This window comes from Streptomyces sp. NPDC002896, from assembly GCF_040295225.1.
In the GTDB taxonomy this organism is placed as follows: domain Bacteria; phylum Actinomycetota; class Actinomycetes; order Streptomycetales; family Streptomycetaceae; genus Streptomyces.
In genome coordinates, this window is the sequence record NZ_JBEOVA010000005.1 from 227,172 (window position 1) to 283,874 (window position 56,703).

Annotated in this window: 50 protein-coding genes (2 of these 50 running past the window's edge); 28 read left to right on the forward strand and 22 right to left on the reverse strand. The window is 67.6% G+C overall.

Annotated features, from left to right (window positions below; genetic code table 11):
* A protein-coding gene (locus ABT009_RS10515) for an FG-GAP-like repeat-containing protein (RefSeq protein WP_351291724.1) crosses the window boundary here: on the reverse strand, positions 1 to 282 show its beginning. It extends 1,197 nt beyond the left edge of the window; the window shows 282 of its 1,479 coding nt (coding positions 1-282); its start codon is at positions 280 to 282; the stop codon falls past the left edge of the window.
* Positions 283 to 707: 425 nt separating this feature from the next.
* Positions 708 to 1,757, reverse strand: coding sequence for a PQQ-dependent sugar dehydrogenase (locus ABT009_RS10520; protein WP_351291726.1), 1,050 nt, complete (start codon positions 1,755 to 1,757; stop codon positions 708 to 710).
* 281 nt (positions 1,758 to 2,038) lie between these two features.
* On the opposite strand from ABT009_RS10520, the gene pqqA reads away from it, so the two are divergent.
* From pqqA to pqqE, 5 genes are all read left to right on the forward strand, one after another.
* The gene (gene pqqA, locus ABT009_RS10525; protein ID WP_181863184.1) at positions 2,039 to 2,173 is read left to right on the forward strand and encodes a pyrroloquinoline quinone precursor peptide PqqA; all 135 of its coding nucleotides are present in this window, start codon (positions 2,039 to 2,041) and stop codon (positions 2,171 to 2,173) included.
* A 13-nt stretch (positions 2,174 to 2,186) separates the two neighbouring features.
* On the forward strand, positions 2,187 to 3,140 hold the full coding sequence (gene pqqB / locus ABT009_RS10530; RefSeq protein WP_351291728.1) for a pyrroloquinoline quinone biosynthesis protein PqqB: 954 nt from the start codon (positions 2,187 to 2,189) through the stop codon (positions 3,138 to 3,140).
* A gap of 92 nt (positions 3,141 to 3,232) precedes the next feature.
* Positions 3,233 to 3,895, forward strand: coding sequence for a pyrroloquinoline-quinone synthase PqqC (gene pqqC / locus ABT009_RS10535; protein ID WP_502989854.1), 663 nt, complete (start codon positions 3,233 to 3,235; stop codon positions 3,893 to 3,895).
* Positions 3,892 to 4,236: a pyrroloquinoline quinone biosynthesis peptide chaperone PqqD gene (pqqD, locus tag ABT009_RS10540; RefSeq protein ID WP_351291730.1), complete on the forward strand. Its 345-nt coding sequence runs from the start codon at positions 3,892 to 3,894 to the stop codon at positions 4,234 to 4,236. The genes pqqC and pqqD overlap by 4 nt, the downstream gene beginning before the upstream one ends.
* The gene (gene pqqE / locus ABT009_RS10545) at positions 4,233 to 5,330 is read left to right on the forward strand and encodes a pyrroloquinoline quinone biosynthesis protein PqqE (protein ID WP_351291732.1); all 1,098 of its coding nucleotides are present in this window, start codon (positions 4,233 to 4,235) and stop codon (positions 5,328 to 5,330) included. Before pqqD ends, pqqE begins: the two co-directional genes overlap by 4 nt.
* 34 nt (positions 5,331 to 5,364) lie before the next feature.
* Here pqqE and ABT009_RS10550 read toward each other — a convergent pair whose 3' ends face one another.
* Together ABT009_RS10550 and ABT009_RS10555 are read right to left on the reverse strand one after the other, a co-directional pair.
* Positions 5,365 to 6,861: an FG-GAP-like repeat-containing protein gene (locus ABT009_RS10550; RefSeq protein ID WP_351291734.1), complete on the reverse strand. Its 1,497-nt coding sequence runs from the start codon at positions 6,859 to 6,861 to the stop codon at positions 5,365 to 5,367.
* A 16-nt stretch (positions 6,862 to 6,877) separates the two neighbouring features.
* Positions 6,878 to 8,245: an FG-GAP repeat domain-containing protein gene (locus tag ABT009_RS10555; protein ID WP_351291736.1), complete on the reverse strand. Its 1,368-nt coding sequence runs from the start codon at positions 8,243 to 8,245 to the stop codon at positions 6,878 to 6,880.
* A 348-nt stretch (positions 8,246 to 8,593) separates the two neighbouring features.
* On the opposite strand from ABT009_RS10555, the gene ABT009_RS10560 reads away from it, so the two are divergent.
* Positions 8,594 to 9,337 (forward strand): class I SAM-dependent methyltransferase, encoded by a 744-nt coding sequence (locus ABT009_RS10560; RefSeq protein WP_351292181.1) that lies wholly within the window; start codon positions 8,594 to 8,596, stop codon positions 9,335 to 9,337.
* 185 nt (positions 9,338 to 9,522) lie between these two features.
* Positions 9,523 to 10,296, forward strand: a complete 774-nt coding sequence (locus tag ABT009_RS10565; RefSeq protein WP_351291738.1) for a phosphotransferase — start codon at positions 9,523 to 9,525, stop codon at positions 10,294 to 10,296.
* Positions 10,297 to 10,439: 143 nt separating this feature from the next.
* On the opposite strand, the gene ABT009_RS10570 is transcribed toward ABT009_RS10565, so the two are convergent.
* The 3 genes from ABT009_RS10570 to ABT009_RS10580 all read right to left on the reverse strand — a co-directional run bounded on the left by ABT009_RS10570 (position 10,440) and on the right by ABT009_RS10580 (position 15,127).
* Positions 10,440 to 12,707: a (Fe-S)-binding protein gene (locus tag ABT009_RS10570; protein ID WP_351291740.1), complete on the reverse strand. Its 2,268-nt coding sequence runs from the start codon at positions 12,705 to 12,707 to the stop codon at positions 10,440 to 10,442.
* A gap of 432 nt (positions 12,708 to 13,139) precedes the next feature.
* Complete coding sequence (locus tag ABT009_RS10575) at positions 13,140 to 14,033, reverse strand: FkbM family methyltransferase (protein WP_351291742.1); 894 nt, start codon at positions 14,031 to 14,033, stop codon at positions 13,140 to 13,142.
* A gap of 20 nt (positions 14,034 to 14,053) precedes the next feature.
* Positions 14,054 to 15,127 carry a glycosyltransferase family 4 protein gene (locus ABT009_RS10580; protein WP_351291744.1) on the reverse strand — a complete coding sequence of 358 codons (1,074 nt, stop codon included), beginning with the start codon at positions 15,125 to 15,127 and terminating at the stop codon, positions 14,054 to 14,056.
* A gap of 885 nt (positions 15,128 to 16,012) precedes the next feature.
* Here ABT009_RS10580 and ABT009_RS10585 point away from each other — a divergent pair.
* The 5 genes from ABT009_RS10585 (at position 16,013) to ABT009_RS10605 (ending at position 21,018) form a co-directional block, all read left to right on the forward strand.
* On the forward strand, positions 16,013 to 17,008 hold the full coding sequence (locus ABT009_RS10585; protein ID WP_351291746.1) for an NAD-dependent epimerase/dehydratase family protein: 996 nt from the start codon (positions 16,013 to 16,015) through the stop codon (positions 17,006 to 17,008).
* Complete coding sequence (locus ABT009_RS10590; protein ID WP_351291748.1) at positions 17,008 to 17,781, forward strand: WecB/TagA/CpsF family glycosyltransferase; 774 nt, start codon at positions 17,008 to 17,010, stop codon at positions 17,779 to 17,781. Before ABT009_RS10585 ends, ABT009_RS10590 begins: the two co-directional genes overlap by 1 nt.
* A 17-nt stretch (positions 17,782 to 17,798) precedes the next feature.
* The gene (locus tag ABT009_RS10595; RefSeq protein WP_351291750.1) at positions 17,799 to 18,476 is read left to right on the forward strand and encodes a TylF/MycF/NovP-related O-methyltransferase; all 678 of its coding nucleotides are present in this window, start codon (positions 17,799 to 17,801) and stop codon (positions 18,474 to 18,476) included.
* Positions 18,473 to 19,618, forward strand: coding sequence for a glycosyltransferase family 4 protein (locus ABT009_RS10600; protein WP_351291752.1), 1,146 nt, complete (start codon positions 18,473 to 18,475; stop codon positions 19,616 to 19,618). The genes ABT009_RS10595 and ABT009_RS10600 overlap by 4 nt, the downstream gene beginning before the upstream one ends.
* An 80-nt stretch (positions 19,619 to 19,698) precedes the next feature.
* On the forward strand, positions 19,699 to 21,018 hold the full coding sequence (locus ABT009_RS10605; RefSeq protein WP_351291754.1) for a hypothetical protein: 1,320 nt from the start codon (positions 19,699 to 19,701) through the stop codon (positions 21,016 to 21,018).
* Positions 21,019 to 21,109: 91 nt separating this feature from the next.
* Here the strand turns inward: ABT009_RS10605 and ABT009_RS10610 are convergent, their stop codons facing one another.
* Both ABT009_RS10610 and ABT009_RS10615 read right to left on the reverse strand, forming a co-directional pair.
* Positions 21,110 to 21,958 carry a glycosyltransferase family 2 protein gene (locus tag ABT009_RS10610; RefSeq protein WP_351291756.1) on the reverse strand — a complete coding sequence of 283 codons (849 nt, stop codon included), beginning with the start codon at positions 21,956 to 21,958 and terminating at the stop codon, positions 21,110 to 21,112.
* Positions 21,959 to 22,030: 72 nt separating this feature from the next.
* The gene (locus tag ABT009_RS10615) at positions 22,031 to 22,909 is read right to left on the reverse strand and encodes a glycosyltransferase family 2 protein (protein ID WP_351291758.1); all 879 of its coding nucleotides are present in this window, start codon (positions 22,907 to 22,909) and stop codon (positions 22,031 to 22,033) included.
* Between the two features lie 257 nt (positions 22,910 to 23,166).
* On the opposite strand from ABT009_RS10615, the gene ABT009_RS10620 reads away from it, so the two are divergent.
* Complete coding sequence (locus tag ABT009_RS10620; RefSeq protein ID WP_351291760.1) at positions 23,167 to 24,267, forward strand: glycosyltransferase family 4 protein; 1,101 nt, start codon at positions 23,167 to 23,169, stop codon at positions 24,265 to 24,267.
* 49 nt (positions 24,268 to 24,316) lie between these two features.
* Here ABT009_RS10620 and ABT009_RS10625 read toward each other — a convergent pair whose 3' ends face one another.
* Entirely contained in the window at positions 24,317 to 25,312 is a 996-nt protein-coding gene (locus ABT009_RS10625; RefSeq protein WP_351291762.1) for a GDP-L-fucose synthase family protein, read from the reverse strand.
* 383 nt (positions 25,313 to 25,695) lie between these two features.
* Between ABT009_RS10625 and gmd the strand changes: the two genes are divergently transcribed.
* The 3 genes from gmd (at position 25,696) to ABT009_RS10640 (ending at position 29,422) form a co-directional block, all read left to right on the forward strand.
* Positions 25,696 to 26,697: a GDP-mannose 4,6-dehydratase gene (gene gmd, locus ABT009_RS10630; protein ID WP_351291764.1), complete on the forward strand. Its 1,002-nt coding sequence runs from the start codon at positions 25,696 to 25,698 to the stop codon at positions 26,695 to 26,697.
* A 305-nt stretch (positions 26,698 to 27,002) separates the two neighbouring features.
* Complete coding sequence (locus ABT009_RS10635; protein WP_351291766.1) at positions 27,003 to 28,304, forward strand: oligosaccharide flippase family protein; 1,302 nt, start codon at positions 27,003 to 27,005, stop codon at positions 28,302 to 28,304.
* 191 nt (positions 28,305 to 28,495) lie between these two features.
* A complete protein-coding gene (locus tag ABT009_RS10640; RefSeq protein ID WP_351291768.1) occupies positions 28,496 to 29,422 on the forward strand; it encodes a hypothetical protein in 927 nt (308 codons plus the stop codon).
* 16 nt (positions 29,423 to 29,438) lie between these two features.
* Here ABT009_RS10640 and ABT009_RS10645 read toward each other — a convergent pair whose 3' ends face one another.
* Both ABT009_RS10645 and ABT009_RS10650 read right to left on the reverse strand, forming a co-directional pair.
* The gene (locus ABT009_RS10645; RefSeq protein ID WP_351291770.1) at positions 29,439 to 30,176 is read right to left on the reverse strand and encodes an FkbM family methyltransferase; all 738 of its coding nucleotides are present in this window, start codon (positions 30,174 to 30,176) and stop codon (positions 29,439 to 29,441) included.
* A gap of 433 nt (positions 30,177 to 30,609) precedes the next feature.
* Positions 30,610 to 31,200 (reverse strand): sugar transferase, encoded by a 591-nt coding sequence (locus tag ABT009_RS10650; protein ID WP_351291772.1) that lies wholly within the window; start codon positions 31,198 to 31,200, stop codon positions 30,610 to 30,612.
* A 148-nt stretch (positions 31,201 to 31,348) separates the two neighbouring features.
* Between ABT009_RS10650 and ABT009_RS10655 the strand changes: the two genes are divergently transcribed.
* The 8 genes from ABT009_RS10655 to ABT009_RS10690 all read left to right on the forward strand — a co-directional run bounded on the left by ABT009_RS10655 (position 31,349) and on the right by ABT009_RS10690 (position 40,131).
* Positions 31,349 to 32,347 carry a UDP-glucuronic acid decarboxylase family protein gene (locus ABT009_RS10655; RefSeq protein WP_351291774.1) on the forward strand — a complete coding sequence of 333 codons (999 nt, stop codon included), beginning with the start codon at positions 31,349 to 31,351 and terminating at the stop codon, positions 32,345 to 32,347.
* 6 nt (positions 32,348 to 32,353) lie between these two features.
* The gene (locus ABT009_RS10660) at positions 32,354 to 33,382 is read left to right on the forward strand and encodes an LCP family protein (RefSeq protein ID WP_351291776.1); all 1,029 of its coding nucleotides are present in this window, start codon (positions 32,354 to 32,356) and stop codon (positions 33,380 to 33,382) included.
* 132 nt (positions 33,383 to 33,514) lie between these two features.
* Positions 33,515 to 34,996, forward strand: a complete 1,482-nt coding sequence (locus ABT009_RS10665; protein WP_351291778.1) for a tyrosine-protein kinase domain-containing protein — start codon at positions 33,515 to 33,517, stop codon at positions 34,994 to 34,996.
* Positions 34,997 to 35,009: 13 nt separating this feature from the next.
* Complete coding sequence (locus ABT009_RS10670; RefSeq protein WP_351291780.1) at positions 35,010 to 35,615, forward strand: arsenate reductase/protein-tyrosine-phosphatase family protein; 606 nt, start codon at positions 35,010 to 35,012, stop codon at positions 35,613 to 35,615.
* A gap of 304 nt (positions 35,616 to 35,919) precedes the next feature.
* Entirely contained in the window at positions 35,920 to 37,770 is a 1,851-nt protein-coding gene (gene dnaK, locus ABT009_RS10675; RefSeq protein ID WP_351291782.1) for a molecular chaperone DnaK, read from the forward strand.
* Positions 37,767 to 38,435, forward strand: coding sequence for a nucleotide exchange factor GrpE (grpE, locus tag ABT009_RS10680; protein WP_351291784.1), 669 nt, complete (start codon positions 37,767 to 37,769; stop codon positions 38,433 to 38,435). The genes dnaK and grpE overlap by 4 nt, the downstream gene beginning before the upstream one ends.
* Positions 38,436 to 38,489: 54 nt before the next feature.
* Positions 38,490 to 39,674, forward strand: a complete 1,185-nt coding sequence (gene dnaJ / locus ABT009_RS10685; protein ID WP_351291786.1) for a molecular chaperone DnaJ — start codon at positions 38,490 to 38,492, stop codon at positions 39,672 to 39,674.
* A gap of 4 nt (positions 39,675 to 39,678) precedes the next feature.
* Entirely contained in the window at positions 39,679 to 40,131 is a 453-nt protein-coding gene (locus ABT009_RS10690; protein ID WP_351291788.1) for a heat shock protein transcriptional repressor HspR, read from the forward strand.
* 83 nt (positions 40,132 to 40,214) lie between these two features.
* Here the strand turns inward: ABT009_RS10690 and ABT009_RS10695 are convergent, their stop codons facing one another.
* Positions 40,215 to 42,626 carry a fibronectin type III domain-containing protein gene (locus ABT009_RS10695; protein ID WP_351291790.1) on the reverse strand — a complete coding sequence of 804 codons (2,412 nt, stop codon included), beginning with the start codon at positions 42,624 to 42,626 and terminating at the stop codon, positions 40,215 to 40,217.
* A gap of 391 nt (positions 42,627 to 43,017) precedes the next feature.
* Between ABT009_RS10695 and ABT009_RS10700 the strand changes: the two genes are divergently transcribed.
* Positions 43,018 to 44,577, forward strand: a complete 1,560-nt coding sequence (locus tag ABT009_RS10700; RefSeq protein WP_351291792.1) for a hypothetical protein — start codon at positions 43,018 to 43,020, stop codon at positions 44,575 to 44,577.
* A gap of 83 nt (positions 44,578 to 44,660) precedes the next feature.
* Here ABT009_RS10700 and ABT009_RS10705 read toward each other — a convergent pair whose 3' ends face one another.
* From ABT009_RS10705 to ABT009_RS10740, 8 genes are all read right to left on the reverse strand, one after another.
* Positions 44,661 to 46,262 carry a hypothetical protein gene (locus tag ABT009_RS10705; RefSeq protein WP_351291794.1) on the reverse strand — a complete coding sequence of 534 codons (1,602 nt, stop codon included), beginning with the start codon at positions 46,260 to 46,262 and terminating at the stop codon, positions 44,661 to 44,663.
* Between the two features lie 187 nt (positions 46,263 to 46,449).
* On the reverse strand, positions 46,450 to 46,869 hold the full coding sequence (locus ABT009_RS10710; protein WP_351291796.1) for a VOC family protein: 420 nt from the start codon (positions 46,867 to 46,869) through the stop codon (positions 46,450 to 46,452).
* Positions 46,870 to 47,025: 156 nt separating this feature from the next.
* Positions 47,026 to 47,943 (reverse strand): hypothetical protein, encoded by a 918-nt coding sequence (locus ABT009_RS10715; protein WP_351291798.1) that lies wholly within the window; start codon positions 47,941 to 47,943, stop codon positions 47,026 to 47,028.
* 40 nt (positions 47,944 to 47,983) lie between these two features.
* Positions 47,984 to 49,075: a hypothetical protein gene (locus ABT009_RS10720; protein WP_351291800.1), complete on the reverse strand. Its 1,092-nt coding sequence runs from the start codon at positions 49,073 to 49,075 to the stop codon at positions 47,984 to 47,986.
* Between the two features lie 289 nt (positions 49,076 to 49,364).
* On the reverse strand, positions 49,365 to 50,255 hold the full coding sequence (locus ABT009_RS10725) for a transglutaminase family protein (protein ID WP_351292183.1): 891 nt from the start codon (positions 50,253 to 50,255) through the stop codon (positions 49,365 to 49,367).
* Between the two features lie 5 nt (positions 50,256 to 50,260).
* Entirely contained in the window at positions 50,261 to 51,193 is a 933-nt protein-coding gene (locus ABT009_RS10730; RefSeq protein WP_351291802.1) for an alpha-E domain-containing protein, read from the reverse strand.
* Between the two features lie 83 nt (positions 51,194 to 51,276).
* Positions 51,277 to 52,827 (reverse strand): circularly permuted type 2 ATP-grasp protein, encoded by a 1,551-nt coding sequence (locus ABT009_RS10735; RefSeq protein WP_351291804.1) that lies wholly within the window; start codon positions 52,825 to 52,827, stop codon positions 51,277 to 51,279.
* Between the two features lie 86 nt (positions 52,828 to 52,913).
* Positions 52,914 to 53,897, reverse strand: a complete 984-nt coding sequence (locus tag ABT009_RS10740; protein WP_351291806.1) for a helix-turn-helix transcriptional regulator — start codon at positions 53,895 to 53,897, stop codon at positions 52,914 to 52,916.
* Positions 53,898 to 54,193: 296 nt separating this feature from the next.
* Between ABT009_RS10740 and ABT009_RS10745 the strand changes: the two genes are divergently transcribed.
* The 3 genes from ABT009_RS10745 to ABT009_RS10755 all read left to right on the forward strand — a co-directional run bounded on the left by ABT009_RS10745 (position 54,194) and on the right by ABT009_RS10755 (position 56,282).
* On the forward strand, positions 54,194 to 54,523 hold the full coding sequence (locus tag ABT009_RS10745; RefSeq protein ID WP_351291808.1) for a (2Fe-2S)-binding protein: 330 nt from the start codon (positions 54,194 to 54,196) through the stop codon (positions 54,521 to 54,523).
* Between the two features lie 266 nt (positions 54,524 to 54,789).
* Complete coding sequence (locus ABT009_RS10750) at positions 54,790 to 55,497, forward strand: helix-turn-helix domain-containing protein (protein WP_351291810.1); 708 nt, start codon at positions 54,790 to 54,792, stop codon at positions 55,495 to 55,497.
* Positions 55,494 to 56,282 carry a hypothetical protein gene (locus ABT009_RS10755; RefSeq protein ID WP_351291812.1) on the forward strand — a complete coding sequence of 263 codons (789 nt, stop codon included), beginning with the start codon at positions 55,494 to 55,496 and terminating at the stop codon, positions 56,280 to 56,282. The genes ABT009_RS10750 and ABT009_RS10755 overlap by 4 nt, the downstream gene beginning before the upstream one ends.
* A gap of 37 nt (positions 56,283 to 56,319) precedes the next feature.
* Here the strand turns inward: ABT009_RS10755 and ABT009_RS10760 are convergent, their stop codons facing one another.
* Positions 56,320 to 56,703, reverse strand: the 3' portion of a protein-coding gene (locus ABT009_RS10760) for a pyridoxamine 5'-phosphate oxidase family protein (protein WP_351291814.1). Its footprint extends 30 nt past the window's final position; the window shows 384 of its 414 coding nt (coding positions 31-414); the start codon falls outside the window, past its right edge; it ends in the stop codon at positions 56,320 to 56,322.

The window sequence follows — 56,703 nt, forward strand, 5'->3', positions numbered from 1 at the left end:
GGGGACCCCGGCGCTGTTCTGGCTGAGCACGGTGCGCTTGGCGGAGGAGACGCCGGTCGAGGTGCCGTACAGGACGACGAGCTGGCCGGCGGCCTTCTTGCCGCTCACATAGGCGCCGGAAGCCGAGAAGGCGACATCGCCGATGCCGTCGCCGTTGAAGTCGGCCTGCGGAACGGTCGTGGAGTCCGCGGCCGTGGCCGAAACGGCCGAGAAGGTGAGCAGCCCGCCCGTCAGCGTGGCCGCGGCGGCCGTCGCGAAGGCGAGTCGCAGGTTTTTGTGCATGCGGTTTCTCCTGCTGCATGCGGGGATGCCGTGCGCGGCATCCGCAGTCAATGGGGTGCGTTCCGCCCGCGTTTGCCGGGAATTCGCCGGGAGTCGGCGCCGGGTTCGCGGTGGCGGTTGGCGAACAGGAGACTCTCAGTGGGGCCGAAGGGTTGTACGTGGCTCATGAAACTTTTTGGGCTCGTGGGATTGTTGGGGCGCAGGAGCGTCCGCCGCCCCCAACCGGCTACGTCCCGAGCTGCCCGCCGTACGTCATGTGCCGCCGATCTCGCCGGTCTCGCTCGGTGGAGCCGCCACGCAAAGGCGCTCGGCTGGGGGATCCCAGCCGAGCGCCTGCATGAACATGCATGAACTGCTCGGGGCCTGATGGGCGATGGACGGAGAGCGGCCCGGGCTCAGCCGGCCGGTTACTTCGACTGCACCTCTTAGCCCAACTGCACCTCGATGACGCGGTCCGAACCGGCAGGCTTGTTGGCGACCTTGTCGGCGTTGCTCGTCAGCACCCACACCGCGTTTCTGCCCGGAACCTTCTCAACGGTGCGCAGTCGGCCGTACACGTTTCTGTAGTACGCCACCGGTGTGCCCACCGTCGTGCCGTTGACGGGAACGCGCCACAGGCGTTGCCCGCGCAAGGCCCCCACGTACAGATTGCCGTCGGCGTAGGCGAGGCCGCTCGGTGAGGCGTCCGCCGTGGACGGCCAGTACACCTTGGGGTTGGTCATCCCGCTGATCGTGCAGGGGCCCGCGCATCTGGGCCAGCCGTAGTTCTTACCGGGCTCGATCAGGTTGACTTCGTCGTTCCGGTTCGGGCCGAACTCGGCCTCCCACAGTCGGCCCTGCGCATCCCACGTCAGGCCCTGTGGATTGCGGTGGCCGTAGGAATAGACGTAGTTGTTGAACGGATTGCCGGGGGCCCACGCGCCGGAGGCGGTCATCCGCAGGATCTTCCCGTTGGGAGAGTGGATGTTCTGCGGGAGCGTCGTCTGGTTGGCGTCCCCGGTCGCGGCGTAGAGGAACCCGTCGGGGCCGAACTTCAGACGGCCGCCATTGTGGTGCGGGTCCTTCTTGATGCCCCGGAGGAGGATGGTGTAGCCGCTGAGAGTGGAACCGTTGTACGTCATACGCGCGATCCGGTTGCCCTCGCTGGCTGTGTGCATCACGTAGATGTAGTGGTCCCTGGCCCAGGTGGGCGACACGGCGATGCCCAGGACGCCCTCGTTGATCACATTGGGCACCGTCTGCGGCACGGTGCCCACGAGTCTCTTCGCACCGGCCTGGTCCAGTCTGTAGATCCTGAACGAGTTCCGCTCGCTGATCAGCGCGGTCCTGTCCGGCAGCCAGCTGAGGCCCCAGGGTGTGGTCCACCCGGCGGAGACGTGGCGGACGTGAACGGGTTGCGTCCTCGCATGGTCTCCGGGCGGTGCGGCCGCTCCGCTGCCGGGGGCGGCGAACCCCATGAGCATCGAGGCGACCATGACTCCGACGGCGCCCGCGCGAAGCGGCCTTCTCCCAGTGGTCCTTCTTCTCTCAGAAGTTCTTCGGCGAGACATGAGAGTGGACACTGCGTATCCTCCAAGGCTTGGCGTTCCTTGATCCGGAGAGTAGGGCCGCGATGACTGTCGGTTATTCAGGCAGGTCCGGCGGGTCACTCGAAACGCCCCGCCCGGTTGCCCAGGCATCGGCGACTGAGGATGCTGCGATGAAGGACGCCCCATCGACATCCGAAGGGCAGGACACACGCATGACGACAGAAGCCATGGAACCGACGACCGGACCCGACCGGGTTTCTCGTTCCGAAGGGACCCTGAACAGCGAGGGCTGGCAGACGCCCGAGTACGTGGTCGTGGAGACCGCGCTCGAAGTCACGGCCTACTCCCTGGCCACCCGGTAACGCCTCCACGGACATGCTGCTCAAGGTGCTGGGCACCGCGGCCGGCGGCGGCGTACCGCAGTGGAACTGCGCCTGCCGGGAATGCTCCGGCGCGCGCGGGGACCCGCGGCGCCGCCGTCGCCATGCCTCGCTCGCCGTCGAAGCGAGCGAGGGCCGCTGGTACGTGGTCAACGCGACCCCCGACATCGCGGACCAGATCGAGGGCTGCCCCGAGCTGCACCCCGGCCCCGAGCGGCGCCGCACGCCGCTGGCCGGCGTCGTGCTGACCGACGCCGAACTCGACCACACCCTCGGCATCGCCCGGCTGCGGGAAGCCGAGCGGCTCGAGTTGCTCGCCACCGAAGCCGTGCGGGATGCGGTCCTGGAGCGGCAGCATCTGGGGGACCTCCTCGCCCCGTACACCGAACTGACCTGGCGTGAGCTGCCTGTTGGCGGCGGGAGCGGCCTTCGCGGCGGGGGCGGCGTGCGCGGCCGCGGGGCTGCCGAGCCACTCGGCACGCGCTCGACGGTTCACGTCAGTGCCATCCCCGTCTCCGGCAAGCGGCCTCGCTACGCCGCGACGGACACGGCGGAGTCCGGTGGCAGCGGCCGCTGGGTGACGGCGCTCAGGCTCACTGATCGCTCGACCGGCCGTACCGCCGTCTACGCGCCGGCGCTCGGCGCCTGGCCGGAAGCCCTCGAGGAAGCAGTCGCCGAGGCCGACTGCGTCATCCTCGACGGCACCTTCTGGGACGACGACGAGCCCCGCCGCTCGGGGTTCTCGGCCCGTACCGCGACCGCCATGGGGCATCTGCCGATCGACGGGCCGCAGGGCACGGCACGGCGGCTCGCCTCCTTGCCGGCGCGCTGCCTGTACACGCACCTCAACAACACGAATCCCCTTGTCGACCCCGCCGCGCCCCAGCACAAGGCGCTGGCCCGGCTGGGCATCGAGGTGGCCGCCGACGGAATGGAGATCGTGCTGTGACTGTCGCGGAAGTGGAAGCGGAAACGGAGACGGGAGCGGAGACGGGAGCGGAGACGGAACGACCCTGGGCGACCGCGGAGTTCGAGGAACGTCTGCGGGCCGTGGCCGAGCAGCGCTACCACGACCGCCATCGGTTCAACGTGCGGATGCACGAAGGCACGCTGACCCCCGAGGAAGTACGGCGCTGGATCACCAACCGCTTCCACTACCAGCAGTGCATCCCGGTCAAGGACGCCCTGATCACCGCCAAGTTCGACTCACCGGAACTCCGCCGCACATGGCTGCGCCGTATCGAGGACCACGACGGACGCGAGGGCGACGAGGGCGGCATCGAGCGGTGGCTGCGGCTGGGTGAGGCGGCCGGTCTGGACCGGGCTGATCTCCTCTCCGGCCGGGGCGTGCTCCCGGGGGTCCGGCTCGCGGTCGAGGGTTACGTCAACTTCTGCCGGCTGCGGCCCAGGCTGGACGCCGTCGCGGCGTCGCTCACCGAGCTGTCCGCCCCGGACCTCATGCGGCGGCGCATCGCTGCCTTCGAACAGCACTACCCGTGGATCGACGTCGGCGGACTGGCCTATTTCCGGGAACGCGTCCAGCAGGGCCGACGGGACAGCGGCGAGGCGCTGGCCCTGGTCCTCCGGTGGGCGCGCACCAGGGAGGAGCAGGAACGGGCGGTGGCTGCGCTCGCATTCAAATGCGACGTGCTGTGGTCGTTGCTGGACGCCGTCGACCACGCTCAGCCGGGGGATCTCCGATGACGACACCTTCGGCGACGACATCTTCGGCGACGACATCTTCGGCGACGACATCTTCGGCGACGACGCCTTCGGCCCGGAGCGCGGAGGAGCAGTGGCGCCCCAGGCTCGCCCCGGCGATCGTGCTGCGGCACGACCGCGTACGCGGAGTCGACCTGCTGGTGATGCCGGAGCGGGTGGTGGTCCTGTCCGGACGTGCCGCCGCCGTCCTCGCCCTCTGCGACGGTGAGCGCGACGTCCGCGGGATCGTCGGCGAACTGGCGGCGCGCTTCCCCGGAGCCCCGGTGGCCACAGACGTCCCCGCTTTCCTGCAGCGGCTGCGCGCCGAGGGCTGGCTCGGATGACCGGCGTGCCGCCCCCTTGGGCACTCCTCGCCGAGCTGACCCACGCATGCCCGCTGCACTGCCCGTACTGCTCCAATCCTCTGGAGCTGACCCGCCGCTCGCGGGAGCTGACCACGGCCCAGTGGCAGGACGTCATGCGGCAGGCCGGGGATCTGGGCGTGGTGCAGACGCATCTGTCCGGCGGGGAACCGCTGCTGCGGGCGGACCTGGAGGCCATCGTGTCGGCCGCTGAGTCGGCCGGAGTCCACACCCAGCTGGTCACCAGCGGGCTCGCGCTGGATGCGGCACGCCTGGCGGGGCTCGTGGCGGCCGGGCTGCGCAGCGTCCAGTTGTCGGTGCAGCACGCCGACCCGGCGGCCTCCGACCGGATCGCCGGACGCCGCTCGTTCGAGGCCAAGGAGCGGGCCGCGGCGCTGGTACGGGAAGCGGGGCTGCCGCTGGGCGTCAACGTCGTCCTGCACCGCGACAACCTCGACGCCATCGACGCCGTGGTGGAACTCGGCCTGTCCTGGGGCGCGGACCGTATCGAGCTGGCCAACACGCAGTTCTACGGCTGGGCCATGCGCAACCGTGCCGCGCTCATGCCGAGCCGCGACCAGTTGTCCCGAGCATCGGAGGCGGTACGGCGGTGGCGGGAGCGGCTGGCCGGCCGTACCGAGCTGGTGTGGGTCGTCCCCGACTATGTCGAGGGTGTCGCGAAACCGTGCATGGGCGGCTGGGGCACGGTCTCGCTCACCGTCACTCCCGACGGCACCGTGCTGCCCTGCCCCGCGGCCGCGACAGTCCCGGGACTGGACCCGCCGAACGCCACCGACCAGCCACTTGCCTGGATCTGGGAGCACTCCACCGCCTTCAACCTCTACCGCGGCACCGACTGGATGCGGGAACCGTGCCGCAGTTGTCCGCGCCGCGACGAGGACTTCGGCGGCTGCCGCTGCCAGTCCTACGCGCTCACCGGCGATGCCGCCCGTACCGATCCCGCATGCCGACTGTCGCCCGACCACGGCCTCATCCGCGCGGCGGCCGAGCCCGGCGCCGAAGCGTCCGGCTATGTGTACCGCGGGCCAGGGAGACCGCGCGTCGGGAGCGTGTAGGGCACGAGTGGGTCTGGGCCGGTGAAAGGCGCGCCTACTTCAATGTGAGCTGGAGGCCGATGTCGGCCGGCGTGAAGAACTGGACGTGCCGTGGGTCGAGGCCCTGGCCCGTACCGCGCAGCACCATGAACGCCCCGCGCCGCTTCTCGTACAGCGGCAGGAAGACGATCACGTCGGAGCGGCCGTCGCCGTCGACGTCGAGCAGCGGGGGCTCATGGTCGAAGGCGTTCCAGGGGGCCGGGTTCGGGGTGCCGGGCAGGCCCTCGGTCTGCGCGTCGACGGACCGCTCGCCCGTGGCGGACGGCACACCTGCCGGGCTGCCCGGCAGAAGCGTGACCTGGCCGTCGTGCCTCCGGAAGCTCGGGGTGTTCACCACGACGTCGGGCCTCTTGTCGCCGTTGACGTCGCCGACGGCGGGCGATGACCCGAAACTCGCTCGCCGCTCTCCGCCGATGACGGTCGCCTTCCGTCCCGTGCCGAGACCGGACTTGGCGCCGTACAGGATGGTGAGCGCTCCGCCGTCGCCGTCCGCCAGGGCGGTGGGCAGCTGAGTGGGCAGCAGCAGATCGTCGGTGCCGTCACCGTCCGCGTCGCCCGTGGCCGGGATGCGGGGACCGTCCGCCAGCGAAACGGCGCCGGTGATACGGGCCTCCCGCCCGCGGTCGCGCACGAGGCCCTGCCCGCTGCCCTCGTAGTAGGCGACCGTGTGCAGATCGGAAGGTGCGCTCTCGTCCTCCTCCGAGTCGAAGCTGTAGGTGAGGACCACCTCCGCACGGCCGTCGGCGTCGAAGTCGCCGGTGGTGGCGGTGGCCGGGGCGGCGTAACCGTGCTGGCCGAGATCGAGGTCGGCGGTCCGCTGCGGCTTTCCGGAGCGGCCGAACGGTCCGTAGAGCAGACGCCCGGAGGTGGCCGGTGTGCCACCCATCGGCGGCGCGGAGCCACCGGTGCCGGCATCCAGCAGATCGGCCGAGCCGTCTCCGTCGAAGTCCGCGACCGCGAGCGGGCGGGTGCCCTGCGGGACGTCGAGCACCTTGGGCGCGGCCAGCCCGCGCGCCCCGCCGTACATCACGAACGTCTGCTGCCGCGGTGACGAGCCGTCCGATATGGACGGGCCGCGGCTGCTGACCAGATCCGTGAAGCCGTCGCCGTCGAGGTCGGCGCGGAACAGCGGAGAGGTGAACCATGCGTCGCTGCCCGAGCCCGCGGGGATGCGCACCGACCAGTCGGGGCTGAGCCCCTTCTTCGAGCCGTACACGACGACCAGCGTCGTCTTGGACCGCTTGCGGTCGCTGGAGGTGGCGGTGACGACGTGGAGGTAGTCGTCGTATCCGTCGCCGTTGAAGTCCCCGGGATCCGGGTCTGCGGCGGCCTTGCCGGGAGATGGGGTGCCGTTGGGCTGCCGGGCGTCGGCTCCTCCGCTGCCACCGTCACCGCCCGCGCTGCAGGCGGTGAGCGCCATGGCGCAGCACAGGGCTACTGCGACGGCGCACTGCCCAACGCCCCTGCGCTTCCCGAAACGCCTCGACGTCATGCAGATCCCCCCAGCGTCACGCGGATTCCCCCAGGAACTCGGCGGTGGAGAAGGTCACGTCCGGCTCCGCCGCGACCAGCCCGCTCTTCCTCCCCGAAAACACGGTCACCGTATCCTCCGTCTCCCCGCGATAGGTCCGTACGACGAGATCGGCCCGCTTGTCGCCGTCGAAGTCGGCGACGGCGAGGAGTTGGGGGGAGCCCTGTGCGTCGGGTGCCACGGTGACCGCGGACGCCGCGGACGCCGCCGAGAGACCCTTCGTACGGCCCTTGAAGATCTGCAGCCGGTCGGCGACGACGACGAGTTCGCTGAGCCCGTCACCGTCGAAGTCCCCCGAATCGACGGATGTGCCGGGCGCGGAAAGGTTCCCGCGCAGCGCGCCCGGCACGTCGTAGCGCAGGGCGATCCCCGTGCTCGAGCCGATCGCGGCGTCCGTGCCCCCGCCCTTGCCGAATCGGCCGAAGGCCACGGAGGAACCGGCCGGGAACACGACCCCTGTCCGGGTCGGCCCGGCCGGACCGCCGAGGACGAGGCTCGATGCCGAGTCGCCGGAGGCGGTGGCGCGCACCAGCACGTCGTCGTAGCCGTCGCGGTTGACGTCGACGGAGGGGCCGACGGGAACGTTTCCGGGCGCGGCCAGCGGAGTGCCCGCGGCACGGGGGGAGCCCTTACGGCTGAAGGGCCCCCGCAGATAACTGATCCGGCTGCCCGACGCGTGCACGACGAGGTCCATGGCCCCGTCCCCGTCGAAGTCGCCGCACACGGGCTGGTCGGGCCAGTCGTTGCCGAACCGGGCACGCGCCGGAATGCGCAGGGTGACCGCCCTGCCGGCCAGCCCCTTCGGCGAACCGAAGATCAGCTGCAAAGGCACCGGGGGCTGCCCCTGACCGTCGTACGGCGGGTCGGTGGAGACCACGAGATCCGTGAAGCCGTCCTCGTCGAGATCGCAGGACGCCTCGGCGTCGAAGAGAGCTGGCAGCTGCCCCTTGGTCGGCGCGGCGTACTCGGTCGGGCTCAGCAACTGACGCGCACCGGGCACGAGTCCCTGCCCCCGTGCGCCGCCGTACACGACCCCGATGCCCGCATCGTCGCCGTGCAGGTCGTCCGGACCCTTCACCAGGTCGTTGAGGACGAGATCGCGATGGCCGTCGCCGTTGAAGTCGTCGGCGACGCGGCTGCCTTTGCCGCGGGGGATGGGCAGGCGCGCGGTGCCCGTGTTCTGGTCTGGCGCAGCGGTCGCGGGCTGGTGCTTCGTGGCGGGCGGGCCCTGATGGGCGGTCTCGCCGCAGGCCGTCAGCGTCAGCAACAGGGCACAGCAGGCGGCAGCGGCAGCGGCTTGCAGACCAGCATCTCTTCCCCGGCTTCTCGTGCTTCGTATGCCCACCGTTCACCCCGACCACATCGGCACCAGAGACAACAACCCGCTCATGATGCTCTTGTTGGCGGGAAGGAGTAAGGGCCGCGGTGGGTGAAGGCACGGTTGGTGAACGCTCCAATCCCGGCCGGGACGACGAGCGTTTCGAGGAAAATTGACAATCTGCACTCCGGACTCCGGATAAATGACGGCCCTTGCGGGGGCGTGAAGCCGGTCGCGTATCCCGCGCTTGAACGACCACACGGGTGACCTGCGTGGACTGCTTCACGGGCCTGACCGGTCGTGCGGAATAGGCTCGCCACGGGACTCTCCGCGGCAATCAGAAGTCCCCCGCCGTATGAATGGGGCCGTGAAGTGATGCGATCAGGGTGGAGCGGCTACAGCACCGCGTTTGTCGACGAGAGCAGCGTCGAAAATTATGCCCTTCTGTACAGGAACGGTAGCTACGACGATTATGTCTGGAACCTGGAGAGGCCGACCGTCGTAGACGTGCTGCGCAGGGAACGCGAGAAGCGGGGGCAGCTCCGGTTGCTCGATTTCGCATGCGGCACTGGTCGCATCCTGCGCGCGGCTGAATGTGTGGCGGACGAGCTGACCGGCGTGGACATCTCGCCGGAGATGGCCCGGCGTGCGGCTGTCGGAAGTCCGAAATCACAGATCAGGACCGGCTGCGTGCTCAAGGACGACCTATTGTCCGGCCCCTACGATGCCGTGACCGTCTTTCGCTTCTTCTTGAATGCACCTAGGGACATCAGGATTCCCATCCTGCGCAGAATCAGGGAACATGTCGAGCCCGGCGCCCTGCTTGTGATCAACAATCACGGCCACTTTCCCAGTATGCGATCGCTTGCTGTCCGCGTGCCCAAGCCGAGGATGCAACGACCCAACGAGCTGCGGCATCGGGATATCGCCGCTCTGCTCACTTCGGCAGGGTTCCAGATCGAGCGTCGGTACGGATTCTCGATGTTCCCGTCGGCTCTTCACCGGCATCTTCCCGGCGCGGCGCTCCGGCGGGTGGACTCGCTCGCGTCCGGACCGCGTCTGCAAGGGCTCACCGGGAAGCTGATGGTTGAACAGCTGTACGTTGCCAGAGCTGTGTAATGAGCCTGTCCAGCGGTCGATGCCGCTCCTGGCGGAGCGGGTTTCTGCGTGCCGGCCCACTGGGGCGGCGTATCGGACTGAGGACCACGGGCGGACGGGACGCTGTGGCGGCTGCCCGGCTGATCGACCGTCCGTCTCGGTCGGTCGGCCGTGTCGCCGCCCTGATCGACCAGACAGCCGCGCGCATGGGCATCGGCGTCGAGGTCGCAAATCCAATGGCCGGCCTGGAGCGCTCCCTCTCCGAGTTCTTCATCGATGCCGATGGTGCCGCTGTCATGCACTCGTCGATGCCGGGCAGGTTTATCGCCGCGATTTCCTCGGGGGGAGTCCCGCGCTATGTCCTGAAGGTCGGTCGGGCGGATGACCGCCCACTGCGCAACGAAGCGAAATTCCTTCAAGCGATCCCCAGGACGGGGTTCCCTCTCGCCGTGCCGAAATTCCTCTTCGCCGGCCTGGTAGGGGAGCGCTACGTTGTTGTGACCCTGGCCTGGCCGAATTCTCGGCCCGCCGGGCTGCTCGAGCGAAAGGAGCTGCTGGAAATCACCGAAGTGCTCGGCATGACGACTGTCGGGTGTGACCCGATCGTGCACGGGGATTTCGCGCCCTGGAATGTCCTCCGAACTCCCGCGGGGATTGCCCTGGTCGACTGGGAGCGGGCAAGGATTGCGGATCAGCCTCTGCGAGATCTGATCCACTACGTCATGCAGGCGGGCGCACATCTACGCTGGCTTGACGTTCAGACGGTCGTGCGGGAACTGACACATCCGCAGGGGATGGTTGCCGAGCTGGCGCAACGTCTGAATCTTCCTCACACCCTCGTCAGGGAGGCGCTGTGTGAGTACTTCACGCTCGCCCCGGCGGCGCGGACTCCGCGCAGAGTGTCCCGCTTTCGTGAGCGTATCGCCGTTGCGGCCGGACTTCCGAGACCCGGTGAACGCGACACTTCGCCCCGGCCCTGAATGCCGTCCGGCCCGAGTGCCGTTTGGGCGGTCCAAGAACCCGACTGGCGTGGTCCAGCACCGTCCGCACAGCGAGAAGCACGACGGAGGCCGGTTGTGCGCCCGACGCACAACCGGCCTCCGCATAGCTCCGTATCGCAGCGTTACTTGACGGGCTCCGGCTCTGACTCGCTCTCCGCCTCCGCCTCACCGGCCGGGTCGACAGGCGTCTTCACCGAGTCGAGCAGCAGCTGAGCGACGTCCACGACCTGCAGCGACTCCTTGGCCTTGCCGTCGTTCTTCTTGCCGTTGACGGAGTCGGTCAGCATGACCAGGCAGAACGGGCAGGCGGTGGAGACGATGTCCGGGTTGAGGGAGAGGGCCTCGTCGACGCGCTCGGTGTTGATGCGCTTGCCGATCCGCTCCTCCATCCACATCCGGGCACCGCCGGCGCCGCAGCAGAAGCCGCGTTCCTTGTGGCGGTGCATCTCCTGCTGGCGCAGGCCCGGAACGGCCGACATGATCTCGCGCGGCGGCGTGTAGACCTTGTTGTGGCGGCCCAGGTAGCAGGGGTCGTGGTAGGTGATCAGACCGTCGACCGGGGTCACGGGGATCAGCTTGCCCTCGTCGATGAGGTGCTGCAGCAACTGCGTGTGGTGGATGACCTCGAACTCGCCGCCGAGCTGCGGGTACTCGTTCGCGATTGTGTTGAAGCAGTGCGGGCAGGTGGCGACGATCTTCTTCGCCGACTTCGGCTTCTTGGTCGACTCGTCCTCGTCGTCCTCGCCGAAGGCCATGTTCAGCATGGCGACGTTCTCCTGGCCGAGCTGCTGGAAGAGCGGTTCGTTGCCCAGGCGGCGGGCGGAGTCACCGGTGCACTTCTCGTCGCCGCCCATGATCGCGAACTTGACGCCCGCGATGTGCAGCAGTTCGGCGAAGGCCTTGGTGGTCTTCTTCGCCCGGTCCTCGAGGGCACCCGCGCAGCCGACCCAGTACAGGTAGTCGACCTCGCTGAGGTCCTCGATGTCCTTGCCGACGACCGGAACCTCGAAGTCGACCTCCTTGGTCCACTCGAGACGCTGCTTCTTCGCGAGCCCCCAGGGGTTGCCCTTCTTCTCCAGGTTCTTGAGCATCGTGCCCGCCTCGGACGGGAACGCGGACTCGATCATCACCTGGTAGCGGCGCATGTCGACGATGTGGTCGACGTGCTCGATGTCCACCGGGCACTGCTCCACGCACGCACCGCAGGTGGTGCAGGACCACAGCACGTCCGGGTCGATGACGCCGTTCTCCTCGACGGTACCGATCAGCGGCCGCTCGGCCTCGGCGAGCGCGGCGGCGGGCACCTCGGCAAGCTGCTCAGCGGTCGCCTTCTCCTCGCCCTCCATGCTCTTGCCGCCACCGGCGAGCAGGTAGGGGGCCTTGGCGTGCGCGTGGTCGCGCAGCGACATGATCAGCAGCTTCGGCGAGAGCGGCTTGCCGGTGTTCCACGCGGGGCACTGCGACTGGCAGCGGCCGCACTCGGTGCAGGTGGAGAAGTCCAGCAGGCCCTTCCAGGAGAAGTGCTCGACCTGGCTGACGCCGTAGACGTCGTCGTCGCCCGGGTCCTCGAAGTCGATCGGCTTGCCGCCGGACGTCATCGGGAGCAGCGCACCGAGGGCCGTCTCACCCTTGGCGTTCCGCTTGAACCAGATATTCGGGAAGGCCAGGAAGCGGTGCCAGGCGATGCCCATGTCCGTCTTGAGCGAGACCGTGATCATCCAGACGAAGGACGTCCCGATCTTGATCATCGCGGTGAGGTAGATCAGGTTCTGCAGCGTGGGGACGCTCAGCCCCTTGAAGGCGGCGACCAGCGGGTACGACGCGAAGTACGCCGCCTCGTAGCCGTGCACTCCGGCCAGCGCACCCTCAAGACCGCGCAGGGTCATGATCGCGAGACCGATGATGAGGATGACGGCCTCGACGAAGTAGGCCTGGCCGAAGTTGGATCCCGCGAACCGGGACTTGCGGCCGGCCCGGGTCGGCAGCGACAGCTGGCGGATCACGATCAGCGTGAGGATGCCGAGCGTCGTCATCGTGCCGATGAACTCGACGAACATCTCGTACGGCAGCCAGTGCCCGATGACCGGAAGCACCCAGTCGGCCTGGAAGAGCTGCCCGAGGGCGTTCACCAGGGTCAGTACGAGCGAGAAGAAGCCGACGGCCACGAACCAGTGCGCGACGCCGACCACTCCCCACCGGTTCATCCGGGTGTGGCCGAGGAACTCCCTGACCACCGTGACGGTGCGAGCGGCCCAATCGTCGGTGCGGGTGCCCGCGGGGACGTCCTGGCCGAGCCGGACGAACCGGTAGATCTGGGCGATGGCACGGCCGAACAGTGCCACGCCGACCACGGCGAGTACCAGCGACACAATGATCGCGGCGAGTTGCATTTGGGGGCTCCTCGGGCCTGCGAGGTGTGCTTCAGCGGTGTGCTTCAGCGGAGCTTCGGACTTCGGTGATTACTAAGCAGTAACTTATGCAGTCCGTCTGAGACTACCCAAGATATGCCGCCGTGCTGTAGTCGCGCGGGCGGTGATCTGCGTCGCTGAGGGTTGCCTTCCCCGATGCCAGCCGAATAGAGCGGGCGCGGCGCTATGCCCGCAGCCAAGCCGTCCGGCGTACGCCTCGATGACGGGCACCTGTGCGCGGGAGGCGCAGCAGTCGGCCAGAGCGTCGGACTGTGCGTGGGTCCGAGAGCCCAACGCGCCGGAGCTCCGGCTCTCGGGAGGTGGCCGCATGCCGCCGGCCGACGGGGCAACTGTCCGAAGGTGGCAGATCAGGCTAATGCCGAAGTTTCGGATCAATATGGGGGGCGGTGAGGGTCATGCGGTGATTCCGGCCCCACCGACGTTCATGTCGACATCGTTCCAACCGTCCGGGTGGACTGCGACGACGTTGCAGGACGCTCCGCAGCGCTGTTCGGGGCTTTCCACGGGAAGCACTGTTCCCTCATTCGTGACACGGTGCATCCGGTAGCCGTGTCCAGTGAGCAGGTTCCAGGCCCCTCGTGCCGAGTCGGCGGCGTCGGGGTGTCGAGGCAGGAGCTCGAAGATCACGACAGGGCGGTCCCGGGTGAGAACCCTTGTTGCGCCTCGAAGGGCTTGGGGTTCGTAACCCTCGACGTCCATTTTGATGAAGGCAACCCGGTGCTCGGGTGGCACAATGTCATCGATCTTGACCACTTTCACAGACTGAGCGTCCGGCCGCGGCTCGCCTGACACGTGCAGGGAAGCGCGGGAACGGTCGTCGTGCAGGTGCAGGGTGGCGTGCCCGCATTCGGCCCCCGCCGCCACGGGCAGAAGGCGCACATTGCGCAATTGGTTAATCCCGATGTTCCGGGTGAGAACGGAGCGCGCGTGCTCGGCCGGCTCCACAGCGAATACCTGCCCCTTGCTGCCGACGAGCCGGGCCAGAGGGAGCGTATAGCTGCCGTAATGAGCACCCACGTCCACGACCACGTCCCCGGGTCGGACCCATCGCTGCAGTTGGGTCAGCTCGACTTCATAGTCGTCCCGCCACACGTATGTCATTTTGGCGTTGCCTCGCCATTCAGGAGGGCACCAGAAGCCCATGCAGGCGTCCGCGACCGGTACGGTGGCGCCCATGCGCAGCGCGGTGCGCACGCGCCAGATGGCCAGTCGGCTCAGCACCATGGCCGGGGACGTTCCGGCCGCCGGACGCCGCAACGCCCACAGAACCTTCTCCAACAGAGACATATCTCTCCGCGCATTGTCGTTCAGCTGGACGCCGGAAAAGCACCTGGCCTGACCGAGTGCCGTTCAGGGACCTCAACGGCCGGAGCCCAAGACCTTCCGCTGGGCAGGATGGAGCGGTAATGCTCTTCGACGGCTTGCACCTTCGCCGCCCACGTGTGTCGCCTTGCCCATGCCACCCCCGCGTTTCCCATTCGGCGGCGTTTCTGTTGATCATCGAGCAACCCGCTGATTGCCTGGGCGAGTCGTTGCGGCAGATCGGCGGGATCCCCTAGCGGCACGGGGATCGCCCCGCCCGGTGCAGAGAAATCCCTGATGCCCTGGTGGTCGAGATGCACCACCGGCAGCCCTCGGGCCCAGGCCTCCAGTGACTGCAAGCCGAAAGAGTCCCGCAGGCTGGTCATCAGAAACGCATCCGCGTCGTCGTAAGTCTGCAACGCTTGCTTCCAGGGCAGCTGGCCACGGAAGTGGACGGATTCGTGCAATCCGAGACGCATCGAGAGCCGCTCCAGTGCGGGGCGCAAGGGCCCATCGCCGACGACGACGAGGCGCGCCTCTGGAACCTTGGCCCGGAGTAGCGCGATAGTCCGCAGTGCCAGTCCCGGGGCTTTGCGGGGGATCAGTTTCCCGACCCACAGAACGGTGGGAGGGCGAACTTGAGGGGCTGCATCGCACGTCACCTGACCTCGAATCAGAGAGGCATGGATACCATCGGCGAGCATCATGCGGGTGTCCGTGCGGCCCAAGCGGTGGGCGAGCAGTTCTGTGTCACGGTTGGTGGTCAGCACCAACGCCGCATCGCGCAGGGTCCCACGACACGATGGGCGGAGGCTGAGGCCATGGACCCAGAGCGCTTTTCGCACTGCTTCCTGCCAGTACGCGGCGCCAAGGTAGCGCCGGTGACTGTGCGGTGCTGTCTGGCCGCCACCGACAGGGCCGAACACCAGGGGAGGCCCCAAACGGTGCAAGGCGCAACCGCCTTCCAGAGAGCCGTAGGAAACATGGTGCACCAGATCGGCCTGATCGAGTCCATGACCGCGGGCGTAAGCCAGAGCGCAACGTTGCCATCCGTCGTAGCGCAGGAACTCCGTAGCCATGTCTCTCAGCCAGCCCGGCAACAGTCCGGTCCAGGAAGGACGAGGCGGCACTGGAATGAGGTGCGGCCTGATACGTCTGCCCACAGGTCCGAGTTCTGCAACCCGGCACATGATGTCCCGTGCGTTGTCGTATCCGCGATGGGTCAGCAACTCCACAGTGTGTCCGCGTCTCGCGAGTGCTTCCGCCCAAGCCCAGCCAAACCCTGGTTCGCTCCCGCGGTTCGGATTGCAGGCGAACGCGACCAGCACAATTCGCAGCGCGCGTGACGCTGGCCTTGGCCCAGAACTGGCCTGGTGCCCGGCGGCGGAGGTGACTTCGGCCGGCGCTTTCATTGAGGGGAAGCCCGGAGGCCCCTCTCTGCCGATCGCTTTGTCGCGCATGGCGTCTTCTCTCTTCCGCCGTGTGGCGAACTTGCTGGGATGGCGACGCGTCGGCGGCGAGTGGTCGTGGTCGCCGGTGCTGATCTCTTGACGCCGCAATATGCGTACCTGTTGGGAAAGGCCAATCCGGGGGCGCAACGTCGTTTCCTGCTTTGACCTGGGCGGATTTCCCTCGCTCGGCGGAGTGGGCTGTGTGCTCCTAGTTATGGCAACGTCAGGACGCAGTCGCTCAGTCACGGATGTGCCGGATGAGCCGATCCTGGGAGTCTCCGGCGCGCCCGCAAACAGAGCCTGTCGGCGCCAGGGCCGCGGCTCGGGCTGATGAAGAAGGCGTCTGACCGCGCCACTACGTGATTGCTCGGCCACGTAATTGGTCTAGTGGCGCTCCGCCAGGCGGGTGGGGATCTAGGAATCCGTTGACTCGCTAGAGCGGCGACAATTCCGACTTCTTTGCTTATATGTACCTTCCTCTCGAAGCGATCATTGAACGCCAAGGAGAGAACCGTGGCTGACATCGATGCGGTGGTGACTGGTGCCGGAGGCTTCATCGGCGGACATCTGACGCGAACTCTGCTAGCCGAGGGCAGGAGCGTGCGGGCGGTCGACTGCAAGCCGATCGACGAGTGGTACCAGCCCCTCGAGGGTGCGGTGAATGTGGTCGCCGACGTCTCGCTGCGCGAATCCTGCAGTCAAATCCTGGACGGCGGCGCGGGCGAGGTTTACCACCTCGCGGCTGACATGGGCGGTATGGGCTTCATCGAGAACAACAAGGCCGCCTGCATGCTCTCCGTGCTCTCCAGTACGCACATGCTGCTCGCCGCCCGGGATGCAGGAGTCGGCCGTTACTTCTACTCCTCTTCCGCCTGCGTGTACGCCGCACACAAGCAGAGCGAAGTCAATGTGCTCCCGCTCCGAGAGGAGGATGCATACCCGGCCATGCCCGAGGACGGCTACGGATGGGAAAAGCTCTTCAGCGAGCGCATGGCACGCCATTTCCGCGAGGACTACGGCCTGGCCACCCGCACCGGCCGCTACCACAACGTCTATGGCCCGTACGGCACCTGGACCGGCGGCCGCGAGAAGGCCCCGGCTGCCGCCTGCCGCAAGGTCGCTCTCGCCGTCCTCACCGGCGCCCGCGAAGTCGAGATCTGGGGCGACGGCGAACAGACCCGCAGCTTCACCTACATCGATGACTGCATCGAGGGAACGCTACGTCTGACCCGCAGCGAGCACACCGAGCCGCTCAACATCGGCTCGGACCGGATGGTCTCCATCAACCAGCTGTTCGCGATCGTCGAACAGATCGCCGGCGTACGGCTCAGGCACCGCCACGTGCCGGGTCCCCTGGGCGTACGCGGCCGAAACAGCGACAACACCCGCATCCGCAAGGAGCTCGGCTGGGAACCGGAGGTTTCTCTGCCTGATGGCCTAGAGGTCACCTACCGCTGGGTGTACGACCAGCTCAAGGCACAGCTCGACGGCCGCAGTCACCAGCGCTGATGATCCGCCACCCACGAGTGGACGTGCTGGGAGTGGGCATCAGTGCGGTCACTCCCGACACGGCTCTCGACGAGATCGCCCGCTGGATCGAGACCGGTGACCGCACCTACGTATGTGTCACCGGCGTCCACGGTGTCATGGAGAGCAGGCGCGACCCCGCTCTCCGCCGCATCCACAATGCCTCAGGCCTGACCGTCCCCGACGGTATGCCTATGGTCTGGGCGGGCCACCGGGCCGGGGCGGCCTGGATGCGTCGGGTGTACGGACCGGACCTGATGCTTGCCGTCCTGGAACGGGCGGCCGAGCGGGGATGGTCCTCTTTCCTGTACGGCGGCGCCGAAGGCCTACCCGAACTCCTTGGTGAGCGGTTGGTCGGCCGGATCCCCGGTTTGAAAATCGTGGGCGCGCACTCGCCGCCGTACCGGCCGCTGACAGCCCAGGAGTCCGCGGCCGTCGTGACCACCATCAACGCCTCCGGCGCCGACCTGGTCTGGGTCGGCCTGTCCACACCCAAACAGGAGCTGTGGATGGCCGAGCACCGCCCCCGGCTCGAGGCTCCCGTACTGCTCGGTGTCGGCGCGGCCTTCGACTTCCACGCGGGTCTCAAACCACAGGCGCCGGCCTGGCTACAGCAGCGCGGCCTGGAGTGGGCGTACCGCCTGGCGAAGGAGCCGCGCCGGCTGTGGCGCCGCTATCTCCGGAACAACCCCTCCTACCTGGCGCACCTCGCAGTGCGTCCGCCACGGCTCCACAAGTCGGTACCCCAGGAGTAATCACCATGGAAAGCCTTATGCGCGCCCGGATGTACGGGCTCGTCAAGCGAACCCCCCTCGGCCCCTACGTCAACAACTGCCCGCCCATCAGGATCGGTCCGGAGCGGCTCTACGTCTGGACCCATGCGCTGATGCAGACCGGTCAGGTGCCCGGCTCGGTGGTCGAGGTCGGCTGTTCCCTCGGCGGCACGGCGATGTGGTGCGACCGCATGCTGCGCCAGTCCTCGGTCCACAAGGAATATGTCGCGATTGATACCTTCACCGGCTTCGTACCGGAGCAGTTCAACGCGGACGTCGCCCTTGGCACACCCAGCCGACTTCGCAGGACCTTTGACTACATCTCGCTGCCGGCTGTGCGCCGTTCCGCGCAGAAGATGGGGGCCCCTGACATCCGCTTCATCCAAGGCGACATCTGTCGTATGTCGGCCGAGCAGCTCCCGCGACAGATCTCGGCCTGCCTTGTCGACGTCGACCTCTCCCAGCCGGTGCACGCCGCACTCACCAAGGTGTACCCCCGGCTCGCCCCTGGCGGGGTGATTGTCGTCGATGACTGCCCCGAGGGCGATGACTACAAGGCGCGCATCGGCTACCAGCGGTTCGTCGCCGAACAGGGCCTCGAGGAGCGCTACGTGCTCGGCATGGGCGTTGTGACCGAACCGGCGGCTGACATCGACTTCGGCCGGCTCGGCGCATGAGGATCGCAGTCGTCCACAGTTTCTACTCCTCCGGGCAGCCAAGCGGCGAGAACGAGGCGGTACGCGACCAGGTGCGAGCGCTGCGCGGGGCAGGCCACGAGGTGGAGCTGCTCGCCGCCCATACCGACGATCTGGTCCGGGATCCCTTCTACCCGCTGCGGGCCGCAGTGCGAGTAGCCGCCGGGAGGGGCGGAAGCCCCCTCGCACGACTGCGTGACTACGCCCCCGACGTGGTCCATGTGCACAACCTCTTCCCGAATTTCGGGCGTTCCTGGGTACGCGAGTGGCACGGCCCTCTGGTTGCGACGCTGCACAACTACCGGCCGATGTGCGCCGCAGCGTCCCTCTACCGTCAGGGCGCCGAATGCACCCGCTGCCTGGACGGCGAGCGCTGGGCCGGCGTGCGCCATGGCTGCTACCGGGACTCTCGGGTTGCGACGCTTCCGCTGTCCTGGGCGGGACGGCGCGGCGCGGCAGCGGACCCGCTGCTGGCCCGGGCCGACCGTCTCGTCGTGCTCTCCCCTCTGAGTCGGCGCGTCTATCTCCGAGCCGGCGTGCCCGCCGAACGCCTCGTTCTGCTGCCTAACTTCGTCGACGCCTCGCAGGACGAGGAACTGCCTGACGACACCGGCCGCTGGCTGGTCGCCGCCCGCCTCACGGAAGAGAAAGGCATCCTGGAGCTGCTGCGCCAGTGGCCGGGCGACCAACCGTTGGACGTCGTCGGCGACGGGGAGCTGCTGAGTTCCTGCCGGGCCGCTGCCCCCTCGTCGGTCCGCTTCCTCGGCCGCCTGGACCGTGCCGAACTGCGCCGCAGGATGCCTTCCTGGCGTGGCCTGATCTTCCCCAGCCGCTGGTACGAGGGGGCAGTGCCGCTCGTTTACATCGAGTCCCTGGCCGCCGGTCTGCCGGTTCTTGGTTTCGCGGGTTCGTCGGTGGCTGAGTCGGTAGGCGAAAGCGGCACGGGGCTGGTAGCGCAATGGGACCACACCCTTGCCGACCTTTTGAACAGGGCAGCCTCCCACTTCCCGACGCTGCGGGCTCACTGCCGACAGGTGTATGCGGACCACTTCGCCGAACGGGTGTGGGTTGGGCGGACAACGGACCTGTACTCGGGACTCGTGGGCTCCGAGGAGGTTGTATGAACCGAGCGGACCCCGCGTACCCGATTGTGCCCGCCTCACCTCTTTCGCCTCCAGTCGCAGTACAAGGGGAGCCCTGCGTCATGACTGATGCCCTGCTGCGCCCGCAGAACAGGATCGCGGAGCGTTCGATTCCCTGCCCGAGCCGACCTGTTGCCAACAGGTCCGAAAGTCCCAGCCCCGAGATGCTGATCGCCGTCTCCCTAGGCTTGGGCAACGCGCTGTCTTTCCATCCTCGCGGCGGAATCACGCTCGCTCACGCCGTCGTGCTACTGGGACTACCAGTCTTTCTCTCGACGGCATGGCAACAGCGCGTCACGCGCTGGGTGCTTGGCCTGTTGCTGATGTGGGGATTGGGGGTGGCAATCACCTCTGCGGTTACCGAGGACACGGTATTCAACATCTTTCTTGGCATGTCCTACCCGTTTACGATCGCCCTGAGCTTCTGCGGCGCGGTGTGGGTGTTCCATCAACGTGCCGCCGTTGCCAAGGCCTTCACCGTGTCTCTGGCAATCGGCGTGATTATCGCGGTCTATCTGTATCGCAGCGATGGATACGCAAGTGATCCGTGGAAGTTCGGGTTCGGGTCCGTGGTCACCGCGTGTTGCATTCTACTGACATCGGCTGCGCTTTCCCGGGGGCTGCGAATCCTCGCTCTGTTGCTCGCTATTTCCATCGCTCTGGTCAACCTTATTGCCGGTTTCCGTTCAATGTTTCTCGTCACCACCGTCGCCGTCGTCGTCACATTCTTGGCCAGCAGACGGGCCAAACGGCCCAGTTGGTGGCGCTGTCTGTTGGTGGGTTCTGTTCTGAGCGTCATTGTTCTCGGGCTCCTGTCGGTGTATGGGCAATTGGCCAGCGATGGCAGTCTCGGGCGACAGCAGCAGATCAAGTGGGCCAAACAGTCCAGGTCCGAGGGTGGTGCGGTCATCGGGGCTCGGCCCGAGTTTGCCGGCTCCATCGCGCTGGTTGCGGAGTCGCCGTTCATCGGCCGAGGAGTCCGTCCTGAGGTGAGTATGCAGAGCCGCACCGCCTTCTTCAGTAAATGGCGCGTGTACAACGGCGGCACTGATGGACCACACGAGCGTTACTACTACTTCGGCAGGGGACTGCTCGTCCATTCAATTCTGTTCCAATGCTGGCTGGAGACTGGAATCTTGGCGCTGCCGGGGCTGCTCCTGCCGGTCGGTCTCGTCCTGATCGCCATGCTCCGCGCCATTCGCGCAGGTGCTGGTGCGCCCACGCTCATGTTCACCTTTCTCACATGTGTACTGCTGTGGGACCTGTTCTTCTCCCCGTGGCCCCGACTCGAAGGACTGTTTCTCGGAACCTCAGCCGCTGCTGCGGTTGCCTACATGGCAGTCCGGCGACGCCCAGAGCCGGCACTAGCCGCCGTGCAGTAGGAAATGCCGTCGATCGGACCCCGTGGGCACTCGTCATGCGGCAGTCGGCTGCCACGGATTGGCAATACCAGTGATCGGGGCCATAGCCACGTCATGGCTCGCGCAACGCTCGTACCGCGGTCTTCACATAGGGAGACAACATCGTGAGGGGCGCCCAAGGCCAGTGGTGTCGTAGGCAATAGGTCCTGTATGGCCCGAAGGGGAATTCACGCTTCGACGTCTTCCTGCGCAGCGCTTCCCGAACACCGATGCCCGGTTCCCATGACCACCCGATGTTCCGCACACCCGTATCGCATACGCCGGCATGCCTGGGCGCAAGGTACACGCGGAAGCCCGCCTTCCGAGCTCGGAGGCCGAAGTCCCAGTCGCCCATGCTGTGTGGAAACCGGGAATCGATGCCACCGATCTTTCTGTACACAGACCTCGGAACCAAAACGAGGTTTCCACAGCACGTGTCCAGGGGTTGAGGGTAGCCGCGAGGTTCAAGCAGGGCAGTCCACATGTATCGAGGTGTCCACGGCATACCTGTTCTGCGCCGCACGCCCGAGTATGTGGTCGTTTTGCCGTCACTGGAGCACATGGCACCTACGACTACTGCTGCGTCCGCTGCGTAGTGTGAGGTGTCGAGCAACATGGAGAGGGCGTCGTCGGCCAGGGACACGTCGTCATTGAGCCACAACTGGTAATCGAAGTCCCTGCTGCGGTGGGAAGCAATGCGCATACCCTCCCCCCAAAACACATCGTCACCCACCGTGGTGATATCCACATCGGGAAAATCTTTGATGACCGCCTCAACTGTTCCGTCGGTGCTTCCGGCATCCACCAGGTGAACAGTGATGGTCAAGCCGCTCGGGAGCCCGTGTTGCCGATCAAGCGATGCGAGCGCGTTCAGTGTCTTCTCTCTGCGGTTGTGGCAGGTCATCAGTACGGCGATGTGCATCCACAAGAACCTTCCACGCGTCACTTCGTGGGCGCAAACAGAGTCGTCCGCTCGATTCGACAAAGGACTTGCTCACAGTTGCACGAGCCGGCCTGCCCGGTGACGCGCACCGGTGGTAAGCCACCAGCGCAGATCACCCTGACCTGTCACTCGGCTCGCAAGTAGCTGCCTCGCGTAACCACGGTCCCGGAGTTTCTGAGCAGCATGAGCCGTCCCGCCGAACCACCGTGAAGCGCGTCGGCCTCCTGCGCTCCTGGGGAGCCCGTGCATTGCGCGGATCAACTCCCCCTCAGCGGCGTGGACGGACACGGGCTGGTGGGTGACCTGCGCATCATGCACCCGAAATGCAGCCAATGGGCGAGGAAGATAGCGGAAGCGGGCTCCCCTGGCCATGAACGAGAGCCACAGATTCCAATCCATGATGCGGCGCATGCGTGGGTCCCAGTGGGGAGTCGGCAGAACGCTGCGGCGGAAAAATGTCGCACAGGACGGGATGAAGCAGCCGTAGTGTCGCAACGTGAACCGTGAAAACTGGTGCGCAGGCAGCAGCCTCAGGAATTGACCTGAGGCGTCCACAAATACACAGTCGCCGTAAAGAACGTCGATCTCCGGCTCGGACGCGATGATGTCGGCTGCGGCGGCCACCGCTCCCGGAAGATAGAAGTCATCGGCGTTCAGCCAGCCAATCCAGTCGGATCGTGCGCGCCCCACGGCTTGGTTCAGTGCATCCGACTGTCCCTGATCAGGTGCAATGCGGTAGGACAACTGTGGGTTCCGGGCAGCCAGGCGGGCCAGGATTTGATCTGTCCCGTCGGTGGATGCGCCGTCCTGCACCACGTGTTCGAGGCATGGATAGAGCTGTTCTGCTACGGAAAGCACGGCATCCTCGATGTACCGACGGTAGTTACGACTCGGGGTGAGGATGCTGATGGAAGGCCGCTCCGAAGTCATGATTCCCCTGCACCACGGGTACCACCAGAATGAGCGCTTCACTGTCGCACGGGGAGCAGTCGCTGCCTGTTGAGACACTCTTAGAGATCCGCCAGACGGGTGGAAATTCTCTGTCATGACGTGACTACCGCTTCTGCTCCATGGCGATCCGCGTGTTGTCGGAAGTCTCTGCGAAGTGGGTAATGTCGCTGTCGTTCGATGCGTGCGGCAGTGCATAGCATCGGGGTAGCGGAAATTCAGACGGAAAGGGGATGGTAATGCGTGTCCTGTTCTCCCCGGACATGTTCGTCATGCAGAGATTCGGTGGAATCACGCGATACTTCGCCGAAATTCATTCAGAGTTGGTAAAGGCTGGCATCGATGCGCGTATCTTCGCTGGACTGCACGGTAATGAATATGTGAACCGTCGCAGTGCAACGTGGGAGCTGCGGCTGCCGTGGCACCAGCGCCTACGGCTGAGCAGAGCGGCGTTTCGGGCGTACGTGGCCGCGCAGCGCGGACCGTACATCGTTCACCCTACCTACTACACAACGCGCATGCTTCCCGGAAGTCGCCCTCATGTCTGCACATTCCATGACTTGATTCACTTCAAATATCCCACATACTTCTCCCCCTCGGACAACACGGTCGAGCGGCAGCTCTACTGGGCTCGCCACGCGGACAGGATCATCGCGGTCTCGCATAGCACCGCTGAGGATCTGGTTGCTCTGTTTCGTGTACCGCGCCACAAGATTGCGGTTGTTCATCATGGTGTGCGTATCCCAACAACGATGAAGCGCGACGTGGGTGATTACCTGCTGTACGTCGGTACCCGGAATGGCTGGAAGAATTGGCCGATTGTCCTTAAGGCGCTCCTCGCCCGGGAGTGTGCGACCCTGCGGTTGGTTTGTGCCGGAGGGGGTGCGCCTACACCTCAGGAGATGACGCTGCTGGCAGATCTGGGACTATCGCGGCGGGTTGAGTTTGTGCAAGCAGGCGAGAAGGAGCTTGACGGACTATACCGGAATGCCTTAGCGCTTGTGTATCCGTCGCTTTACGAGGGATTCGGGCTTCCACTTCTCGAGGCGATGGCGCGCGGGGTTCCGGTGGTTGCATCTCGGACTTCTTCCATTCCTGAGGTCGCGGGGGATGCGGCACTGCTATTCAGCCCTCGGGAAGTCGACGAGCTAGTTCACGCAATCGAAGGATTGTTCGACGATTCAACTCGCCGCGAACTGGAGAAGCGTGGGCGTGAGCGTGCCGGAAAATTCTCCTGGACCAGGACAGCCCGGCAGACTATCGAGGTTTATCGCGATCTTCTTCCTGACGGCCTTCCGTCTGTTCTTCGTGAGTCCGGTCCGACCGGAGTGGATCGCTAGAACCGAGTGTCCGCCGCCGCACGGCGAGGGGAACGCGTGCCGAGGCTGCTCATCCGTGGCGCAAGGTTCCCGCGACAAGATGCTCCCTGTACCAGTCATACGTCCGAGCCAACCCCTCTTCCAGGTGGATGCGCGGGGACCACCCCAGCGCGCCGAGCCGGGAGACATCCAGCAGCTTGCGTGGGGTGCCGTCCGGCTCGTTCGTATCCCAATCCACCGAGCCGTCGTAGCCGATGACCTTCGCAACCAGCTCCGCCACTTCCTTGATCGTTACGTCCTCACCGGTCCCGACGTTGACGGGTTCATCGGCGTCGTAGCGTTCCAGCAGGCAAACGCACGCCCTGGCCAGGTCGTCCACGTGCAGGAATTCCCTACGGGCCGTGCCGGCACCCCAGTTGACAACCCTAGGTGCTCCCGTCGACCGCGCATGGTGGTAACGCCTGATCAGAGAGGGCAGTACATGGGAGTGCTGGGGATGGAAGTTGTCGCCAGGGCCGTACAGATTGGTGGGCATGGCGCAGATCCACGGCAAGCCGTGCTGCCTTCGCACCGCCTGTACCTGCAGAATCCCGGCGATTTTCGCGATGGCATAAGCCTCATTGGTTGGTTCCAGCGGGCCAGTCAGCAAGGCCTTCTCACTGATGGGCTGTTCGGCGAACTTTGGATAGATACAGCTAGAGCCCAGAAACAGCAGCCTTTGAACACCCTGCCGCAGCGCTGCGTCCAGGACGTTGACCTGGATACGTAGGTTGTCGGAGAGGAAGTCGGCAGGCTGGGTGGCGTTCGCCTTGATTCCGCCCACACGGGCGGCGGCCAGTACCACCACATCGGGCCGAGCCGCTGCAAACCAGTCGAGGACGGCCCGGCGGTCGCGCAGATCCAGCTCCATGGAGCGTGGCCCGACCACATCGGTGAATGCCTCGTGTGTCAGATGCCGCCACACCGCGGAACCCACCATGCCGTGGCCTCCTGCCACGAACACACGCGCGTCGCGATCGAGGGGCCGGTGAAACCCGCTGTGCTTGGTCTCGCTCGCGATGCTCATCGGCGCGCCTCGCGGCGGAGAAATGCGATGCCCGCCGCCCAGGTGCGATCCGCTGTCCCCGGGAATTCCGGAGTCACGATGACGCTCCGGCAGCAGGTGAAGACCTGCGTGTTGTAGTAAGGCTGATCCAAGATGACACCACCCCAAGCAGAACTTATATACCCCAGGTCCACATTACATCTGCAGATCGAAATCAAAGGGGTATCAAGCGTGTCTCGCGGAGATGTGTGATTTTCAGGAATGGATGACGACACACCGGACAAGCTTGATGAAGCAGCCAAGGCCCCCCATAAACTGGGGCACTGTCGGAGCTTGTTCCAGACAGACAAAGGCGGGCTCCTGTCAGCCCCGACTGCCGTCGGCCACAGCAGCAGGGAGTGCGTGTGACCACCAAGAGAGCACTCATCACCGGTATCACTGGCCAGGATGGCTCCTACCTGGCAGAGTTTCTGCTGAATAAGGGGTACGCGGTGCATGGACTCGTTCGCCGCGCATCCACCTTCAACACCCAGCGCATCGATCATCTATACCGCGACCGGCACGATCCCGGAGCGCGCCTGACCCTTCACTACGGTGACCTCACGGACGGCGTCAATCTCGTCAATCTGCTCCACAAGGTCAGGCCGCACGAGGTCTACAACCTTGGTGCGATGAGCCATGTGAAGGTGTCGTTCGAGATGCCGGAGTACACGGCTTCGACTGACGCGGTGGGTACCACCCGGCTGCTGGAGGCGATCCGCGCGTCCGGTCTGGACTGTCGCTTCTATCAGGCCTCGACGTCAGAGATGTTCGGCGCATCTCCTCCGCCGCAGAACGAAATGACTCCGTTCTACCCACGGTCCCCCTATGGCGCCGCGAAGCTCTACGCATATTGGGTGACCGTGAACTATCGTGAGGCTTATGGCCTGTTTGCGGTCAACGGCATCCTCTTCAACCACGAGTCCCCCAGGCGCGGCGAGACATTTGTGACGCGCAAGATCACTCGAGCGGTGGCACATATCCAGGCGGGACTTCAGGACGAGTTGTATCTGGGCAATCTTGACGCGGTTCGCGACTGGGGGTACGCACCGGAGTATGTCGAAGGCATGTGGCGGATGCTCCAGCACGACGAACCCATGGACTTTGTCCTCGCTACAGGCACCGGGTACACCGTGCGGGACTTCTGCAGGTTTGCGTTCGCGCGCGCAGGCCTCGACTGGGAGAAGCACGTCAGCTACGACGACAGGTATGAGCGCCCGACCGAAGTTGACGCTCTGATTGGTGATGCTGCCAAGGCCCGGGAAGTGCTCGGCTGGAAAGCCCAGACGCACGCCCCGGAACTGAGCAAGCTCATGGTCGATGCTGACGTGCGCGCGTTGACGAATCGCGCCTTGGTTGAGAGATAACGCACCGGAGAGTCATGGCTGCGGGGCACCCTCGATCGGCGGTTAGGGGATAGCCATAAAACGTGCGTGCCACGTAGGGGCACGAAAGGCATCAGCCTGATGGGTGACAGGCAGCGCGCTCCACTGGGCCAACCGGTCGGTGATCTTGTGATCCCCCTTGTCACGCTGCTGGAGGTAACTCCGTGAAGGCGAAGCCAACCGCAGGATCGGTGGGTGACACCGCATCAGATGCAGTTCATCGGTTGCCGCGTGTGCCGAGGCCGAGGGGGCGGTGGCGCGGAATCTTCGCTGTAGGCACAGCAACTATGGCCGCGCAGGGCATCTCGTTGGTAGCCCAACTCGTCGCGGTGCCAATCGTCGCTCGTCGTCTCGGGACTACAGAGTTCGGGCTCTGGCTCAGCCTCACGACCGCGTTCGGAATGCTTGCAGTTCTGGACTTCGGCATGGGTCCCGCGGTGATGGGACAAATTGCTGCCGCTCGTGGCAGGGGTGATGTCGCAGCGATGCGACGGGTGGTGAGCAGCGCGTTCCTCTTGCTCAGTGGCGCCGCAGTGGTCCTGTTGGCCGTCGCCGTAGTCCTGGTCCCGGTTGTCGACTGGCGCCATGCGCTTGGGGTCGGTGTGGAGGTGCCTGGAGGTCTCGTTGGCGGACTGTTGTTGGCTACAGCAGCAACGGTCGCTGTAAGACTCCCGCTCACGATCGCCCGCCATGTGTACTACGCGCTCGAACGAGGACACGTCGTGGCGTTCCTCGCGACAATCGGTGTCCTCTTGCAGGTCGGAGGGCTCATGAGTGTGGCAACTCTCGCTCCGACTCTCGCCTGGTTCTTCGTCACGTACCTCGTGACGTCCTTGATCGCGGGCGCGGCGACGACGGCCCTCCTGCTCGGTCGCTTTGCTTGTGAGCTCCGTCCACACCTGCACCACGTCGACCGACGTACCGCTGGCCTGCTCGGACGTGAGGGCATGGAGCTCTTCGCTCTGAATGCGATCGGTGTTGTTGCGTTCCAGACGGACTCCCTCATCATTGGGCACTATCTCGGCGCTTCCCGGGTGCCTGAGTACGCGATGACACTCAAGGTGTTTGCGCTGGTCCCCGCCTTTGCGGCGATGTTCCTGACACCGTTGTGGGCCGCCTATCGCGAGGCGTGGGCCCGTGGTGACCATTCCTGGGTTCACAACGCCTACGTCCGCTCGATGGCTTTCACGACTGCTGCTGCCGTTCTGATCGCATGCCTCCTCGTGGTCCTCACGCCTTCCCTCCTCACCACGTGGCTCGGGGAAGATGTCGTCTCTCCGCCGACGATGGGACTGCTTGCAGCCCTGGCCTGCTACGTCGTTGTCATGTGTGCGAGCAGTGCTGTGAGCGTCTTCCTGAACGGGTCGGGAGTGGTGCGCATGCAGCTCTGGCTCGGGGGAGTCATGGCCGTATTGAATGTCGCAACGTCGATCTGGGCAGTGCAGCACGTCGGTGTCGTCGGGCCGCCTTGGGCGACCGTGGTCACACAGACATCGGTGGTACTGGTCCCATGCCTCTTCTATGCGCGCCGACGCCTTGTCAGACAGCGTGAAAGCACACAGATCGCGATGGTGGGTCTTCATAGTTGAGCCGACGTGCCAGGGGGAGTCGGCCGGCGCATGAGCGCAAACTATAAGCCGCGATTGCCAAGGCTTCCTTAGTTCCGCAGAACAGCGCATTGACTCCCCGGTTACCCCATGCGTAGGAAGTCGGGTAGGTGGATGTATCCGGAACCCTTGACGGCCTCTCGACCGCGCACCGGTCTTGATACCTTTCCAACATGCTCAAGAAGCGAGTAAAGGGCTTGATCCACGGTGTACTCGACCGGGGAGTCCGAGGGCAGGTCGACGAATTGCGTTTCGCCGTGGGAGTGATGGAGAGCCGACTAGCGACCCTGCTTCCGCCCCCGACACGTCTGCAGGACATCGAGTGCAAGGTGTTCTCGCAGTGGGGCGAAGACGGCATCCTGCAGTTCCTCACGTCAAGGCTGTCTCCGCCAGACGTGTTCATCGAGATCGGGGTCGGCGACTACTCCGAGTGCAACACGAGGTTCCTGGCCATGAAGGACAACTGGCGGGGGGCCGTCTTCAACGGTGGAAATCAGCACATCGATTTTCTTCGCCGCAGTGAGATGGCCTGGCGGTGGGGTATCACGCCAGTCTCGGCCTTTGTTACAGCAGAGAACATCAACGACCTGATTGAAGGGGTGGGAATCAGAGGTGAGATCGGCGTTCTTTCCATCGACATCGACGGAGTCGATTTTTGGGTATGGAGGGCGATCAAGGCCATTTCCCCGTGGATCGTGGTCGTCGAATACAATAGTGCCTTCGGTTCGCGCAAAGCCGTTACTGTTCCATATGATCCGGCGTTCGATGCGTCCAGGGAGCACTACACTTGGTTGTACCACGGGGCGTCTTTGCCCGCTATGCACCGCCTTGGCGCAGTCCGGGGGTATCGGCTGGTCGGCGTCGGAAGCAACGGCGTCAATGCGTTCTTCGTCCGCAATGACATTGCCGGCGACCTATGGGATCTGACGCCGGAACAGGCCTTTGTCCGGTCTCGCTTCCGGACCGCCCGCGATACGGAAGGAAAGCTGACCTACACCGGTGATGACCACGCAAAATTGTTGCATTCGATGCGGGACCGGCTAGTACACGTGGTTGACGAGGGGCGTGATCTCTCCATCGCCGAGGCATTCGGAGTCTGAACAGCGAGCTGTGGTCTCACGTGACGTGGTCGAAAAATTGGCGCTCGGCTGCGCTGACGCGTTGGAAGAGCTCCTGGTCATTCTGATGGAAGGCGGCAACGTCGTAGTAGTGGCCCAATCCTCGTACGAGCACATATCGGACTAGGTCCTGCCACGTCGGTGTGGCTGTGACATCAGTGACGAGCATGAGCTCGCCGGTGTTGTTGTAGACGAGCGCCCCTTTGTATCCGGCGTCAGCCAGCGCGGTGATGGCAGAGCATGGATCGGTGTCGCCGGATCTCGCCGCAAGATTGGGATCGAATTCGAAGAAGACGACGGGGCGCGTGCGTGCCAGAATTTCCTTGTTGTTGACGATGATCCGGGTATCGGCGCCATCCGTGTCGATCTTAAGGAAACCGGGTGACGAGAACCGGGGATGTGCTCTCAGGATGTCAGTGAGTGGCCGAACGGGGCGCCTCAGGGGAAGACCTGAGGAGGAGGGAACCAAGGCAGCGGTGCCCGCTTCGCGCCGAACCGAATGGAGTGGAGCCCGATCGTCATGTCCTGTAGCAACAAAAGCTTCCTCGATGTCCACGTCCGGCAAATCTGCGATATTGCGACGGAGGAGACCCAGGAACAGTTCGTCGCCCTCCACGCAGAGGATGGGCATGTGCAAGGCTTGGCGAATAAGAACCACCGAGTCACCGACATTTGCGCCGATGTCCACAAGTGCGGTTCCTTCGCGTTCTGTCGCCACTGCTGCCACCAGACGCACGAGGTTCGTAGCGTAGTGCGGGCACCGTGCAAGAATGGCCGGCAAGTCGTGCGACAGAGGCATGATCAACTCATGCCCGCCGACCGGGTGTGTGATAAGGGGGTCGCCGTGCGCTGCCCACACTCTGCGAGCGCGGCGTGCCAGACGTGCGAGCAGACCAACTGCCGCCGGACGACTTCGCGCCAGAGTGCACGACATCAACGTTGTGGCAAAGCGATTCGGCGTCGTTTCGTTTAGCGCGGTCGTGGCACCAGTCACACGGGCAAAATAACCCACACTGCCATCCAATATGGTCCAACACGCGTCTCAGGAGGGGCGCCGGATCGGAGACGGCTCTTCGGCAGTACGTCCCGCCACGTAAGAGCCTTGTTCACGCCCCATAATCACTGATCCGCCTGGATGGCATTCGCTACATCGCCTTGCCTTACTTTCCTCAATGCGCGCCCCGGGCCGTCACCACTGCTGGGATCGTACGGGCCAGAATGACGAGGTCCAGGCCGATCGAGCGGTGCTTCACGTAGTGCAGGTCGAGCCGCACCATGTCCTCCCAGGTGAGTTCCGAGCGGCCGCTGACCTGCCACAGTCCAGTGAGGCCCGGCGGTACGGAGAGCCGAGCGCGCGCCGGGCCGACGTAGCCGGAGTCGGTAAGTGGCAGCGGACGTGGGCCGACCAGTGACATCTCACCGCGCAACACATTGATCAGCTGAGGAAGTTCGTCCAGCGACAGACGGCGCAGCAGTCGACCGATCCGTGTGACTCGGGGGTCATCGCGGACTTTGAAGAGATGGCCATTCGACTCATTGCGCCCGGCGAGGCCGTCCCGTTCGACATCTGCCCCGGCGCGCATGGTGCGGAACTTGAGCATCTTGAAGGGGTGTCCGCCGCGGCCCGCCCGTGCCTGACGAAAGAGCACCCCGCCCGGTGACGTTGTGGCGACCGCAAGGCAGATGAGGCAGGTCAGTGGGGCTGTAAGCACCAGTAGCGTCAGGCTGCCTGCCACGTCGATGAGCCGCTTGATCAACATTCACCGCGTCCGTTCGTAGGAAATCGAGAGTATTTGCCAAGGTTGATCCTTTTCGGGGCTAGGACTCTCTCACGATGTCCAAAGTCGGATAAGCACGCCACGCGTGACCGGTGGCGGAGGTAGTCCGAGGGGTCGAAAGGTGAGTTGCATGCGTGCCGTAGTAACCGGGGGAGCCGGATTCATCGGCTCCCATCTGTGCGGACGGCTCCTGGAGGCCGGCTATGACGACGTGGTCTGCGTCGACAACTTCCTGACCGGAAAACCGGAGAACGTCGCGCATCTGATGGGGTGTGAGGGATTCCGGATGGTTCCCTGCGACGTCGTCCACGGGCTGGAGATCGAGGGGTCCGTCGACGCTGTGCTGCACTTCGCGTCCCCCGCGTCGCCGGCCGACTATCTGCGCCATCCGCTGGCCACGCTTCGGGTCGGCGCGGAGGGAACCCGGCACGCACTGGAGCTGGCGGACGCCCACGGTGCACGCTTCGTGCTGGCCTCGACGTCTGAGTCGTACGGGGATCCGCAGGTGCATCCGCAGCCCGAGTCGTACTGGGGCAACGTCAATCCGGTGGGCCCGCGAAGCTGTTACGACGAGGCGAAGCGGTACGCCGAGGCGTTGACGATGGCGTACCGGCGCTCGCGCGGCACGGATGCGGGGATCGTCCGGATCTTCAACACCTTCGGTCCGCGCATGCGACCCGGCGATGGCCGGGTCGTCCCAAACCTGATCCGCCAGGCGCTGGACGGCGCACCGATGACGGTCACCGGGGACGGCTCGCAGACCCGTTCGCTCTGCTACGTGGACGATCTGGTCGACGGCGTGCTGCGGATGCTCGGTTCGTCCATCGGTGGGCCGGTGAACCTCGGCAATCCGCACGAGGTGTCCATGCTCGAACTGGCCCACTGGATCCGCCGGCTGACCGGGTCGCACTCCGAGATCGTCCTGGTGCCGCTTCCCGCGGACGACCCCAAGCGGCGCCGGCCCGACATCGTGGTGGCCGGTGCCGAGCTCGGCTGGCGGCCGCGGACTCCGGTCGAGGACGGACTGCTGCGGACCATCGAGTGGTTCGTGGAGGGCATGGAACGGGCGGGTGCGCTGGCCGAGGTGCCGGCGCCCGCATCTCCCCAGTCAGGACTGGCGGTGTCGTAAGACGTCATGAGGAGCGCAGAGCAGTACGCGATGCAGATGCAGACGCAGAGGAAGCAGCCTCGCCGTCGCCGGCGATGGTTCATGTTCGGCGCCGTCGGGGCGGCCCTGCTCGTCGGTGCCACGATGGCCGTCGGACTGGCGTCCTACTGGAGGTTCGACGGCAATATCCGCACCGACGGAGCCGCCGCCGAGGAGCTCGCCCAGCACGGCGCGGAACGGCCCAAGCCCGCTGTCGGCGAGGCGCAGAACATCCTGCTCCTGGGCTCCGACTACCGGGAGGAGCTCGGCAGTGCCCGCTCGGACACCACGATGCTGCTGCATCTGTCGGCCGACCGCAGCCGGGTCGAGGTCGTCAGTGTGCCGCGTGATCTGTACGCGAACATCCCCGTCTGCCGTACGCCCGACGGCGATCCCAGCCGGGCCCAGCGCGCCCAGTTCAACTGGGCGTACGAGTTCGGTGGTGCGGCCTGCACCATCCGGACCTTCGAGCGGCTCACGGGCATCCGCATCGACCACCACCTGGTGCTGAACTTCGGCGGCTTCAAGAAGATCGTCAGTGCCGTGGGTGGCGTCGTGGTCGATCTTCCGACGGCGGAGCGCGATCCCAACGTGGGGCTCGATCTGCCCGCCGGGCGGCAGGTGGTCATGGGTGACGACGCGCTCGCGTACGTACGTGCCCGGATGTACGTCGGTGACGGCAGTGACATCAACCGGATCCATCGGCAGCAGGAGTTCCTCACCAGCCTCGGCGAGAAGCTGCGCAGCAGCGGCGTACTGGCCAACCCGGCACGGCTGTACCCCATCCTGGACGCCACTACGTCGGCCATCACCGCGGATTCCGGGCTCGACTCGCTCGGCGAGCTCTACGGAATGATCAAGCGGGTCCGGGAGGTGCCGCCGAATCGGGTCCGATTTATTACGGTTCCGCACCGTACGGCCCCCGACGATCCCAACCGTCTCGTGCTCGAACAGCCCCAGGCATCACGGCTGTTCGCCTCGCTGCGCGAGGACAGACCCGCCGATTCGCAACCCTGACGTGCCGTCGTTCGGGTGACTCCCGGGTTTGAAGTGCCTGAGTGCCTATCCTCTGCGATGCACATAGGGAGCAAACCCGGCGCACCAGTCCTTTCCCAGACCATTTCTACAGCCCTGTAAGGGGTGCACACGTTGGATCTCCGCGGATATCTCAAGGTTCTCGCCAGACGCTGGCCGACCGTCATGGTCTGTCTGCTGCTCGGCCTCGGGGCGGGTCAGGCCGCCAACGAGCTGATCAGACCCGTCTACGAGGCCCGCGCTCAGCTCTTCGTCGCCACCAGAACCGGTGTCGACACCGCTGAGCTGAACCAGGGGCAGAGCTTCTCGCAGGCTCGGGTCCAGTCATACGCGGCGATCGTCGCCACCCGCCAGGTGACCGAACCTGTGGTGCGTGAACTCGGGCTGGGGACCACGCCGGAGAAGCTGGCGTCCAAGATCACTGCCGACGTCCCGCTCAACACCGTGCTCATCAACATCACGGTTCAGGACACGTCTCCGTGGCGTGCCGCGCGTATCGCCAATGCCGTTGCGCTGCGCTTCAGTACCGTCGTCGAGGAGCTCGAGACGCCCAAGCAGGGAACGACGCCCGCGCCTACGCCCTCGCCCGGCGGCCAGCCTGCCGAAGCCGGCCCGGAGTCTGCTCCCGTCTCGCCCGTCTCGCTCGGCATCACCCAGCAGGCCACCGCCCCCACCGCCCCCGTCTCACCGAGGCCTCTGCTCAATCTGGCCGCGGGCATCCTCGGCGGGCTGCTGCTCGGCGCCGGACTCGTCGCCCTGCGCGAGACCCTCGACACCACCCTCAAGACCGGCGAGGCGCTCAGCGAGCTCACGGCGATGCCGGTCCTCGGCTCCATCCCGTTCGACAAGGACGCCGCGAAGCAGCCGCTCGCCACGGGTGCCGCCAAGCACTCGACCCGCGCGGAGGCGTTCCGCAAACTGCGCACCAACCTGCAGTTCGCGCAGGTCGACGACCGGCCGAGGGTGATCGTCGTGACCAGCCCGGTGCCCGGCGAGGGCAAGACGAACACCGCTGCCAACCTGGCCCTTTCGCTGGCCGAGGCGGGCATCGTGACGTGCCTGGTCGACGCCGATCTGCGGAGGCCGTGCGTGGCACGCACCTTCGGGCTCGTGCAGAACGCCGGTCTGACCACCGTGCTCATCGGGCAGGCGCGCATCGAGGACGTGATGCAGCAGGCGGGGAGCCGCCTTTCGGTGCTCACCAGTGGCGCGGTGCCGCCGAACCCGACGGAGCTGCTCGCGTCGGACCGGATGGGCGAGCTGCTGCGTGAACTCGCGGGCCGCTTCGAGGCGGTGATCGTCGACACCGCTCCGCTGCTGCCGGTCGCCGACACAGTCGGCCTGGCCCCGCTCGCTCAGGGTGCGCTACTCGTCGTACGCGCCTCGAAGACCGGTCGCGAACAGGTCCGGACGGCCGCCGAGTCGCTCAACCAGGTGGGCGTACGCACCCTCGGCACGGTCTTCAGCATGGCCCCCCTCACCAAGGGCAAGGGCTACGGCTACGGCAACTACGGCGATCTGCCCGCGCCCCGCCCGGCCGGACGGCGCAAGGAGTCCGCCGAGCCCGCCCTGACCCACCTCGCGGGCGACAAGTGAGCCGGGTGGAGAAATGATCCGGGTGCTCTTCGTCTGCACAGGCAACATGCACCGCTCGGCGCTCGCCGAGCGGCTGCTGGCGGCCCGGCTCGGGCCGGGCTCTGCCGTGCGGCCGGAGAGCGCCGGCACCGGGGCGCGGCACCGCAGCGGCATGGACCCGGCCACCCGGCGCGTTCTGGAGGAGCTGGGCGGTGACGGTGAGGGATTCGCCTCCCGCCCGCTCACCGAGGAACTCGTCGGCGAGGCCGGGCTGGTGCTCGGCCTCGCGCGCGAGCACCGGGAGGCCGCTGTGCGGATCTCGCCGCTGGCGATGCGCCGCTGCTTCACGCTGAAGGAGTTCGTACGGCTGGCCGACGGGGCCTCAGGGGATGTGGTGGCGGAGGCCGCCGCCCGCCGGGGTCTCGTCGGCGCGGTCCCCGGTCCGGAGGACGAGGTCGAGGATCCGTGGGGGCAGCCGCTCGACGTCCTGCGCGCCTGCGCCCAGGAGGTCGACAGGGCCGTGACCCTGCTCGCCGGGTTGCTGGACCCGGCCTCCGGGCTACTGGACGCGGGCTCCGGGCTGGTGGACCCGGCCTCAGCGAGGACGCTCTCCGGCGTCGCGGCTGGGCGCCTCTTCTGACGACAGGGTCCTGTGCCACCTACGGCATGGTGTGACGCGTACGGCAGGGTGGGCACCCGAGCGACGATGGACCTCGGGCTCACTCAGAGGACCTTCGACCCCGCCCCCACCGGACAAAACGGGCGTAGGCTCCAAGTCAGCTCTAGGCGCTCGGCGGGTGCGGGGGCTTCGCGAGATCCTGTGTGGCGCTTGCCGATAAGGGCGGGATAAAAGTTGAGTCCCCTCGACTCAGGTCTGTTGACTCGCCCACATCCTTCATGCATCCTTGAGCCTGTTCCACTCAAGTAATGCTGGAGGAATTGAAATGGCACGTGCGGTCGGCATCGACCTGGGCACGACTAACTCCGTCGTCAGCGTTCTGGAGGGCGGTGAGCCCACCGTCATCACCAACGCCGAGGGCGCCAGGACCACGCCGTCCGTCGTCGCCTTCGCCAAGAACGGTGAGGTGCTCGTCGGCGAGGTCGCGAAGCGCCAGGCGGTCACGAACGTCGACAGGACCATCCGGTCGGTCAAGCGCCACATGGGCACCGACTGGAAGATCAACCTGGACGGCAAGGACTTCAACCCGCAGCAGATCAGCGCCTTCATCCTGCAGAAGCTGAAGCGGGACGCCGAGGCGTACCTGGGTGAGAAGGTGACCGACGCGGTCATCACCGTCCCGGCGTACTTCAACGACTCCGAGCGTCAGGCGACGAAGGAGGCCGGTGAGATCGCCGGTCTGAACGTTCTGCGTATCGTCAACGAGCCGACCGCCGCAGCCCTGGCGTACGGCCTCGACAAGGACGACCAGACCATCCTCGTCTTCGACCTCGGTGGCGGCACCTTCGACGTCTCGCTGCTCGAGATCGGCGACGGCGTCGTCGAGGTGAAGGCCACCAACGGCGACAACCACCTCGGTGGTGACGACTGGGACCAGCGCGTCGTCGACTACCTGGTCAAGCAGTTCGCGGGCGGCCACGGCGTCGACCTGTCCAAGGACAAGATGGCTCTCCAGCGCCTCCGTGAGGCCGCCGAGAAGGCCAAGATCGAGCTGTCCAGCTCCACCGAGACCTCGATCAACCTGCCGTACATCACGGCGTCCGCCGAGGGCCCGCTGCACCTGGACGAGAAGCTCACGCGTGCCCAGTTCCAGCAGCTCACCGCCGACCTGCTCGAGCGCTGCAAGACCCCGTTCCACAACGTGATCAAGGACGCGGGCATCGCGCTCGGCGAGATCGACCACGTCGTCCTCGTCGGCGGCTCGACCCGTATGCCCGCCGTCGCCGAGCTCGTCAAGGAGCTGACCGGCGGCAAGGACGCCAACAAGGGCGTCAACCCGGACGAGGTCGTCGCCATCGGCGCCGTCCTGCAGGCCGGTGTTCTCAAGGGTGAGGTCAAGGACGTCCTGCTCCTCGACGTGACCCCGCTGTCCCTCGGTATCGAGACCAAGGGCGGCATCATGACCAAGCTCATCGATCGGAACACGACCATCCCGACCAAGCGGTCGGAGATCTTCACCACGGCCGAGGACAACCAGCCGTCCGTGCAGATCCAGGTCTACCAGGGCGAGCGCGAGATCGCGGCGTACAACAAGAAGCTGGGCATGTTCGAGCTGACCGGTCTGCCGCCGGCCCCGCGCGGTGTCCCGCAGATCGAGGTCGCGTTCGACATCGACGCCAACGGCATCATGCACGTCACGGCCAAGGATCTTGGTACGGGCAAGGAGCAGAAGATGACCGTCACCGGCGGCTCCTCGCTGCCGAAGGACGAGGTCGACCGCATGCGCCAGGAGGCCGAGCAGTACGCGGAGGAGGACCACCGCCGCCGCGAGGCCGCCGAGACCCGCAACCAGGGCGAGCAGCTCGTCTACCAGACCGAGAAGTTCCTCAAGGACAACGAGGACAAGGTCCCGGGCGAGATCAAGACCGAGGTCGAGGAGGCCGTCGCCGAGCTGAAGGAGAAGCTCAAGGGCGAGGACACGGCCGAGATCCGCACCGCCACGGAGAAGGTCGCCGCCGTCTCGCAGAAGCTGGGCCAGGCCATGTACGCCGACGCCCAGGCCGCGCAGGCCGCGGGTGGTGCCGGCGACGCGGGTGCCGGTCAGGCCAAGGCCGCTGACGACGACGTCGTCGACGCCGAGATCGTCGACGAGGACCGCAAGGACGGTGCCGCGTGACGGAGGAGACCCCGGGCTTCGAAGAGCAGCCCGACGTCCCCTCCGGCGCCACCTCTGAAGACGCCGAGTCGAAGGCCGCCGAGCCCAAGGAGGGCGCGGCGGCCCCGGCCGGGGACGCAACGCAGACGGTCGGCCTGACGGCAGAGCTGGACCAGGTGCGCACCGCGCTCGCCGAGCGCACCGCGGACCTCCAGCGGCTGCAGGCCGAGTTCCAGAACTACCGCCGCCGGGTCGAGCGCGACCGGATCGCGGTCAAGGAGATCGCCATCGCGAACCTCCTGACCGAGCTCCTCCCCGTGCTCGACGACATCGGCCGCGCGCGGGAGCACGGCGAACTCGTGGGCGGGTTCAAGTCGGTGGCCGAATCGTTGGAGACGGTCGCCGCCAAGATGGGCCTGCAGCAGTTCGGCAAGGAGGGCGAGCCCTTCGACCCGACGATCCACGAGGCGCTGATGCACTCGTATGCGCCCGACGTCACGGAGACGACGTGCGTGGCGATTCTGCAGCCGGGGTACCGGTTCGGCGAGCGCACCATCCGTCCCGCGCGGGTGGCCGTCGCGGAGCCGCAGCCCGGCGCGCAGACGGTCAAGGCCGAGAAGGCGGACGGTAACGACGGCTCTTCGGAAGTGGCGGACAAGGAGAACGGTGGCCCGGACGAGGGCTGACGTCATACGAACAGTACGGATCACCGTACGGACGAGGAAGGAGGGGCGTCGGGGATGAGCACCAAGGACTTCATCGAGAAGGACTTCTACAAGGTCCTCGGCGTCCCCAAGGACGCCACCGAGGCCGAGATCAAGAAGGCGTACCGGAAGCTCGCCCGCGAGTTCCACCCGGACGCCAACAAGGGCAACGCCAAGGCCGAGGAGCGCTTCAAGGAGATCTCCGAGGCGAACGACGTCCTCGGCGACCCCAAGAAGCGCAAGGAGTACGACGACGCGCGCGCCCTCTTCGGCAACGGCGGCTTCCGCCCCGGGCCGGGCGCGGGCGGCGGAACGTTCAACTTCGACCTGGGCGACCTCTTCGGTGGGGGCGCCCAGGGCGGCGCGGGCGGTGCCGGGGGATTCGGCGGCGGGCTCGGTGACGTCTTCGGGGGCCTGTTCAACCGGGGCGGCGCGGGCGCGGGTACGCGTACGCAGCCGCGGCGCGGCCAGGACATCGAGTCCGAGGTCACGCTGAGCTTCACGGAGGCGGTGGACGGCGCGACCGTCCCGCTGCGGATGTCGTCGCAGGCGCCGTGCAAGGCCTGTTCCGGCACCGGCGACAAGAACGGCACGCCGCGCGTGTGCCCGACCTGCGTCGGCACCGGCCAGGTGGCGCGCGGCTCGGGCGGCGGCTTCTCGCTGACCGATCCGTGCCCGGACTGCAAGGGCCGCGGCCTGATCGCCGAGCACCCCTGCCTGGAGTGCAATGGCAGCGGCCGCGCCAAGTCGTCCCGCACCATGCAGGTCCGCATCCCCGCGGGGGTGACGGACGGCCAGCGGATCAGGCTGCGCGGCAAGGGCGCACCCGGCGAGCGGGGCGGCCCGGCCGGCGACCTGTATGTGGTCGTGCACGTCGACGCCCACCCGGTGTTCGGCCGCAAGGGCGACAACCTCACCGTCACCGTGCCGGTCACCTTCGCGGAGGCCGCGCTCGGCGGCGAGGTGAAGGTGCCCACGCTCGGCGGCCCGCCGGTCACGCTGAAGCTGCCGCCGGGCACGCCCAACGGGCGTACGATGCGCGCCCGCGGCAAGGGCGCGGTCCGCAAGGACGGCACCCGCGGCGACCTGCTGGTCACCGTCGAGGTCGCCGTGCCGAAGGACGTGACGGGCAAGGCTCGGGACGCCCTGGAGGCGTATCGCGAGGCGACCGCGGGGGACGACCCGCGGGCGGAGCTGTTCCAGGCCGCGAAGGGAGCATGACGCAATGGACAGCCGTCGGCGGAGCCCTTACGAACTGACCGAAGAGACGCCGGTGTACGTCATCTCGGTGGCGGCCCAGCTCAGCGGTCTGCACCCGCAGACCCTGCGTCAGTACGACCGTCTCGGCCTGGTCTCGCCCGACCGCACCGCCGGCCGGGGCCGGCGCTACTCGGCCCGCGACATCGAGCTGCTCCGCCAGGTGCAGCAGCTGTCGCAGGACGAGGGCATCAACCTCGCCGGCATCAAGCGCATCATCGAGCTGGAGAACCAGGTCGTGGCGCTCCAGCAGCGCGTCGCGGAGCTCCAGGACGCGCTGGACGGCGCGGCGGCGACGATGCGGCAGCGCGAGGCGGCGGTCCACGCGTCGTACCGCCGGGACCTGGTGCCGTACCAGGAGGTGCAGCAGACCAGTGCGCTGGTGGTGTGGCGCCCGAAGCGGCAGCAGTCCCCGGACTGACGGCACGTCAAGCACGGGAAGGGGCCCGGAGGTTCAGATGAACCTCCGGGCCCCTTCACATGCCCTGCGCGGTACGCGCCGCCTCAGAGCCAGTCGTCCCAGATGCCGTACGCCTCCTGCTCCACGACCTCCTCGTTGCCGGCGGGGTCGCTGTAGACGGCCCGGTAGTAGTACAGGCCGAGCCGGTCCTCGTGCACCGTCTCGTCCAGGTGGAAGTCCGGGTCGGCGACCTTGCCCGTGGCGAACAGGGTCCAGGAGGCGGAGGCCGGGTCCCAGCGCTCCCAGCGGTAGTCCGTGTAGTCCCCGCAGGGCCTGTCGTAGATCGTGACACCGCAGCGGACGTAGAGCTCCGGGTACTGGTCCTCGGTGATGGTCGTTCCGGTCCAGCCCGGCGGCCGCGTGTCGGGCAGGGTGACGGAGACCTCGGTGAAGTGGTAGTCCTCGGGGTCGCCGTCGCTGTACTCGCCGCCCGAGGCGGCCACCCGGTAGAGGTGCTCGCGGCCGTCGGGCAGCGTCGGGCAGAGGATCTCCGTCTCGGGCATGTTCGTGCTGGTCCAGCAGTTCCTCTCCCACACCGTCTCGCCGGTGCCGGGGTCGGTCGCGCTCTGCCAGACGGTGTAGCCCGTGACGTCCTCGTCGGCCGGAGGGTTCCAGGTGAGCCGGACGCCCAGCGGGATGACCTCGGCCTTCAGGTCGCCCACGGGCCCGGGGAACTCGGTGTCCGTCGTGGTCGCCGTGGCCGGCTCGCTGGGCTGGGAGCGGTGGCCGTAGCGGTCGATCGCGACGATCCGGTACTCGTACGTGGTCTCGGAGGCTCCTGAGCCCTCCAGACAGTTCGTGTTGACGACGGTGTCGTCCCAGGCGACGTAGGCGGGGTCGAATTTGCCCCCACCGCTCGACGTGCTGTTCGTGGGCGGCTGGAGGGGCCCTTCCCCGTCCTGCGGCCAGCACTGCTCGATGGTCGTGCTCTCACCGGTCGCGGTGTCCGTCCGGACGATCTCGAAGGTGGGCAGGTGGCCGAGGTCGACGGTCCAGGGGTCGGTGCTGCTCCAGTTCAGCGAGACCCCCGGGGTCCACGCCACGCTCGCGCTGAGCTGGTACGGGGAGATCGCCTCGGTCCGCTCCGCCATGTTCAGGGCGATCTCGACGGGGGCGGAGGCGTTGCCATGGGCGTCCACCGCGCGCACCGCGTACCGGTACTCGTCCGCGACCTTCACCTGCTGCAGCGGCACCACGTCGGTCTGCGCCGTGGTCGCGCTGTCGCCGAAGGCCTTCAGCCAGGCGCCGGTCGCGGGGTCGTGCTGGAGAACCTCGTACTTGGCCACGTCCGCGTCCGCCGTCCACACCAGGTGCGGGACGCCGGAGCGGTACCCGGCGTGCGCGTCGGCCGGGACCGCCGGCGCGATCCTGTCTTCGAGCTTGAGGGTCGTGGCGGCCGAGTACACCGACCAGTTGCCGGCCGCGTCCCGGGCCCGGCCCCGGTAGGTGGCCTCGGTGCCGTCCGCGGGCTGCCCGCGGTCGCAGAACCCGCCCTTCGTGCCCGTGTACACGGTGGTCCACGCGCCGGTGCCGGGGTCCTTGCGCTGCGCCTCGTACAGGGCGATATCGGCCTGGTTCGCGACGGTCGTGACAAGCTCCGGGCCGGCGACCTTCTCGTCGTCCGCGCAGACGTCCATCTGGACGAACGGGGCGGCGGGCGGGGTCTTGTCGGGGGTGGTGACGCCCTGGTCGGCCGTGCCGGCCGACTCGTTGCCCGCTTTGTCATAGGCGCGGACCTCGTAGTAGTACGTCCCGCCGGTCTGGGGCGGAATGTCGGTGTACGAGGTGGCCGTGGTGGTGGTCAGCCTCGCCCAGTCGGAGCTTCCCTTGAGGCGCCGGTAGACCCGGTACCCCGCGAGGTCCATCTCCTTGTTCTTCGCCCAGGAGAGCTTGGCCCGGCCGGTCGCCGCGTCGTACGTGACCGCCGCACCGGTCGGCGCGAGCGGCTTCACCTTGTCGACGTCCGCCGAAGTCCTCGGCGCATAGCCGAACTTGACGTTCGCCGCGCCGGTCCAGTTGACGAAGTCGATGCGGAGGGTGTGCTTGCCCGACGGGATGGTGACGTTGACGGTCTTCTTCTGGGTCGTCGAGACGTTCTTCCAGAGGTCCACCTTGCGGGTGCCGTCGAGGTAGACGCGGATGCCGTCACGCGACTCGACCGGGAACGCGAACGGGCCGCCGGACCCGAAGTCGCGGGTCACCGTCCAGCGGACGCCGAAGTTGTTCGACGGCAGGCCGGAGGCGGGGGCTCCGGTGCCCCAGTTCTGGTCGATCTTCGAGTCGCAGTCGGTCTTCTTCGGCGTACCGGAGAAGGTGGTGTTCGCGTAGAACTGCCGCTTGTAGACGGGGGATGCGCAGGTCACCGCGGCGGAGGCGGGGACCGAGGCGAGCAGGCCCCCCGCGGTCGCGAGAACGACCGCCGAGGTCACGGCGGTCGTACGGGCACGAGTGGTCACGTATGAGGCTCTTTCAGACCCGGGCCACGCGGCGGGGATGCCGGGGCGCGGTCGGGTGAGGAGGGGCAGCGGGACCGTGGGGGAGGCCGGCGGGGTCAGGTGGGGCTGAAGGGTCCGCCGGTGCGCGCACTTTATCGGCTGGAATGGGCCCTGACCAGGTCTGATCGGAGCGCACGACCCTGACTGAAAGGGTGATATCGGACGGAATCGCCGCTCCGTTCCCTCTCTGTTCCCGAGGGGTTCACCAAGGTGTCTGCCAGGGCGTCGGCCCCGCATGGCGACGACCCGTACACGGCGTCTGCGCACCCCCTCGGTGACGAGAAGAGGTCCCACGTTGTTGATCAGGCGAAGAGCGCGTCACCTCCTGCCTCTTGTGGCTCTCCTGCCGGCCGTGTCCGCGCTGATCCTCGGCCTGGCGCCGGGGCCGACGAAGGCTCAGGGACGCTCTGGGGAGCGGGCGATCGAGGCCACGGACGAGATCCGGGCGTCCGCGGCGAGGATCGCCACCCCCTCCGGGCACTTCCGGCCCGCGCAACCGCCCCCGCTCGGGCCCAGGCCTACGGAGACCGAGGAGCAGCTGCGCAGGTCCATGAAGCTCCCGCCGCAGAACCGCCCTGCCGCCGGAACCGGTGACACGCCCCGGCGCCTGGCACCGCCCGCCCCCCAGCTCAACTTCGAGGGCCTGAACGCGGGATCGTGCTGCGCCCGGCCGCCGGACACCCACGGAGCCGTCGGCGTGAACCACTTCGTCGAGATCACCAACCACAGGGGTCTGGGCATCTTCCGGAAGTCGGACGGCGCCCTGGTCAAGAACACGACCCTGAACAGCTTCTTCGGCTACACGACGAGGACCCTCTTCGATCCCCGGATCGTCTACGACCGGCGGTGGGACCGCTGGGTCGTCTTCGCCGTGGCCTTCCAGGAGAGCGCGACGGTCCAGAACGTGTTCCTCGGCGTGTCCAGGACCTCCGACCCCACGGGCTCGTACTACCTCTACAAGTTCGACGTGCCGGAGCCGGCGGGGGACTTCTTCGACTACCCCCAGCTCGGCATGGACCAGGACGCCCTGATCGTCACCGCCAACATCTTCAGCGGGGACACCGACGCCTACCTCCGCTCGCGGGCGTTCGGCATCCCCAAGGCGGCGGCCTACAACGGCCGTTCGTTCGCGCGGCCGTACTTCGACCTCGGTACGCCGGGGACCGTGGCGCCTCCGATCGTGGAGGACAACAACGCCAACGCGTTCCTCGTGGCGGCGAGTGCCGGCGATCCGGCCCGGCTGGCGCTGTTCCGGGCCACGGGCCTCGGTCGGAGCACCGCGTCCGTCGTGCTCCAGGGCAATGTGCCGGTGCCGGCGTTCGCCGTTCCGCCGGACGCCCGCCAGCCGGGTTCGACCGACCGGCTCGACACACTGAACGCCCGCTTCCAGAACGTCAGTACCCAGATCGGCAGCCATCTGTTGAACGTCCACACCATCAATGCGGGCAACCGTGCGACGGCGAAGTGGTACCAGATCGACACGGCGACGAACACCGTCCCTGCCGGTCTCTCCGGATTCGTCTTCGAGTCCGCGACCTCGGACGACTTCAACCCTTCGGTGGCGGGCTCGGCCGTGGGCGGCACCTCGGCGAACCCGATCGGGCGGATGTTCTTCACCTGGACCGCCACCAATGTCGCGAGCGGAGTCACCCGCCAGGCGACGGTGAAGGCCGGCGGCCGCCTCGCGACCGAAGCGTCGAACGTCACCGGTGGCACGAGCTTCGCCCGGGCCACCGCTGCGTACAACCCCTCCTCCGACACCGTCGAACGCTGGGGCGACTACTCCGCCGTCTCGATCGACCCGGTGGGCACGAGCAGCTGCCCGGTCGGCCAGCGGGCGTGGTTCGTGAACGAGCGGCATGTGAGCGCGACGGTGTGGGGGTCGCGGTTCGGGAGGCTTGGGTTCTGCTAGGCACCGACAGCGGTCAGGGGCCGTGGGGCGGGAGAGCGGGCATCCCGGCCCACGGCCTGTTCAGGGTGTCGTTTCCAGTGCGGTCAGGACACGTCCAGGCGCGCCACCGTCAGCTTGGTCGTCGTGGGGGACGAGCCCGTGAGCGTGGTGCGGTAGTCCGGGGTCGCCGCGGCGTAGGCCCAGGTCAGGTCGCCGTCCGGCAGTACGGCGATGTCGCCGGCGATGCGGGAAGTGACGACCTTGTCCGCGCCGAGAAACGTGCCGTTCCAGTCGATGAGACGCATATGCGTACCCGTGAAGGTCCCGGTGCAGGTGCCGTTCGCGCACGTGGCGTTCTTCAGGGACTCCCAGGAGAGGAGCAGCTTGTTCTTTCCGTACGGGGCCACGTGGACGTTGACGTGCTCCGTGCCGGGCGCCGAGGTCAGGTGGACCGGCTTGCCGGAGAGGGTGGAACGGTTCTTCAGGAAGGCCACGGTCACCTGGTGGGTCTTCCACTTCGGGGTCACCGTCCAGCCGCGTCCGCTCGCGTCGTCCGGGTTCTTCTTGGCGGAAGCCGTGCCGCGCGATGCGTACGCCGTGACGTACCGGCCGGTGGAGGCGTTCTTGACGATCTCGCCCGTACGGCCTGCGAAGGTGCCGCCGCAGTAGCCTGCCCAGCACTGTTCGCGCTGCACGACCGGCGCGTTGTCCGGGGCGCCGATCCCCGTCGAGACCATCAGGCCCGACCGCCAGTCGTCGTGGCAGAGCGAGGTGAAGGCGCCCGACTTCTCGGCGTGCAGGGCTATGCCCTCGTTGTGGCTGCAGCCCCAGTCCCAGCCGCCGCCGAGCCTCGTGCCGGATCCACTGACGTACGCGAGCTTGTCGCCGAAGTGCCCGTCGGCCGCGCCGCCCGCGCCGTGTACGACGAAGTAGGCGCCGTACTTGGTGCCGTTCCAGGCGAGTTGGCCGTCCAGCACCGGCGAGGTGTCATGGCTGGCGGTTCCGGTCAGCTTCCGGGTCCACGCGGCCTTGGTGGCGCCCGTCTTCCACCGGACGATCGCGGCCGCCGTCTCCTTCCACTTGTTGGTGTCGGGTACGCGGGTGAGCAGTGCGAAGCCGTCGTTGTGGGCGACCAGCCCGCCCACCTCCTTCGCGCCCTTGACCACGATGTCCTTCCCGGACCGGGCGCCGGAGGCGGTCAGCGTGGTGACGTGGACGCCGTCGGACGCGGGCCAGGCGACGCGCCGCGTGCCGTTGGGTGCGACGGCCGTGACGGTACGGGTCCATTCCTTGGTGCTGTTGTAGCCGGCGGAGAGGTACGTCAGTTTGGCCGGGAGTGTGACGGTGGTGGTTGTGATGCGTGCGGCGAGGGAGCGGGTGGCGGCGGCCGTCGTGCTCTGCTTGGTGGCTTCGGCGGTCGTCCCGCTCTTGGCGGTCGCCTCCGCCGTGTCCCCGGCCGCCTGGGGAGCCGCGCTCGCGGCGGTGCTCTCCTTCGCGGCATCGGCCGTCTCACTCGCCGTGGCCTCCGCGGCCTGGCTCCCCTCGGCTTCCGTGGACCCGCCGACCACGGCCGACGCCGTTCCGTACACCGCCAGCGCCGCCACTGCCGTGCCCGCAGCCGTCAGCACTATCCGCTGCCTGCGGCCACGGCCGCCGTCGCTGCCGCGGTGGCGACCGGCGGTGATCGTTCTCGTACGGCGTCCCATGAGCGGCCATCCTTCTGAGCTGAGCTGAGGTGCTGTTGCTCGTGGGTTGCCGCGGAGGGGAGAAAGGTTGCCCATCGGCCGGTGGCGAACGCGAAGTCCAGCAGCCCGCACAGCGCCTCGGTCGCGAAGCCCCGCCCCCTCCGCTTCGGGCCCCACCCCGAAGCGGAGCCCGAAACATGACCACCGCTCAGCCGGCCAGACCGTTCGCGGCCAGCCACTGCGGGTCCGGCGCCACCGTCTGCAGTACCTCCACCAGTACGCCGTCGGGCCCGGCGACCTGGAACCGGCGCTGCCCCCACGGCTCGGTGACCAGCGGCAGGACCACCTCGAGACCGGCCGCCCGCAACCGCTCGTGCTCGGTGTCGACGTCCTCGACCAGGAAGGCGAGGAGCGTGCCGACGACCGCCTTGCCCCGCGTCGCCTCAGGCCACGACTCGTGATCGCGCTGGACGAAGTCCAGGCTCAGATTCGGGTGTTCGGGGTGCTGCGTGTTCACGTACCACCCCAGGTCGATCCCGACCTTGAACCCGAAGTGCGCACTGAACCAGGCCGCACTGCGCGCCGGATCCTCCGCCGCCACCGCCATACCGACCAATGTGAACCGCATTCCGGTCCTCCCCCTTCTCGACGACCGCCCGCCGCCAGGACGGCGCCGGGTCTGAGCCGCCAAGGGTTCCCGATCGGCGGCGGGCGATCAATGACCAGGATCGAGCCGCTGAGTTGACTGGCTCGTTCTGAGCGGAGCCGAGCCGCGGCGCGCGGCTCAGAGGCTCACGAGGACAGAGCCGAGGAAGACGAGTGGGTACGCGGCGGTCAGTGCGGTGACGGGCAGGCCGAGGAGGGTGTACGCGAGGAAGAGGAGGGTCCGGACGGCGAGTCCGTTGCGGGCGGTGATCCGGTTCGGGTCGTACGGGTCGTACGTCACCTCGATGCGCTCCGGGTCGGTGGCGACCACCTTGCCGCTGCCGTTGTACTTCCGCTTGGTTCCCGACGCGTCGGTGAACGCGTAGACCTTGGTGACGGTGGTCTCGCCGTCGGTCCCGGTCCCGTAGCTCTTCTCCTTGAAGGTGGCCACGACCGTGATGCCCCGGCGGCGCAGGAGCCACCAGTCCACCGTGGTCCGGTACACGACCAGGGCGATCGCACACCCGACGAGGAAGGGTGTGAAGGAAGCAGCCCAGAGCACCACAGGCGCCCAGTTCCCGGTTGCCGCGGTCAGCCCGAGCCCCAGGACGAACAGGCCGCCCAGGGCCAGATGAGGCGCCCGGTCCTGGGCCGCTGCCAGCCAGCGGTCCTTGCGCTTCGCCGCTGAGGGCCGAGGCTCCATCGTCACCAATTCCGCGCCGTCCACGCGTGGTTGTGTGGCATCCCGGACGGGCAGGGCCGACGTGACCGCCGCGGCGAAGGCCTGGGCGGCCTCGCCGCTCGGTGAGCGGAGGGTGTAGACGACGGCATCGGTGCTCGCGGAGCCGGAGGTCAGGACGATCTCGGTGATACGCGACTTCGGCCCGCCCGTGGTACCTGCACCCAGGTCCTGTCCGGTACGGCCTCGCGTACGCACCGTCTCTATGGCGGCGAGCGGAATACGGATCCGCGATCGTCTCCACGCCTGCTCCAACAGCACGGCGTCCCGTCTGAAACGCGCCGTGACCCGGCGCCCCCGCAACACCAGTTCGGTCATGAGGCGACCGTACGGCAGTCGCGCGGGTGCTCCACACGGCTTACGCGATCGACGGGTCCGATTCCTCGACCACCTTCCAGGAGAGGCCCTCCGGGAGGGACTGGGTGGCTTCTCTGGTTCCCCGTATCGCACCGGTCACGATCGCGGCCGCCGCAAGGGCGCACAGAAGCCAGCTCAGGGCGGCCGGCAGATCGTCGGAGCCGAAGTACAGGACCGGGGCGGCGATCAGTGCCGCGAGGAAGGCGCCGCCGAGTATCGGGGTGTGAACGGGTGCCTGGAACTTGGCGGTTCGGGGCAGGTGGCGCGCCGTCCCGTCGCCGGGGTCTGCGCGGTGGGTGCCCGTCAGGTACGGGCGGGCCTCGTCCGGGTCGGTGAGGCCCATGAGGACCTCGCCGCTGTCGGCGACGAAGGCCGCGGGCAGCTCGTCCTCGATCAGCTTCCACCGCTCGGGCCAGCACAGCCACCCTTCCTGGCCACCGAGGAGCAGCGCTGCCCGGCCCACCTCGTCGGGCGGAGCGGCCAGCCTGATCTCGCGCTCGCCCGCCCGGAGGACGAGCCAGTGGAACTGCGTGACGTTCAGTTCGCCCGGTTTGTCGCCACGCTTGAGGTAGCGCATGCGGACCGGCTCACCGAGCCGCACCCGTACGGCGTGGACCTCGCCCTTGCCGGCGTCCTCGGCCAGGACACGTAGCTTGCGTCGTTGGTCGGCCTGGCTCACCTGGCGGCGCGCGAAGCCGATGGCCTTCACGGTCACGATGAAGACCAGGATGATCACCAGCCCGCTGAGGATGCCGCCCCTGGTACCGGCTGCCAGCCGGGTGAGCGTGAACGGGGTGAGGGCGATGAGGACGGCACCCGTCGCCCGGCCGGCGTCCCGGGCGGGGAGCGGGAGCTTGCGCGGCAGTGGTGTCGCGGAATCCGTCGCGGCCTGCGACGCCGGCCCGAGCGGAGGCGCCGTACGGCAGGCAAGCGCCCAGCCGGCGGCGGCGACCGCCGCCCCGCCCAGCGCCGAGAGGATGTCCCAGCGCGGCGCCGGCGCGTCGTAGCGCGCGAAGACCAGGATCAGGGCCACGGCCGCGCAGGCGAGAGCAGCGCAGGCCAGGGCGCGGGTGACGAGGGTGGAGCGTCGCATGTGCGTCCTTCACCGGGGCGGTGGAGCCGGGGTGGGGGAGGCACCGTCTCACTGGGGGCGGGTGGCGGGATGCGCGCGGACCTGCGGCTCGCGCGGTCGAACGTGGGGGCACGAGCATGGTGGGGCGGTGGCCGCGGCGCGGGTGTCAGTTTCCCTCATGATCCGGAGGGGAGTAAAGGGCCCGACGAGCTGTCGTGGCACGCGAGTTGGCGGCGCGCCGCCGCCCATGACCGGGCGACCGGGACACCCCCACTCGCGCACACGTCACCCGCGCACACGCCACCTCCGCTCACGCCACCCGCGTGAACTCCACCAGCACCTCCGGCGGTCCGCCCGCCACCCCCCGGTACACCCCCTTGTGCGGCGTCACGTCGTCGTAGTCCCGGCCCCGGCCCACGACCACATGGGACTCGTTCGCGCGGGTGCGGTTCGTCGGGTCGTAGCCGGACCAGTCGCCCGCCCAGTACTCGACCCAGGCGTGGCTCTGGCCCGCGACCGGGCGGTGGAGCTCCGCGTCGCGTTCCGGGTGGAGGTAGCCGGAGACGTAGCGGGTCGGCAGGCCGAGGGCGCGCAGCAGGCCCGCCGTGAGGTGGGCTATGTCCTGGCACACGCCGGCTCTCTGCTCCCAGGCCTCGGTGGCGACGGTCTGGACACCCGTCGCGCCGGGGACGTACGCGACCCGGTCGGCCACGAGGTCCGAGACGGCGACCGCCGTCTCGTGCGGGTCCAGGCCGTCGGCCGCGGCACGGGCCAGGTCGGCCAGCTCCTCGGTCACGGCGGTACGCCGGGTGGGAACCGCGTACTCCAACAGGCGTGAGTTCGCCGTCAGGTCGGCCATCTCCGCCCGGGTGGGCGGGGTCGCGAGAGGCCCCGGAGGGGAGGTCTCCACCAGGCTCAGCGCCGTGATCGTCAGGTCCTCGTGCGGCTCCATCAGATCGAACCCGGTGACCTGGGTGCCCCAGTAGTCCCAGTACGACCAGGTCGCCGTGGCCGGATGGATCGTCACGCGCGCGTCCAGCGTGGTCTGGCTCGGCAGGGTCAGCGGGGTCATGCGGACCTCGTTGTGCGAGGAGACCGCCGCCTGCGCGTACGAGACGCGTGTCTCGTGCCTGATCCGGAGCCTGCTCATCCGGGGAGCCGTCGTGCTCATCGTGTCCACGGTCGTCGTCCTTCCCGTCATCTCGCTCATGCTCCTTCCTGGGCCCATTCGACCGGGCCTTGGTACGGGAAGAACCTCTCCGCGACCGCCTCCGCCGAGGCCATGCAGGCCTGCTGCAGATCGCGCAGCAGGTGCGGGAGTCCGTCCCCCAGCGCGGCCGAGTCCAGATACTCGAGGCGCGTCCGCATCCGGCCTATCGGGCGGCGCGCCGGGTCCTGGCGCGGGCGGCCGAGCGCGGCCAGGCACTCCTCCGCAGTCGTCAGCGCATGCAGCGCCGAGCGCGGGAAGTCCCTGTCCAGAAGCAGGAATTCGGCCACCCGCGGGGTGTCGCCGAAACCGCCGTACACGCGCGCGTACGCCTCGTCCGCGCCGCTCGCGCTCAGCAGCGTCGGCCAGTCGGGCGCATGGGCGGCGTCCAGGACGCGTACCGACAGCAGCCTCACCGTCATGTCGACGCGCTCCAGGCTGCGGCCGAGGACCACGAAGCGCCAGCTGTCGTCCCGGCTCATCGTCGAGTCGGCGAGGCCGAAGAAGAGCGCGGCCCGGCGGCGTACCAGCTCCAGATACGCGTACGGGCCGGTGCGGCGGGCCGCCGTGCGCTGGTCGGCGAGCGCGTGCCAGGTGGAGTTGAGGCACTCCCACATCTCTGAGGAGACGGCCTCGCGGGCGCTGCGGGCGTTGAGCCGGGCCGCGCCCAGCGCGCCCTCGATGGAGCAGGTGGTGCGGGCGTCGAAGGCCAGCTGGTCGAGCACCTGCTGCATGTCGACGGGCTCGCCGCCGGCGTCCAGGCCGAGGATCGCGTACAGCGAACGGCACGCGGTGTCCTCGTCGCGCCACGGGTCCTCGAGGAGGCGGTGCAGATACGCGTCGAGGATGCGGGCGGTCGCGTCGGCGCGCTCGACGTAGCGGCCGGTCCAGGTGAGGGCTTCGGCGATACGGGAGAGGATCACGTCGTTCACGGCGGTACCTCCTGCGCCGGAGGGCTGTCCGGAAGTCTGTCCCGGCTGTCCTAGCTGTGCTTGCTGTCCTGCAGGGATGGTCTTCACTGCTGCTGCGCCCCTTCCTGTACGCCCTGGAGGGTGGTGCCGTCGGGCCCCAGCTGGCGCGGTGCGACCGGCGGCGGGGTGCCGGCCGGTTCGTCCGCCGCGGTGGACGCGGGGCCGCCGTCCGTGAGGACCCAGGTGTCCTTCGAGCCCCCGCCCTGGCTGGAGTTGACGATGAGGTTGCCCTCCTGGAGCGCCACCCGGGTGAGGCCGCCGGGCAGCACCCATACGTCGTCGCCGTCGTTCACGGCGAACGGGCGGAGATCTATGTGGCGCGGCGCCATGCCGTCGCCCGCCAGCGTGGGCGAGGTCGACAGGGCGACGGGGCGCTGGGCGATCCAGCCACGCGGATCGGCTGCGACCTCCTTGCGGACCCGGTCCAGCGTGGCCTTGTCGGCGTGCGGCCCGATGACGATGCCCTGGCCGCCGGCGCCGTCGACGGGCTTGATGACCAGCTGGTCGAGCTGGTCGAGCACGGCCTCCAACTGCCCCGGCTCATCGGGGCGGTAGGACTCGACGTTGGGCAGAATCGGTTCCTCAGAGAGGTAGTAGCGGATCAGATCCGGCACGTACGTATAGAGCAGCTTGTCGTCCGCGATGCCGTTGCCGACCGCGTTCGCGAGCGTGACCGTGCCCGCCTGCGCGGCGCTGAGGATGCCCGGGCAGCCGATCACCGAGTCCGGCCGGAAGTGCAGCGGATCGAGAAAGTCGTCGTCGAGCCGCCGGTATACGACATGGACCGGCATCTCGCCGCGCGTCGTACGCATCCACACCCGGTTGTTGCGGCAGACCAGATCGTGCCCCTCGACCAGCTGCACACCCATCAGCCGGGCGAGCAGGGCGTGTTCGAAGTATGCGGCGTTGTTCGGCCCGGGCGTCAGCACGACCACCCGCGGATCGGTGACCCCGTCGGGCGCGGCGGCCCGCAGCGCGGCCAGCAGCCGCTGGCAGTAGCCGTCGACCGGCAGCACATGCTGCTCGGCGAAGAGCGAGGGGAAGATCCGGGTCATCGCACGCCGGTTCTCGATGACGTACGAAACCCCGGACGGCACCCGTACGTTGTCCTCGAGCACCCGGAAATCGCCCTGCTCGTCGCGTACGAGGTCGATCCCGGCGACGTGGATGCGCACCCCGCCCGGTGGCTCGACGGGCCCCGCCGCTCTGTGGAAGTGCGGCGAGTTGAGCAGCAGCCGCCACGGCACCACACCGTCCTCGAAGGCCCGGCACGGACCGTAGGCGTCGGTGAGATACGCCTCCAGCGCCCTGACGCGCTGGGCGACGCCGCGCGAGATCAGGTCCCACTCGAGCGCGTCGAGTATCCGCGGCACGAGGTCCAGCGGCCAGGGCCGCTCCTCGCCCGCGAAGGCGTAGGTCACACCCCGGTCCGTGAACGACCGCGCCATCTGGTCCGCCCTGAACCTCAGTTCGGCCGGATCCATCGGTTGCAGTGCCGCCAGCACCGGCTCATAGGCGGTCCTGACTTCACCGGGCCGCTCAAACATTTCGTCCCATGCATCGGCCAACGCGTACGCGTCAAATATGTCCGCCATGGCGCGACGTTAGATGTCATACGTAACATCCCGGTCACCCGGTGATTTCCGGCAGCTCACGGGGAGCGCGGGCCGGCGGCTACGGCTCAGTCGTCCCGGTCGAGGATCCCCGACTGGGCGATGAGGTACCCGAGTTGCGCCCGGCTGCCGCTGCCGAGTGCCGCCGCGAGTTTGGCGATGTGGGCGCGGCACGTGCGTACGTTCATGCCGAGGCGGCGGGCTATGGCCTCGTCGACGTGGCCCTCGACGAGGAGCTTGGCTATGGAGCGCTGGACGCCGGAGATGCCGTCCGTGGCGGGGGCGTAGGGAGTCTCTTCGAGCAGGGGCACCGCACGGCGCCAGAGTTGTTCGAAGACCTTCACGAGGTACTCGACCAGGCCGGGGTGGCGCAGCTCCAGGGCGACGCGGCGGTCGTCGCGCGCCGGAATGAAGGCGACGGTCCGGTCGAAGATCATGAGGCGTTCGATGAGTTCCTCGAGGGTGCGTATCTCCACCTTGCCCTTGGCCATGATCTCGGCGTAGGCGAGGGTTCCCTGGCTGTGCCGCACGGTGTGCTGGTAGAGCGTGCGCATCGAGATGCCGCGCTCGATGACGGCCTGGCCGCGCTTCAGCGCCGCGCCGAGCACGTTCTCGCTGCGGCCGCCGCCCGGCTGCACGGTGAGCACCTCGGAGTGGCATTCGGCCGTGGCGAGGTCGATGGCCGCGTTGATGCGCTCGATACCCTCGAGCACCGTCACCGCGGGGGTGGACTGGAGGTTCTGGGCGCTGAGGCCCATGAACGGCTCGAAAGAGTCGGTCAGTTCGATGGCGAAGGCCCTGCGCTCCTGGATCTCGCGCTCGATCGGATGGAGCCGTTGCGCCAGCGCCGCCGTCGGCGGAACTGGGTGAAGCCAGTCGGGGTCGTCCGGATCGGGGTGCAGGAGCGCGAGCTCCAGGAGGCAGGGAGCGGGTGCGACCTCCGTGCGCCCTATGCGCCCCAGGCGCAGAGCGTCGGCGTACAAACGCTTCCCTGCATCGCACAGTTCGGTCACCCCATGGGGATGTGTCCGTTGTGTGGTTTTTTTGTGCAAAATGCCCCCCCCTCAGGGTCCTGAACGTGCAGGAACATGATGCATCGCTTCTGTGGCTTTGACGTGGGTTGATGAGCCATCGTCTTGAAGGCGGGGGAGAGACATCTGGAAGTGAGGACGAAGCCCACTATGTGCAAGAGAATGCTTCGCACGGTGCTTGCCGTGGCCTTCTCCGCCGGATTGGTTCTCGGCGCGGTGAGCCCTCTGGATCTCGGCTGGGACAGCGCGCCGGCCTCGAGTGTCGCGACTGCACCTCCGGACCTCGGTTGGGACACGGCCCCGGCAGGCGCGGACGCATGACCATCCCACCCGACGACCGGTCCTTCCGCCGCGAAATGGCGACCGCCTATCGATCGGGCTGGCACTTCATCGACCTCGTCACGGCGATCCCCCACCGCGGCGACTCGTTGATGGTGACGCTGGTCGGTGAGCCGATCGTCGTGGTGCGCGAGGAGGACGAGGACGTACGGGCGTACCGGTGCCTGCGTCGGCCGCGGGGTGCCCCACAGCCCGTGCGGTGTGCGGTCCGGTACGGAATGATCTTTGTGAACCTCGACCAGCGGGACCATCAGCCGGTCGAGCAGGAGGCACCAGAAACTTTCTCCGCCACCCCCCGCAGTGCCTGACGCGATTCCCCCGTCGTTACAAATCGCTCAGGTGCTTCCCCCCGCAGCGGCGTCACCGTGACCTGAACACGGTGGCGCCGCTGCAGTTTGCGCCGACGCGCGGCCTGGGGTGCCCCCTGGTGGGGCGCCCACCCGCTTTTGCGCGAGCACGCGACCGGCCGTGCGATCGCGCTCCCATTGCTTCTTCTCTTGTCGATTGGCAATACTTGAGCCAAGCCTTGGCTCTTCTGTTGTCGTTTGGCAAGAGAAGTGCAGACGGGAGGTGCGTGATCGAAGCTTCGGTCTCCGAGGCCGCGGAGAGGCTGGGCGTCTCACGGCAGCGGGTGCTCGCCCTGATCCGCGACGGGCAGCTGCCGGCCCGCCTGATCGGCGGGCGCTGGGTCGTGCTGATGGAGGACGTGGACGTCCTGAGACGGGATCGGCTCGCGGGTCGGCCGATGGCCGCACGGGTGGCCTGGGGGCTGCTCGATCTTCTGGATGGCGGGAGCGCGGCTTGGCTCACGGCTTCCGAGCGCGCGCGTCTGCGGACGCGGCTGCGGGCAAGGCCGTCGGTCGTGCAGGTCGCCCACTGGGCGAGGCGGCGCAGCGAGGTGCTGTGGCTCCGCGGGCATTCCGCGGCGCTGCCGAGACTGCTCGCCTTCGAGGGCGCCGTGCCCACCGGGGCATCGGCGCCGGGGCAGGACATCGTGGATCCCGGCCGGGTGGAGGTGTACCTGAGGCAGGGCGACGCCGACAGTGCGATGCGGAAGCTGGCCCTGCGGCCCGTGTCCAGGCGTGAGGCGAACGCTGTGGTCAAGGTGCCTCAAGATCTCTGGCCATTCGAAACCGGCCCCGGGCGGGCCGCGGTCGCGCTCGACCTGTGGGAGGCGGGAGACGAGCGCTCGCGACGAACCGCCGAACGGCTGTACTCGAGGCTGCTGGATGCCCGTTTCCCAGCCTCGGAATTTCCGGCCCCGGACGAGGATGCGACATGACCGAAGGCATTCCGAGGCTGAACATCACCCCGGTCGAGCTGCCCCCGCTCGCGGGTGCAGCCGATGAGCTGTGGCGGCTGCTGCTCGACCTGGCGGAGGTGGTCGATGCTCCGTGGACACTTGTCGGTGGTCAGATGGTGATGCTGCACGGCCTGCAGCTCGGCCGCCCGTCGCCTCGTGTTTCCGTGGACATCGACACCGTCGTCGACGTACGGGCCGATCCCCGAGGCATGCGGCGTATGGTCCGCGCTCTCACGAGCCTCGGTCTCGTCCCCGCGGGCGCACCCGGCCCGAACGGGCTGATGCACCGATACGTGAAGCCGGGTACGGAGATCGCGGTGGATCTCGATGCGCCCGCCACGTCTGTGGACGTGCTGGTCCCCGAGGGGCTGGGGCCTTCCGCGGACGTGACCACGAGCCCTCAGGGCCGCGCCTTTCCTGCTCCCGGAGCGACGCAGGCACTGGCGCGCACGGAACTGGTACCGGTGTCGTACGAAGGCAGGACCGCGACGGTTCCACGGCCGAACCTGCTCGGCGCCATCGTCGGCAAGGCTGTCGGAGCCGTCGCCGACAGCCGGGAACCGGAACGCCACCTCCGGGATCTCGCCTTCCTGTGCAGTCTTGTGGAGGATCCGTTTGCGCTGGCGGAAGGAGTCACGCCCAAGGACCGCAAACGAATCCGCCAGGCGGCGAGGAAGCTTGAGATCTCGTCCCCGTACTGGAACGGGCTGGACGATCACGGTGATGACGCCCGAGCGACCTGGCAGGTGCTCATGGGGGCATGAGGCAGCGTCGGACGCATGCCCATAGCGGCCGTAGTGATCAGCCGCGGCCCATCGCCGCCGTCAGGCGTATCTCGATCGCCACGCGGTCCGGGTTCGGGGACGGCGTGCGGCCGTAGCGCTGCTCGTAGCGGCGCTCGGCCTCCGCGATGCGGGCCGGCTCCGTGTGCACGGTCGCGCGACCCTCGAGGGTCGCCCACCGGCGACCGTCGACCTGGCACACCGCGACCCGCGCACCCTCGGCCCCGGCGGCCAGTACGTGCCCCACCTTCGCGCTCGACTTGTTCGTGATCACGCGCGCCAGGCCCGCCTCAGGGTCGTACGTCACCCCGACCGGCACCACGTGCGGCGTGCCGTCGGGCCTGAGCGTCGTCAACGTGCACAGGTGCCGCTCTCGCCAGAAGCTGAGGTAGGCGGGGTCGGG

Bases quoted from the DNA above. Each gene is read 5' to 3' on its own strand.
- ABT009_RS10755 (WP_351291812.1), top strand. From the start codon at position 55,494: ATGACCGAAGGCATTCCGAGGCTGAACATCACCCCGGTCGAGCTGCCC.
- ABT009_RS10605 (WP_351291754.1), top strand. From the start codon at position 19,699: ATGACTGATGCCCTGCTGCGCCCGCAGAACAGGATCGCGGAGCGTTCG.
- ABT009_RS10565 (WP_351291738.1), top strand. From the start codon at position 9,523: ATGGGCATCGGCGTCGAGGTCGCAAATCCAATGGCCGGCCTGGAGCGC.
- ABT009_RS10590 (WP_351291748.1), top strand. From the start codon at position 17,008: ATGATCCGCCACCCACGAGTGGACGTGCTGGGAGTGGGCATCAGTGCG.
- ABT009_RS10655 (WP_351291774.1), top strand. From the start codon at position 31,349: ATGCGTGCCGTAGTAACCGGGGGAGCCGGATTCATCGGCTCCCATCTG.
- ABT009_RS10735 (WP_351291804.1), bottom strand. From the start codon at position 52,827: ATGGCGGACATATTTGACGCGTACGCGTTGGCCGATGCATGGGACGAA.
- dnaJ (WP_351291786.1), top strand. From the start codon at position 38,490: ATGAGCACCAAGGACTTCATCGAGAAGGACTTCTACAAGGTCCTCGGC.
- ABT009_RS10715 (WP_351291798.1), bottom strand. From the start codon at position 47,943: ATGACCGAACTGGTGTTGCGGGGGCGCCGGGTCACGGCGCGTTTCAGA.
- ABT009_RS10725 (WP_351292183.1), bottom strand. From the start codon at position 50,255: ATGACGGGAAGGACGACGACCGTGGACACGATGAGCACGACGGCTCCC.
- ABT009_RS10550 (WP_351291734.1), bottom strand. From the start codon at position 6,861: ATGACGTCGAGGCGTTTCGGGAAGCGCAGGGGCGTTGGGCAGTGCGCC.
- ABT009_RS10640 (WP_351291768.1), top strand. From the start codon at position 28,496: ATGCTCAAGAAGCGAGTAAAGGGCTTGATCCACGGTGTACTCGACCGG.
- ABT009_RS10710 (WP_351291796.1), bottom strand. From the start codon at position 46,869: ATGCGGTTCACATTGGTCGGTATGGCGGTGGCGGCGGAGGATCCGGCG.
- ABT009_RS10595 (WP_351291750.1), top strand. From the start codon at position 17,799: ATGCGCGCCCGGATGTACGGGCTCGTCAAGCGAACCCCCCTCGGCCCC.
- pqqB (WP_351291728.1), top strand. From the start codon at position 2,187: ATGCTGCTCAAGGTGCTGGGCACCGCGGCCGGCGGCGGCGTACCGCAG.
- ABT009_RS10580 (WP_351291744.1), bottom strand. From the start codon at position 15,127: ATGGCTACGGAGTTCCTGCGCTACGACGGATGGCAACGTTGCGCTCTG.
- ABT009_RS10610 (WP_351291756.1), bottom strand. From the start codon at position 21,958: ATGCACATCGCCGTACTGATGACCTGCCACAACCGCAGAGAGAAGACA.
- ABT009_RS10615 (WP_351291758.1), bottom strand. From the start codon at position 22,909: ATGACTTCGGAGCGGCCTTCCATCAGCATCCTCACCCCGAGTCGTAAC.
- pqqD (WP_351291730.1), top strand. From the start codon at position 3,892: ATGACGACACCTTCGGCGACGACATCTTCGGCGACGACATCTTCGGCG.
- ABT009_RS10620 (WP_351291760.1), top strand. From the start codon at position 23,167: ATGCGTGTCCTGTTCTCCCCGGACATGTTCGTCATGCAGAGATTCGGT.
- ABT009_RS10520 (WP_351291726.1), bottom strand. From the start codon at position 1,757: ATGGTCGCCTCGATGCTCATGGGGTTCGCCGCCCCCGGCAGCGGAGCG.
- pqqE (WP_351291732.1), top strand. From the start codon at position 4,233: ATGACCGGCGTGCCGCCCCCTTGGGCACTCCTCGCCGAGCTGACCCAC.
- ABT009_RS10720 (WP_351291800.1), bottom strand. From the start codon at position 49,075: ATGCGACGCTCCACCCTCGTCACCCGCGCCCTGGCCTGCGCTGCTCTC.
- ABT009_RS10660 (WP_351291776.1), top strand. From the start codon at position 32,354: ATGAGGAGCGCAGAGCAGTACGCGATGCAGATGCAGACGCAGAGGAAG.
- ABT009_RS10570 (WP_351291740.1), bottom strand. From the start codon at position 12,707: ATGCAACTCGCCGCGATCATTGTGTCGCTGGTACTCGCCGTGGTCGGC.
- ABT009_RS10600 (WP_351291752.1), top strand. From the start codon at position 18,473: ATGAGGATCGCAGTCGTCCACAGTTTCTACTCCTCCGGGCAGCCAAGC.
- ABT009_RS10575 (WP_351291742.1), bottom strand. From the start codon at position 14,033: ATGTCTCTGTTGGAGAAGGTTCTGTGGGCGTTGCGGCGTCCGGCGGCC.
- ABT009_RS10670 (WP_351291780.1), top strand. From the start codon at position 35,010: ATGATCCGGGTGCTCTTCGTCTGCACAGGCAACATGCACCGCTCGGCG.
- ABT009_RS10635 (WP_351291766.1), top strand. From the start codon at position 27,003: ATGGCCGCGCAGGGCATCTCGTTGGTAGCCCAACTCGTCGCGGTGCCA.
- ABT009_RS10650 (WP_351291772.1), bottom strand. From the start codon at position 31,200: ATGTTGATCAAGCGGCTCATCGACGTGGCAGGCAGCCTGACGCTACTG.
- ABT009_RS10705 (WP_351291794.1), bottom strand. From the start codon at position 46,262: ATGGGACGCCGTACGAGAACGATCACCGCCGGTCGCCACCGCGGCAGC.
- ABT009_RS10745 (WP_351291808.1), top strand. From the start codon at position 54,194: ATGACCATCCCACCCGACGACCGGTCCTTCCGCCGCGAAATGGCGACC.
- pqqA (WP_181863184.1), top strand. From the start codon at position 2,039: ATGGAACCGACGACCGGACCCGACCGGGTTTCTCGTTCCGAAGGGACC.
- ABT009_RS10625 (WP_351291762.1), bottom strand. From the start codon at position 25,312: ATGAGCATCGCGAGCGAGACCAAGCACAGCGGGTTTCACCGGCCCCTC.
- ABT009_RS10560 (WP_351292181.1), top strand. From the start codon at position 8,594: ATGCGATCAGGGTGGAGCGGCTACAGCACCGCGTTTGTCGACGAGAGC.
- dnaK (WP_351291782.1), top strand. From the start codon at position 35,920: ATGGCACGTGCGGTCGGCATCGACCTGGGCACGACTAACTCCGTCGTC.
- ABT009_RS10690 (WP_351291788.1), top strand. From the start codon at position 39,679: ATGGACAGCCGTCGGCGGAGCCCTTACGAACTGACCGAAGAGACGCCG.